The organism is Melghirimyces algeriensis, assembly GCF_900182565.1.
Classification (GTDB): Bacteria; Bacillota; Bacilli; order Thermoactinomycetales; family DSM-45169; genus Melghirimyces; species Melghirimyces algeriensis.
On sequence record NZ_FXTI01000004.1, the window covers coordinates 171,219 to 228,889 of the forward strand.

General features: G+C 45.8%; 52 protein-coding genes, 1 other RNA gene, 1 riboswitch and 1 other annotated feature (2 of these 55 cut by a window edge). Of the genes, 43 read left to right on the forward strand and 10 right to left on the reverse strand.

What is annotated here, in order from left to right; genetic code table 11:
- Positions 1–107: the 5' end (the start) of a glycerophosphodiester phosphodiesterase gene (locus FN782_RS07935; protein WP_142505334.1), read on the reverse strand. It extends 697 nt beyond the left edge of the window; the window shows 107 of its 804 coding nt (coding positions 1–107); it begins with the start codon at positions 105–107; the stop codon falls past the left edge of the window.
- A gap of 263 nt (positions 108–370) precedes the next feature.
- Here FN782_RS07935 and FN782_RS07940 point away from each other — a divergent pair, with 263 nt between their 5' ends.
- Together FN782_RS07940 and FN782_RS07945 are read left to right on the forward strand one after the other, a co-directional pair.
- On the forward strand, positions 371–1,204 hold the full coding sequence (locus FN782_RS07940) for a YheC/YheD family protein (protein WP_142505244.1): 834 nt from the start codon (positions 371–373) through the stop codon (positions 1,202–1,204).
- Between the two features lie 131 nt (positions 1,205–1,335).
- Entirely contained in the window at positions 1,336–2,427 is a 1,092-nt protein-coding gene (locus FN782_RS07945) for a nitric oxide synthase oxygenase (RefSeq protein WP_142505245.1), read from the forward strand.
- Between the two features lie 402 nt (positions 2,428–2,829).
- On the opposite strand, the gene FN782_RS07950 is transcribed toward FN782_RS07945, so the two are convergent.
- On the reverse strand, positions 2,830–3,078 hold the full coding sequence (locus FN782_RS07950; protein WP_142505246.1) for a hypothetical protein: 249 nt from the start codon (positions 3,076–3,078) through the stop codon (positions 2,830–2,832).
- A gap of 105 nt (positions 3,079–3,183) precedes the next feature.
- On the opposite strand from FN782_RS07950, the gene hisS reads away from it, so the two are divergent.
- The 4 genes from hisS to FN782_RS07970 all read left to right on the forward strand — a co-directional run bounded on the left by hisS (position 3,184) and on the right by FN782_RS07970 (position 7,175).
- Positions 3,184–4,446: a histidine--tRNA ligase gene (hisS, locus tag FN782_RS07955; protein ID WP_142505247.1), complete on the forward strand. Its 1,263-nt coding sequence runs from the start codon at positions 3,184–3,186 to the stop codon at positions 4,444–4,446.
- Positions 4,447–4,465: 19 nt separating this feature from the next.
- Complete coding sequence (gene aspS, locus FN782_RS07960; protein WP_142505248.1) at positions 4,466–6,238, forward strand: aspartate--tRNA ligase; 1,773 nt, start codon at positions 4,466–4,468, stop codon at positions 6,236–6,238.
- 88 nt (positions 6,239–6,326) lie between these two features.
- A non-coding RNA gene (gene ssrS / locus FN782_RS07965) (6S RNA) lies at positions 6,327–6,502 on the forward strand.
- Positions 6,503–6,611: 109 nt separating this feature from the next.
- Complete coding sequence (locus FN782_RS07970; RefSeq protein ID WP_142505249.1) at positions 6,612–7,175, forward strand: 5' nucleotidase, NT5C type; 564 nt, start codon at positions 6,612–6,614, stop codon at positions 7,173–7,175.
- A gap of 127 nt (positions 7,176–7,302) precedes the next feature.
- Here the strand turns inward: FN782_RS07970 and FN782_RS07975 are convergent, their stop codons facing one another.
- Positions 7,303–8,634, reverse strand: a complete 1,332-nt coding sequence (locus tag FN782_RS07975) for an AAA family ATPase (RefSeq protein WP_142505250.1) — start codon at positions 8,632–8,634, stop codon at positions 7,303–7,305.
- Between the two features lie 91 nt (positions 8,635–8,725).
- On the opposite strand from FN782_RS07975, the gene FN782_RS07980 reads away from it, so the two are divergent.
- From FN782_RS07980 to FN782_RS08085, 22 genes are all read left to right on the forward strand, one after another.
- On the forward strand, positions 8,726–8,929 hold the full coding sequence (locus FN782_RS07980) for a hypothetical protein (protein ID WP_142505251.1): 204 nt from the start codon (positions 8,726–8,728) through the stop codon (positions 8,927–8,929).
- Positions 8,926–9,345 carry a cysteine metabolism transcriptional regulator CymR gene (gene cymR / locus FN782_RS07985; RefSeq protein WP_142505252.1) on the forward strand — a complete coding sequence of 140 codons (420 nt, stop codon included), beginning with the start codon at positions 8,926–8,928 and terminating at the stop codon, positions 9,343–9,345. The genes FN782_RS07980 and cymR overlap by 4 nt, the downstream gene beginning before the upstream one ends.
- Before the next feature lie 20 nt (positions 9,346–9,365).
- The gene (locus FN782_RS07990) at positions 9,366–10,502 is read left to right on the forward strand and encodes a cysteine desulfurase family protein (RefSeq protein WP_142505253.1); all 1,137 of its coding nucleotides are present in this window, start codon (positions 9,366–9,368) and stop codon (positions 10,500–10,502) included.
- Between the two features lie 546 nt (positions 10,503–11,048).
- A complete protein-coding gene (locus FN782_RS07995) occupies positions 11,049–13,610 on the forward strand; it encodes a hypothetical protein (RefSeq protein WP_142505254.1) in 2,562 nt (853 codons plus the stop codon).
- A 17-nt stretch (positions 13,611–13,627) separates the two neighbouring features.
- A complete protein-coding gene (locus FN782_RS08000; RefSeq protein WP_142505255.1) occupies positions 13,628–15,268 on the forward strand; it encodes an SWIM zinc finger family protein in 1,641 nt (546 codons plus the stop codon).
- Between the two features lie 20 nt (positions 15,269–15,288).
- On the forward strand, positions 15,289–16,755 hold the full coding sequence (locus tag FN782_RS08005; RefSeq protein ID WP_142505256.1) for a reverse transcriptase family protein: 1,467 nt from the start codon (positions 15,289–15,291) through the stop codon (positions 16,753–16,755).
- Positions 16,756–16,923: 168 nt separating this feature from the next.
- Positions 16,924–19,182: an SF1B family DNA helicase RecD2 gene (recD2, locus tag FN782_RS08010; RefSeq protein ID WP_142505257.1), complete on the forward strand. Its 2,259-nt coding sequence runs from the start codon at positions 16,924–16,926 to the stop codon at positions 19,180–19,182.
- Between the two features lie 65 nt (positions 19,183–19,247).
- The gene (locus FN782_RS08015; RefSeq protein ID WP_142505258.1) at positions 19,248–19,745 is read left to right on the forward strand and encodes a PRC-barrel domain-containing protein; all 498 of its coding nucleotides are present in this window, start codon (positions 19,248–19,250) and stop codon (positions 19,743–19,745) included.
- Between the two features lie 18 nt (positions 19,746–19,763).
- Complete coding sequence (locus FN782_RS08020; protein ID WP_142505259.1) at positions 19,764–19,961, forward strand: hypothetical protein; 198 nt, start codon at positions 19,764–19,766, stop codon at positions 19,959–19,961.
- 18 nt (positions 19,962–19,979) lie between these two features.
- A complete protein-coding gene (locus tag FN782_RS08025) occupies positions 19,980–20,198 on the forward strand; it encodes a hypothetical protein (RefSeq protein WP_142505260.1) in 219 nt (72 codons plus the stop codon).
- A 150-nt stretch (positions 20,199–20,348) separates the two neighbouring features.
- Entirely contained in the window at positions 20,349–21,419 is a 1,071-nt protein-coding gene (locus tag FN782_RS08030) for an AI-2E family transporter (protein ID WP_142505261.1), read from the forward strand.
- A 275-nt stretch (positions 21,420–21,694) separates the two neighbouring features.
- Positions 21,695–21,911, forward strand: a binding site (T-box leader).
- Positions 21,912–21,957: 46 nt separating this feature from the next.
- Positions 21,958–24,582, forward strand: coding sequence for an alanine--tRNA ligase (gene alaS / locus FN782_RS08035; protein ID WP_142505335.1), 2,625 nt, complete (start codon positions 21,958–21,960; stop codon positions 24,580–24,582).
- Positions 24,583–24,703: 121 nt separating this feature from the next.
- Positions 24,704–24,979, forward strand: coding sequence for an IreB family regulatory phosphoprotein (locus FN782_RS08040; RefSeq protein ID WP_142505336.1), 276 nt, complete (start codon positions 24,704–24,706; stop codon positions 24,977–24,979).
- 169 nt (positions 24,980–25,148) lie between these two features.
- On the forward strand, positions 25,149–25,568 hold the full coding sequence (ruvX, locus tag FN782_RS08045) for a Holliday junction resolvase RuvX (RefSeq protein ID WP_142505262.1): 420 nt from the start codon (positions 25,149–25,151) through the stop codon (positions 25,566–25,568).
- 2 nt (positions 25,569–25,570) lie between these two features.
- On the forward strand, positions 25,571–25,888 hold the full coding sequence (locus FN782_RS08050; protein WP_142505263.1) for a DUF1292 domain-containing protein: 318 nt from the start codon (positions 25,571–25,573) through the stop codon (positions 25,886–25,888).
- Complete coding sequence (locus FN782_RS08055; protein ID WP_142505264.1) at positions 25,888–26,202, forward strand: DUF1292 domain-containing protein; 315 nt, start codon at positions 25,888–25,890, stop codon at positions 26,200–26,202. The genes FN782_RS08050 and FN782_RS08055 overlap by 1 nt, the downstream gene beginning before the upstream one ends.
- A gap of 86 nt (positions 26,203–26,288) precedes the next feature.
- Positions 26,289–27,326, forward strand: coding sequence for an endolytic transglycosylase MltG (gene mltG, locus FN782_RS08060; RefSeq protein WP_142505265.1), 1,038 nt, complete (start codon positions 26,289–26,291; stop codon positions 27,324–27,326).
- Positions 27,327–27,463: 137 nt separating this feature from the next.
- A complete protein-coding gene (gene mltG, locus FN782_RS08065) occupies positions 27,464–28,507 on the forward strand; it encodes an endolytic transglycosylase MltG (RefSeq protein ID WP_142505266.1) in 1,044 nt (347 codons plus the stop codon).
- 120 nt (positions 28,508–28,627) lie between these two features.
- Positions 28,628–30,217 (forward strand): PhoX family protein, encoded by a 1,590-nt coding sequence (locus FN782_RS08070; RefSeq protein ID WP_142505267.1) that lies wholly within the window; start codon positions 28,628–28,630, stop codon positions 30,215–30,217.
- A complete protein-coding gene (gene tatA / locus FN782_RS08075; RefSeq protein ID WP_142505268.1) occupies positions 30,217–30,441 on the forward strand; it encodes a twin-arginine translocase TatA/TatE family subunit in 225 nt (74 codons plus the stop codon). The genes FN782_RS08070 and tatA overlap by 1 nt, the downstream gene beginning before the upstream one ends.
- A gap of 120 nt (positions 30,442–30,561) precedes the next feature.
- Complete coding sequence (locus tag FN782_RS08080; protein WP_185956143.1) at positions 30,562–32,352, forward strand: peptidoglycan D,D-transpeptidase FtsI family protein; 1,791 nt, start codon at positions 30,562–30,564, stop codon at positions 32,350–32,352.
- Between the two features lie 63 nt (positions 32,353–32,415).
- A riboswitch (FMN riboswitch) is annotated at positions 32,416–32,550 on the forward strand.
- A gap of 157 nt (positions 32,551–32,707) precedes the next feature.
- Entirely contained in the window at positions 32,708–33,280 is a 573-nt protein-coding gene (locus tag FN782_RS08085; protein ID WP_142505270.1) for an ECF transporter S component, read from the forward strand.
- A gap of 111 nt (positions 33,281–33,391) precedes the next feature.
- Here the strand turns inward: FN782_RS08085 and thpD are convergent, their stop codons facing one another.
- From thpD to FN782_RS08115, 6 genes are all read right to left on the reverse strand, one after another.
- The gene (gene thpD, locus FN782_RS08090) at positions 33,392–34,288 is read right to left on the reverse strand and encodes an ectoine hydroxylase (RefSeq protein WP_142505271.1); all 897 of its coding nucleotides are present in this window, start codon (positions 34,286–34,288) and stop codon (positions 33,392–33,394) included.
- Between the two features lie 265 nt (positions 34,289–34,553).
- Positions 34,554–34,937, reverse strand: a complete 384-nt coding sequence (locus FN782_RS08095) for an ectoine synthase (protein ID WP_142505272.1) — start codon at positions 34,935–34,937, stop codon at positions 34,554–34,556.
- A 104-nt stretch (positions 34,938–35,041) separates the two neighbouring features.
- Positions 35,042–36,295 carry a diaminobutyrate--2-oxoglutarate transaminase gene (gene ectB, locus FN782_RS08100; protein WP_142505337.1) on the reverse strand — a complete coding sequence of 418 codons (1,254 nt, stop codon included), beginning with the start codon at positions 36,293–36,295 and terminating at the stop codon, positions 35,042–35,044.
- Between the two features lie 31 nt (positions 36,296–36,326).
- Positions 36,327–36,950 (reverse strand): diaminobutyrate acetyltransferase, encoded by a 624-nt coding sequence (gene ectA / locus FN782_RS08105; RefSeq protein WP_142505273.1) that lies wholly within the window; start codon positions 36,948–36,950, stop codon positions 36,327–36,329.
- Positions 36,951–37,221: 271 nt separating this feature from the next.
- Positions 37,222–38,886, reverse strand: a complete 1,665-nt coding sequence (locus FN782_RS08110; protein ID WP_142505274.1) for a PucR family transcriptional regulator — start codon at positions 38,884–38,886, stop codon at positions 37,222–37,224.
- A 32-nt stretch (positions 38,887–38,918) separates the two neighbouring features.
- A complete protein-coding gene (locus FN782_RS08115) occupies positions 38,919–39,911 on the reverse strand; it encodes a pyridoxal-phosphate dependent enzyme (protein WP_142505275.1) in 993 nt (330 codons plus the stop codon).
- Between the two features lie 154 nt (positions 39,912–40,065).
- On the opposite strand from FN782_RS08115, the gene FN782_RS08120 reads away from it, so the two are divergent.
- The 11 genes from FN782_RS08120 (at position 40,066) to FN782_RS16800 (ending at position 50,692) form a co-directional block, all read left to right on the forward strand.
- Positions 40,066–41,280, forward strand: a complete 1,215-nt coding sequence (locus FN782_RS08120) for a M24 family metallopeptidase (RefSeq protein WP_246064899.1) — start codon at positions 40,066–40,068, stop codon at positions 41,278–41,280.
- Between the two features lie 4 nt (positions 41,281–41,284).
- Positions 41,285–42,259, forward strand: coding sequence for a cyclodeaminase (locus FN782_RS08125; protein WP_142505276.1), 975 nt, complete (start codon positions 41,285–41,287; stop codon positions 42,257–42,259).
- 24 nt (positions 42,260–42,283) lie between these two features.
- A complete protein-coding gene (locus FN782_RS08130; protein ID WP_246064891.1) occupies positions 42,284–43,504 on the forward strand; it encodes a cystathionine gamma-synthase family protein in 1,221 nt (406 codons plus the stop codon).
- 72 nt (positions 43,505–43,576) lie between these two features.
- Positions 43,577–44,767 (forward strand): M20 metallopeptidase family protein, encoded by a 1,191-nt coding sequence (locus FN782_RS08135; RefSeq protein ID WP_142505340.1) that lies wholly within the window; start codon positions 43,577–43,579, stop codon positions 44,765–44,767.
- Positions 44,767–45,807 carry a homoserine dehydrogenase gene (locus tag FN782_RS08140; protein ID WP_142505277.1) on the forward strand — a complete coding sequence of 347 codons (1,041 nt, stop codon included), beginning with the start codon at positions 44,767–44,769 and terminating at the stop codon, positions 45,805–45,807. The genes FN782_RS08135 and FN782_RS08140 overlap by 1 nt, the downstream gene beginning before the upstream one ends.
- 29 nt (positions 45,808–45,836) lie before the next feature.
- A complete protein-coding gene (locus tag FN782_RS08145; protein ID WP_142505278.1) occupies positions 45,837–47,273 on the forward strand; it encodes an aldehyde dehydrogenase family protein in 1,437 nt (478 codons plus the stop codon).
- Between the two features lie 24 nt (positions 47,274–47,297).
- A complete protein-coding gene (gene ehuB, locus FN782_RS08150) occupies positions 47,298–48,173 on the forward strand; it encodes an ectoine/hydroxyectoine ABC transporter substrate-binding protein EhuB (RefSeq protein WP_246064892.1) in 876 nt (291 codons plus the stop codon).
- An 82-nt stretch (positions 48,174–48,255) separates the two neighbouring features.
- Positions 48,256–48,912, forward strand: coding sequence for an ectoine/hydroxyectoine ABC transporter permease subunit EhuC (gene ehuC / locus FN782_RS08155; protein ID WP_246064893.1), 657 nt, complete (start codon positions 48,256–48,258; stop codon positions 48,910–48,912).
- 3 nt (positions 48,913–48,915) lie between these two features.
- Complete coding sequence (gene ehuD / locus FN782_RS08160; RefSeq protein WP_142505280.1) at positions 48,916–49,584, forward strand: ectoine/hydroxyectoine ABC transporter permease subunit EhuD; 669 nt, start codon at positions 48,916–48,918, stop codon at positions 49,582–49,584.
- 18 nt (positions 49,585–49,602) lie between these two features.
- Complete coding sequence (gene ehuA / locus FN782_RS08165; protein WP_281285925.1) at positions 49,603–50,433, forward strand: ectoine/hydroxyectoine ABC transporter ATP-binding protein EhuA; 831 nt, start codon at positions 49,603–49,605, stop codon at positions 50,431–50,433.
- 88 nt (positions 50,434–50,521) lie between these two features.
- Positions 50,522–50,692, forward strand: coding sequence for a hypothetical protein (locus FN782_RS16800; protein WP_185956144.1), 171 nt, complete (start codon positions 50,522–50,524; stop codon positions 50,690–50,692).
- A 133-nt stretch (positions 50,693–50,825) separates the two neighbouring features.
- Here the strand turns inward: FN782_RS16800 and FN782_RS08170 are convergent, their stop codons facing one another.
- A complete protein-coding gene (locus FN782_RS08170) occupies positions 50,826–51,611 on the reverse strand; it encodes an N-acetylmuramoyl-L-alanine amidase (RefSeq protein WP_142505282.1) in 786 nt (261 codons plus the stop codon).
- 258 nt (positions 51,612–51,869) lie between these two features.
- Between FN782_RS08170 and FN782_RS08175 the strand changes: the two genes are divergently transcribed.
- The 4 genes from FN782_RS08175 to FN782_RS08190 all read left to right on the forward strand — a co-directional run.
- Complete coding sequence (locus FN782_RS08175) at positions 51,870–54,125, forward strand: immune inhibitor A domain-containing protein (protein ID WP_142505283.1); 2,256 nt, start codon at positions 51,870–51,872, stop codon at positions 54,123–54,125.
- 468 nt (positions 54,126–54,593) lie between these two features.
- Complete coding sequence (locus FN782_RS08180) at positions 54,594–55,829, forward strand: MFS transporter (protein WP_142505284.1); 1,236 nt, start codon at positions 54,594–54,596, stop codon at positions 55,827–55,829.
- Between the two features lie 207 nt (positions 55,830–56,036).
- Positions 56,037–57,035 (forward strand): phosphotransferase enzyme family protein, encoded by a 999-nt coding sequence (locus FN782_RS08185; RefSeq protein ID WP_142505285.1) that lies wholly within the window; start codon positions 56,037–56,039, stop codon positions 57,033–57,035.
- A 186-nt stretch (positions 57,036–57,221) separates the two neighbouring features.
- Positions 57,222–57,671: the 5' portion of an Hsp20/alpha crystallin family protein gene (locus FN782_RS08190; RefSeq protein WP_142505286.1), read on the forward strand. Its footprint extends 12 nt past the window's final position; only the first 450 of its 462 coding nucleotides appear in the window; it begins with the start codon at positions 57,222–57,224; its stop codon lies off the right edge, out of view.

The following is a 57,671-nucleotide window of genomic DNA, read 5'->3' on the forward strand; positions in this document are numbered from 1 at the left end:
TTCTCAGGTGCATAACCGGATGCTCCCCGATGAGCGACATTGATGAATCGTGAATCGGTTTTCACTTCCGCAAACGCTGTTTTCTTCAAACCGGGACCTCCAAGCATCAAGGAACCTACGACGAGAAACAGAGACAGACAACAGAGAAATGTTTTACAATGATTCACCTTCAAACCTCCCCTTGTGGTGTGATTGTTACAAAATCATTATAAACCAATTATTGTAAAAACAACTTTAACTTATTAAAAAAATTCCGTAAATAGAACGGATATGGCGTCTATTTCGGGATTTATGATCTGTGAACCTAACACTGTGCAAAGCGGATCGGCGTAATGTAGATTATAAGCTTTCCCTGAGGTGGGATGAATGTATGAAATATAAAAAGAGTAAATGGAAACAAGCTGATTTGCTGAAACGGAACCATGTTACTGCAAAAGCACTCCCGGAGACCTTGTTTTACAATATACAAAACTTGAAAGATATGTTGAAACGCCACCCCTTTGTGTATATCAAGCCGGATACTGGAGGACAAGGTCGGGGAATCTTTCGTGTAACGAGGAAGTTGACCAAGGAGTATCACATACAAGGAAATCATTACAGTCAAATGTGTACTGACGTAAACAGTGTACACCAATGCCTAGAAATACTCATACAAGCGCAGAACTATATAATCCAGCAGGGTATTCAAAGTGAAACATCAGATGGACGACCTTTTGATTTTCGGGTTCATGTTCAACGAGTAAGAGGGAGATGGGTGATCGGAGGAATCGTTGGAAGGCTGGGCTCTCCTTCGAATATTGTCACCAACCGCCATCAGGGTGGCCGTCCACTCCGGATAAAGCAACTGTTTAGAAAATATTTGGCATGGAACAGAAAAAAAGAAAAGCGTGTAATCGAACGAATAAAACGTCTTGCTATGGAAACAGCCAAAGCGATGAACAAAGGATATCCTGAGTGTCTGGAACAAGGAGTAGATATCGGAGTAGATGCAAAGGGAAGACCATGGATCTTTGAATCCAATATTACACCCGGAATTGCAGTGTTTGCCGCCTTAAAAGATAAAAAAGCTTACTGGAAGATTCGAAAAAATCGCAGACTGCAAAGGAAAGACAAAGAAATTGCGATGAGCAGATACATGTTCACGTTTTTTCTATATGTGTCTTCAAGCTGTTGGTTGTTGGATCTTGTGGATAGATTTTTTTGATGTGTTCGCACATGAATATATGTATTGATGGAATTCCGGCAATGTTTTTGGACTCTTGTTCAGTCATGACTTACAATGAAAGAAGGTTTTCTTAGAGTGTTAAAAGATAGGATGTGGATCGGGAGGGCGGAATGGAGACAACGACACTTTATCAACATGCAACAGCCTTTATCAAAAATTGTTATATGGAATTGGGAAAAACGGAGACAGAAACAGAACAACGGCTGGCAGAAGTAAAAATGGACATCGAAACACACGGTTTTTATGAGCATACCTTTGAAGAGCTGGAGCACGGGGCGAGGATGGCCTGGAGAAACAGTAATCGTTGTATCGGGCGATTGTTCTGGAATACATTGCAAGTGTTTGATGCCAGGAATCTTGAAACGGAAGAAGATCTCTTTGAGGCTCTATGTCACCATATAGAATATGCGACCAATCAAGGGAAAATCCGGCCGGCGATTACGGTTTTCAAGCCAAATCTTGAGGATTTCACATCAGTGAGATTATGGAACCATCAATTGCTAAGATATGCCGGATACGAGACAAAAGAAGGGGGAAGGGGTGATCCTGCTTCCCTTTCTTTTACCCAGGCTTGTCATTCACTGGGGTGGAAGGGGAAAGGAACAGACTATGATATTCTTCCTCTTGTGATTCAAATTGGTGGCAACAGCCCCCGCTGGTTTGATATTCCCAAGGATATCATTCTGGAGGTTCCGATTCATCACCCCGATTTCTCATGGTTTAAGGATCTGGGCCTTCAATGGTATGCCGTTCCCATTATCTCTGACATGAGGCTGGAGGTTGGAGGCATTCATTACACAGCGGCTCCTTTTAACGGGTGGTATATGGGGACGGAAATCGGTGCGCGGAATTTGGCTGATCCCTTTCGTTACAATATGCTGCCTGTGATCGCTTCTTATATGGGGCTTCAAAAGGATAAAAATTCCACATTATGGAAGGATAAGGCATTGATTGAATTAAATATTGCGGTAATCGATTCGTTTAAAAAGAATGGTGTCACGATTGTGGATCACCATACAGCAGCTCAGCAGTTCAAGCTTTTTGAGCAACAAGAGAAAAAACAGGGCCGGGAAGTGACGGGAGATTGGACATGGTTGATTCCCCCGGTTTCTCCAGCCACCACACATATTTTTCATCGCGAGTATCAGGATGATCGTGTTTTGCCCAATTATGTTTATCAGGAAAAACCGTATCCCTTGTGAACCAAAAAAAGAACTGCTGATAATCGTTCAGCAGTTTGACCTCCGTTAAAGAAGACCTAATAGAGGGAAAAGAATGAGTATTCGCAATAAAAATAGTTAAGCGTAACAAAAATCAATTTGCTGCTTGATCCATTGATTGGAACAGCAGTCGTTTAATGCAGTGTCCCTATTGTCTTCAATTGGGTTTTCACAGACGGGACATACATCTTGGCTGTGGAGTTCGGTATTCATGCAACATCCCTCCCGGTGAAGTCCTTTTCATTATACTATAACAGTTTATGAAAAGTAAACCTCTGTAGTGCAACAAATAAATAATTGTCATATAACAATTTGTTCTGTGTGTTACAGTTTGTGTGGAAGAGTCAAAGGTTTTGGGGGTTTTTTCACATATGATCTTGACTTTTATTCATTGATCCCGTAGAATTCTGACTCAACAATGATTTTCACATAACGAGTCCGATGAAGGGAAAGTAACCGAATACCGGGTAGCCAGAGAAGAAGCGTCATTGGCTGTAAACGCTTCTCTACCACGATTCGGGGAAAGACACCTGGAGGGTCCGGACCGAACTCCTTAAAAGGGACAGTAGATTCGGACGTTTGCCGAACGATATCCGGCCTGAGCGGAAAAACGGATATGATTGCGTTTTTCAACCAAGGGTGGTACCGCGGGAAGATCAGCGAATCAATCTCTCGTCCCTGACAATCAGGTCAGTGGCGGGAGATTTTTTAGATTGCGGACAAATAGGAGGCGGAAAAGTGAAACTTAACATTCCCCGTGGAACATTTGATCTGTTGCCTGGTCAAGTGGAAAAATGGCAATATGTGGAAAATAAAATCCGAGACCTTTGTCGTTCTTACCACTTTTCGGAGATTCGGACTCCGATCTTTGAACGGACGGAGTTGTTTCAAAGAGGTGTGGGTGAGACAACGGATATCGTAGAGAAGGAAATGTACTCATTTGAAGACCGGAGTGGACGCAGTCTGACATTGCGACCAGAGGGGACAGCTTCCGTGGTTCGCTCCTTTGTGGAAAAGAAGATGTATGTTGAACCCCAGCCGACAAAATTGTATTACATGGGTCCCATGTTTCGCTATGAACGTCCTCAGTCTGGGCGTTATCGACAGTTTCACCAGTTTGGTGTGGAGGTGTTTGGAACAGAAGAGCCCGATGTGGATGCAGAAATAATCGATTTGGGCTATCGTCTTTACACGTCTCTGGGGTTGTCCGGGGTGAAAGTGGAATTAAACAGCGTGGGATGCCCGGATTGCCGTCCAAATCATCGGGAAGCGATGGTAGAATACCTGGCTACAAAAAAGGATCAGCTTTGCCAGGATTGCCAATCCCGTTTGAACCGCAATCCCATGCGGATTTTGGACTGCAAAAAGGAAAGCTGCCGACAGGCAACCGAAAAGGCTCCAAGAATGATTCATTATCTCTGTTCCAAATGCGCTCCTCATTTTGAAGCGGTCAAGGAATATTTGGATGAATTGGCTGTTCCTTATGAGGTAAACACCCGGATGGTTCGTGGATTGGATTATTACACCCAGACCGCATTTGAATTTGTTCTGGAAGGCAAAGGAGGCGGTTCCCTGGGTGGGGGCGGTCGATACAATGGACTGGTTCAAGAAGTGGGTGGCCCCGATATGGCGGGAATCGGTTTTGCTGTAGGCCTAGAACGGATTTTTCTCGCCCTTGAGGAACAGGAAATCACTCTTCCGGTTCAGACCGGTGTAGACTGTTTTCTGGTTACTTTAGGAAGCGAAGCGAAGAAATACGGAGTAACGCTTCTGAAAAAACTGCGAGAATCCGGTCTTTCTGCTGAACGTGACTATCTTGACCGCAAACTGAAAGGACAGATGAAAGCAGCCGATCGCATACAGGCTGCCTACGTGGCAATTTTGGGTGATCAAGAATTGCAAGAGAAAAAAATCGGAGTGAAAAGTCTGATTACCGGAGAGCAGGAAACGATTCAATTGGATCATTTGGTTGAATACATCCGGAATGGGCGAAAAAGCTAAGATGATCAGGAGGATGGACATGGAATCCAGCTATAAAACACATTCCTGTGGAGAGTTAACAACGTCTCATGTGGGGAAAACGGTTGTTTTGAATGGATGGGTACAAAAACGAAGGGGACTGGGGGGACTGATTTTCCTGGATCTCAGAGATCGTTCCGGTACAGTTCAAGTGGTCTGCAATCCTGAGTCCTCTCCTAAAGCGGCACAAATCGCTGACCAAGTGCGCAGGGAATATGTGTTGGCAATTAAGGGAGAAGTTGTGGCTCGTGCCGAGGATACGGTGAACCCGAAAATGAAGACGGGGGCAATTGAAGTAAGAGCAGAAGAAATAGAGGTATTAAATGCATCCAAGACCCCACCCTTCGATATTGCGGATGACATTGAAGTGGATGAAAACACCCGCTTGAAATACCGCTACCTCGATCTTCGGCGCCCAGCCATGCAGAAAACATTGATGTTACGCCATCGGGCGTTGCAATGGGTGCGACGTTTTCTTGATGAGCGGGGTTTTATTGAAGTGGAGACACCGATGCTAACCAAAAGCACTCCGGAAGGTGCGAGGGATTATTTGGTGCCCAGCAGGGTTCATGAAGGTGAGTTTTATGCCTTGCCCCAATCCCCGCAAATCTTTAAACAGCTGCTTATGGTTTCCGGGATCGAGCGCTACTTTCAGATCGCTCGCTGTTTTCGGGATGAAGATCTCCGTGCGGATCGTCAACCCGATTTTACACAGATTGATATTGAAACCTCTTTTATGGAAACAGAGACCTTTTTATCCATGATGGAGAAAATGGTGGCAACATTGTTTAAGGAAACCATTGGTGTGGAAGTAAAGCGACCTTTCCCCCGGATTCCTTACTGGGATGCCATCAATCGATATGGGAGTGATCGGCCGGATCTCCGTTTTGGGATGGAGCTGGTGGATCTTTCGGAAATAATGAAAGACAGCTCCTTTAAGGTATTCTCATCCACTGTGGAAGGGGGTGGGAAAGTCAAAGCAATCAATGTGAAGGGACAAGCTGGCTGGAGTCGCAAGGTGATTGATACTTGGAATGAAACTGCTCAGCAATTGGGAGCCAAGGGCTTGGCTTGGCTGGCTGCCAGGGAGGATGGTATCAAGGGTCCTGTGGCAAAATTCCTGTCTGAACAGGAATGGAATGAAACCCAAAAAGCCTTGCAGGTGAAAACAGGGGACCTTCTTTTCTTTGTGGCTGACAAAGCGGATCTAGCAAATGAAGTGTTGGGTGAACTGCGACTGCGACTGGCGAAAGAATTAAACCTGATCCCAGAAGGAATTTACAAATTTGCTTGGATCACAGAGTTCCCGCTCTTTTCCTATGATGAAAAAGAGGGTCGATATGTTGCGGAACACCACCCCTTTACCAGTCCAGTAACCGAGGATATCCCACTCTTAGAGACCAACCCCGGTCAGGCGCGGGCTCAGGCCTATGATATGGTGTTAAACGGTTATGAAATTGGTGGAGGAAGTCAGCGGATTCATCAAAGGGAAGTACAGGAGACGATGTTTAAGGTTCTTGGTTTAAGTATGGAAGAGGCAAAAGAGAAGTTTGGTTTTATGTTGGATGCCTTTGAATATGGAGCACCACCTCATGGTGGGATTGCTTTTGGCTTTGACCGTCTTGTGATGTTGCTGGCAGGAAAGACCAGCCTTCGCGATACAATAGCATTTCCGAAAACAGCCAGTGCCACGTGTCTGATGACTGGTGCTCCCGCTGGTGTTTCAGAGCATCAACTGGAAGAACTTCATATTTCCCTGAGGAAAGGGAATTGATCGAAAGATTAAGAAAATAAATCCGGTAAGGCACAAACTTCCGCTTGATCGTTCCTTAAATCATATGTTACCATAAAAGCACAACGACAGAGCCCTGAGATGTACGTGAACCACCGATAGTTTTGAGCCAACACTTTAATCTACGGGAGCCTGGGTCACTTGTGAGCGCACATGCCCAAAAGGGACTTGTTAACACAAGTGCAGGGCACCCACCTGCCGAGAGCAGGTTCAAAACTTAGGGAGCCACGGCATAATGGGGCTCTCCATTTTTTTGTTTTTTATCTAAAAATTTTCAATGTTTCTTCACGATCGATAATCCTCCTAAATCTATGAGATAATAATGTGTAAAATGAACCACCAGGAGATGTGAATCATGAAAATCGGTGTGGATATTGACGGAACGATAAAAAATACACAGGAAGCGGCTGTTCAGTGCTTTAATGAAGAGTTGAATCGATCGGTTCGTTGTGAAGAGATCCAGGATTTTCATTTGGATCGGGCATATGGTTTGACCCGGAAAGAAGGTCGAAGGCTGTGGAGGAAATTGGAGGCCAAAATTTATTCTCTCGGTTTGCCTTTGCAGAATGCAGCCCCGGTTTTGCAGCGTTTAAAGCAAACAGGGCATCGTATATATTTTATTACGGCTCGCCCGGATTTGCCTCAACTCGCCCAAGTGACCAAAGATTGGCTGATAAAACATGGGTTTCCGCTTGAAGAGGATAACCTCTTTTTGGGCTCTACAGATAAAGCAAAAATAGCGAAAGAGATCGGAGTGGAATTGTTTTTTGAAGATGCCCCACAACACTTGGATCGACTAATGAAAGCAGAGATTCCGACAGTTGTTATGGCGGCAGCTTATAATGAGGAGTACGAAGGAAAGTTGCCCCGTATTACCAGCTGGGATGAAGCTTATGACTTGATTGAACGAAAAAATTAAATGATCCGATATCGGGATGTAAGATCCTCTGATTTTGAAAAAAGCCCGTTGCCTAACCCAGAAGGCAACGGGCTTTTTTGGAGTGTCTGCCTGTACTGGAGCCTTCGAAAGGATGATCCGTTTCGGGTTAATGCTCTTTGTTGGGTTGCTTGACCCAACGGATAAACTCTTTCAATTTTCTTTCATAGCCGATGTCTGTTGGATGGTAAAAGGCTTTGCCTATATGTTCATCGGGTAAATACTGCTGTTCCACATATCCTCTGGGATAATCGTGGGGAAATCGATAGCCTGTCCCCCGCCCCTGTTTCGTGGCTCCTTTGAAATGGGCATCCTTTAAATGGGGAGGGATTTCACCACGGGATTCATTTTTTACTGCTTGCATTGCCTGGGAAATACCTTTGATTACAGCATTGCTTTTCGGTGCGGTGGCGATATAGATGACCGCTTCCGCCAGAGGGATCTGAGCTTCAGGGAGACCAATGTGTTCAACGGCTTGGGCGGCAGCGGAAGCGATCAGTAAAGCACGGGGGTCTGCCATCCCTACATCTTCAGCAGCATGGATAAAGATTCGTCGGGCGATAAATCGGGGATCTTCTCCCGCGTGAATCATTTTTGCCAAATAATACAGGGCTGCGTCAGGATCAGAGCCTCGCATGCTTTTAATAAAAGCGGAAATTGTATCATAATGGTTATCCCCACCTTTGTCATATCGAATCACTTTTTGCTGGATCGATTCTTCTGCCACCTCCAGGGTAATGTGACGAAATCCGTCTTCCTGAGGTAAAGTAGTGGTTACAGCCAGCTCCAAAGCATTTAAAAGGTTGCGGGCGTCCCCGCCGGCCATTCTGATCAGGTGATTTAACGCTTCTTCATCCATCTTTGTCTGATAATGGCCAAGTCCCCGTTCCTCGTCGGCAAGCGCTCTCTCTGCAAGTGTTTTCAGTTCATTTTCGGTTAAAAGGTGGAGCTGAAAAACGCGGGATCTGGAGAGAAGAGCAGCATTGACCTCAAAGGATGGGTTTTCTGTTGTCGCTCCGATCAGAATAATGGTTCCGTCCTCCACAAAAGGAAGGAGTGCATCTTGTTGCGATTTGTTAAACCGATGGATTTCATCGATAAATAAAAGAGTTCGTCGGTCATACATGCTCAAGGTATCTTTGGCTTCTCCAGTCAATCGCCGAATATCCCCTACTCCGGACGTTACCGCATTTAATTGTTCAAAGTGAGACTCTGTTGTGTTGGCGATCACCTTGGCCAGTGTTGTCTTTCCCGTTCCTGGCGGGCCAAAGAGAATGAGTGAGGTAAGCTGGTCTGCCTCAATGGCGCGTCGCAGCAGTTTTCCGGGATTTAGAATATGGGATTGTCCAACCATTTCATCCAGCGTGCGGGGACGCATACGGGCCGCAAGGGGTGCTTTCTTTTCTTTCTCCCGTTCCTGTCCATAATCGAAAAGATTCATGGTTACCCTTCTTTCCATCATACTTTCAACATGTATTGGCAATGTGTTTCCTTGCTGTATTGTACATTAGGAACGGGAGTCTTGCGAAGGGATGAAGTGGATTAAAAATCGTAAGGATATGGTTATGGTGAATGGATTGAGGTTATTTGGACCGGATCGGGAACCTGCCATCTGTATTGGATCGGAAACCTATGGTAAACTGGCAGGGGTATTGGATTTGAACCGTTGCAGAAACCTTGGATACAATATGGAAAAAGAGGATAGAACAGCATCTGGGAAGAGGTGTTTTGATTGAAAATATCCACCAGAGGGCGCTACGGTCTCACCATTATGATGGATCTGGCCGCAAGGTATGGGGAAAAACCAACCTCCCTGAAAAGTGTAGCAGAGCGTCACAACTTGTCTGAACATTATCTGGAACAGTTGGTGGCACCTTTGCGAAATGCGGGATTGGTCAAGAGTGTGAGAGGAGCCTACGGAGGGTATAAGCTGTCCCGATCACCGGAAGAGATTACAGCAGGTGAGATCATCCGGGTATTGGAAGGGCCGATTACTCCTGTGGAATTTACGGAAGAGGAAGATCCTGGCCGTCGTGAATTGTGGCGAAGGATTCGGGATGCCATCGCTGACGTGTTGGATCATACCACCTTACAGGACCTAATCAGCCAATCTGTTGATGATCACAAGGATTCCTATATGTTTTATATTTGATGGAAGGGTGAACAACAGAAATGGGTATCTATTTAGATCATGCGGCAACCACTCCCATCCATCCTGAAGTAAGGGAAAAGATGTTGCCGTTTTTAGATCAGCAGTTTGGAAATCCTTCCAGCATTCACAACTTTGGTCGTGAAATCCGCAATGCTGTTGATCGTGCGAGAGAACAATTGGCCTATGCCTTGAATGTCAAACCCGGACAGTTAACGTTTACTAGCGGAGGAACAGAGGCGGACAACATGGCTTTGACTGGAGTGGCTCTGTCTCTCCGGGAGCAGGGTAAGAATCATGTGATTACTTCCCAGATTGAACACCGTGCCGTATTGGATACCTGCGGATTTCTGGAGAGGTTGGGATTTCGGGTTACTTATGTTCCCGTTGATTCCACGGGATGTGTTTGCCCCGATGAAGTAATGAATGCGGTAGATGAACAAACGGCACTCATCAGTGTGATATATGGGAACAATGAAATGGGTACGTTGCAACCTATCGAGGAAATTGGTCAACGGGCACGGGAACAAGGCGTTTTGTTCCATACGGACGCAGTGCAAGCTTTTGGGATGGAGTTGCTGGATCTGGAAAAGATGCCGGTGGATTTGTTAACCGTCTCCAGCCATAAGATCAACGGTCCCAAAGGTGTCGGTGCATTATATATAAGACCGGATGCTCCGATTTTACCCATTTTATATGGTGGAGAGCAGGAACGAAGGCGTCGGGGAGGAACAGAAAATGTTCCCGGAATCATTGGTTTTGGTCAGGCAGCGGAAATTGCTGTACGCAATCGTGGGCAATATAGTGAAAACATCCGACATGTTCGTCAGGTAATGCTGGAAGAGTTAAAACATGCCAACGTGCAGTTTGTGGTGAATGGACATCCGGAGAAACATCTTCCCCATATCTTGAATCTAAGTTTTCCCGGCGTGGAAACGGAGGTGTTACTGATGAACCTGGACATGGAAGGAATCGCCTGTTCCAGTGGGTCTGCTTGTACATCAGGAACTCTGGAAGTTTCCCATGTTTTAAAAGCGATGCATTTGCCGGAGGAGATTCTGCATTCCGCCATTCGGTTCAGTTTTGGTTTGGGAAATACAGAGGAAAATGTACGACAGGCAGCCCGGACGGTGGGTAGAGTGATTGCCAGGTTGAACTAAATGATTTGCAAAAAATATGCTATAAACTATTGACATCTTTGTTATTTGCTTTTAAAATAAGAACATACATTTGGATGAGATGTTTGTTCAGCAACCCTGCATGGCGTACCGCCATGTGTGACGTGATGTGAGAGATTCATCACCCGGCTCCGCGCGACTTGGCAGGCCCAAAGCATCAGGGGTACCTGTTAAGGAGCCCCTAAACAGGCGTAGCCGCTGCTCCTCAACAGGTACCCCTGATGCGGGCCTGTACAGTGGCGAAGCCAACTCCTGAGATCTGTAGTGAACAAACACTCAAAACTCCGTTGAAACCCGACCTGATTCAAGGTCGGGTTTTTATTTAAAAAATTTCTTAACTATTGACCAATTTAATATTTTATTTTAAAATGGGAACATATATTTGGATGAAGTGTTATGGTGCACTACATAGGACATGAAGCGCGCAATTTTTCGAACGATTCCTGAGGTTTGTAGTGGATCAACACACCCCCTTGGGCCCGACCTCAAGCACAGGTTGGGCTTTTCATTTAGAGAGGAGGATAACGATTGGGTAGCCGTAGATTGCCTGAACGTGCTGTAGAAGAGTACCGAAAGCATGAGGCTTGGTGGAAAAAGGAAAAGCCTCGAATGCGCCTGCCTTCCAAACTGGAAAGGCTGCTTGAGAACAGAGACTCTGCTTTTATTGAAGAGATCAAGAAATTTGCCATTGCGTATGTAGCAGATCGTTATCAAGTATTGGATGATAAAACAGGAAGGTATAAACATTATCCATTATGTCCGGACTTGGATTTGGATCAGGGGGATGGCTCCTGGCTATGGACACTCTATTTAAGAAATGAGTTGCTGGCGAAAGATGCCTTGCGGCAATTGCTGGAGTATATCGATTACAATGAATTGTCACGAATTGCGGAGCTTCTTGCTCCGGATGGAAAGCCAGTCCGCTGGTGGTTAAATGATGTAAGACTGGATTTTCATAGAGGATTCCGGTATACACCCATCGCCTTTACGCCAATTTATTTTCGCTATATCAAAGGGATCTATAAGCTTGCAGAACAGCGGAGAGATGACAAAATATGGTCGATTCTAGCTTACCGGTTTGATGTGGAAAAGGATTTTGATTCATACATTGTATCGGAAGAACAGGGAGAGCGAGTTCATTCCTCCGTTTATTCTGCCAAAACACATCACTATCTTCGGCGTCGCAGTTGGCGTACATTGCGAAATCTGGGGAGAGCGGGTTCCTCCGACTATGTTCGGCTGGCTACAGAACTGTTGCTGTGCTATAGCGATCAGGATGCAAAAACAGTTTGGATTGACGGGAAAACGGCGATGACAAATGAATCGTTCACCCATCTCTGGGTTTTGAACCATATTTTGTACCATCACAGCGATCGCTTTATTTACACGGGAAACAAAACATGGAAAGCTGTCGGTGATTGGACTGGATGGACAGCAGAGAAGAGAGAAGAAGCCTTTCCGGAATTATGGGACCAGCATCCTGAATCCTTATGGAAACTGTTTACCGAAGGGAAGGCGACTCCGGTCATTGAATTTGCCGGCCAGGCTTTGCTGAAAGGGAATCGATCATTTGTTAAAAAGATTCCATTAAGTGAACTCCGCTCCCTCCTTCGGTCATTTGAATCGGCACGAAAGAAATGGGCCACTCGGATGTTGTTGGAACGTCTGGCTCACCCTGATGTGAGGAATCCGGATCTGGATACATGGTTCTCCCTGTCAATTCATTCGGATTGTGTCATTCGAGAAGCCACCTTTCAATTTTTTCTGCAATACCACAAGGATTGGACGGATGAGCAATGTCTTCAACTGTTAAAGCGTTTTATCGAACAATTGCAATCGGACAGTGAGATCCGGCCGGAAGTGATTGAAGATTGGTCCCATATGATTCAGAATCATCTTTCCGACGTATTGTCAAGAGTCGCTACCATTGATCTCGCCCAGGAGATGGCCGAGTCAAATCAATCTTTCCTTCATGAACTGGCGGGAGCCATCCTGGAAAAAATTGAATTTCACAAACATCCCTTTACCGGGGATCAGTTGCTTCCCTTCTTAAAAAGTGAGCACCCAACCCCACGGGAAGTGGCACGCCGGATCTTATCGGACCGATTTACCCAGTTGCAATTGGACGGTCGATTTTTGGCGGAATTCGCCTCGATTCCAGGTGAAGAACACCAAGTTTATGTCACCCAGTTTTTCACCGACCGTCTGCTGTGGCTCGTTCCCCATCTGCCGGAATTGCTTCACCAGCTGTGGGTTCGTGTATTGCGGTCCGATACACCGGAAGAGGTTCAGGATTACATAAGGAAAGACCTTTTGGGGAGTCTCTTTTTCAATGAATTGGTGGGCCACACATCACTGGATAAGGTGTTAAAACTGTTAAATCACGATCAGACTTCCCTTCAGGAATTGGGGGCACGATTGTTTGAGGCAATGGCTCCGGGTCCGGAGGATGTCACATTGGGTGAACTGCTTCGCTTGGCTCACTGCCCGGTGGCATTGGCTCGCCAGGAAGCGCGTCGCTTGATCATTCAAAAGATCGAACAGGTCAACGATGAAATGCTGGTGAACCTGGCTGAAACGGAGTGGGATGATACCCGAAATTGGGTGTTGGATTATTTAAATACCCGATCATCAGATGAAATTAACCCGGACTTAATCTATGGATTATTGGATACATCCCGGAACGATATTCAACAGTTTGCCATGCATTTGGTAAGGATTCATGAGAAAAGACTGGACCTGATGGAATTGATGCTTCGTGCTGGAGAGAGCCCCCATTTGGCCGTTCAGGAATATGCTTTACAGCTGGCAGAGAAAATGGAATGGACCCCGGAAACGGTCAGACACATGGAGCTTTTCTTTCGAACCGTATTGCTTCGTGTCCATTCGGGACGAAAAGCAAAAGAACAGGCCTTGCGGCTTCTGATGTCCCTGGGGAAACAGCGTCAGGAGATGGCAGAGGTTGTTGTGCCGATTTTGGCGGATGTATGTCACAATTTTGGTAAACGGGATTTTGAACAGATTTTAATGGCGCTGACCCAGATGCAAGCAAGGTATCCGGAGATTCGGACACCCATAACCATTCGCTGAAGGAGGGAAGAAGCGACATGCTTTTTCAGCAAACATACAGTAAGCCGAGTGGGATCAGCCATGCCGGCGGACGCACCATGGTTGATTTTGCACCGGATGTGGGACGGGACCCCACCTATTTTCAGGGGAAAATTCGGGAGCCCATTCGTTATCGGGATGCCATGATCGCCCTTCGGGATGTGGTTGTATCCGATCTAAACTATCAGCCAAAGGATCACAGTGCTTACCAGGCATGGGTACAGGAACAATACATGATTGACATTGCAGGAGCACTGAAAGAGAAAGAAGCGATTGGGGAGAAAATCCATCAAATTCAAGCTCGTCTCAAAGAACTGAATCATTTGCGAAACAAACGTATGGGAGATTTTTACAAAGCGCAACGGCGTTATTTCAATTGGTTGTATGATCATAGCCCTGATGCTTGGTGGGTTCTGGACCCGGTGATCACTGTGGCACCGGATCAAGTCTTTTTTGAGGCATTCTCTCTGGATGAATCCTCCTACGGACGGTTGGCGGTCCATTCAGAATTGCTGGATGATGTAAAAGAGTTCCAATACGGGACGACCAATATTGATTTTTCCGATACATTGTTGGATGAAATCAAACGGATTCGCAGCTATCGGCCGACGGACTTTCAAGTCGATCCATCCGGCTTTGAAGTGGCGACTCAGGGACGTGAAGTATACAAGGAGAAAAAAATCGATGTACCCGCCAGCTGGATTCGCGGATTTTTGCAAGTTCAATCTTCCATGGGTATGCCGACCGTATCTTTTGATGTGAAACCGATTGATATTTATAACCTTTGCACCTTCCTTCGCCGGAATAAAGAACGGCACAGTCCCCGTTCCCTGCGTTTTATCCTGAAACCGGGCCAACCGGTCAAGGTAAGGATCGAGCCGTGGAATGAAGAGATGGTGTTTCAGGATTCTGTGTATACCGGAAGTGAAGAGCAGGAGATCCGTACATGGGGAAGAAGACGTTTGTTTCTGCTGGAGCGATTGTTGCCATTATCCCATAAAATAACGATTCACTTGGCAGGAACAGGAATGCCCAGTTTTTATGTTGTTGATTTGGGTTCCTTAAGCTTTACGCTGGGTCTTTCCGGCTGGACGCGAAATGATTGGGCAGGAAGTGCCAACTTTGATTTGATGGTGGGAACCGGGGGAGAAGCGACTCCACGGGAAAGCGCTTTGGTGTTGTCTCAGATGAAGATGAAAAAAACAGCTGCCATAAGTGAACTTGCTCGATGGACTCATCTTTCCGAGGCGACGGTACAGGCAGCACTGCGTCAATTGTGCAGTGCAGGTAGAGTCATGTTTGACTTGGAAATCGGCAAGTACCGATTGAGGGAATTAACCCAGGACCCCCTACCGATGGATCAGTTGAAATATGCCAATCCCAGGGAAGAAAAAGGGGAGAAATGGGTTTCGGAAGGTCGGATTTCCTTGCAGTCCCGCATTCCTACTTCAGATGGTGGCATGACGTTGCAGGCACTGGTCGAGGAAAAAAACAAAACCATGAAACCACAGGTGACCTTGGATTCCGATGGGCGGTTGCGGAATGCTTCCTGTGATTGTTGGTTTTATAAGCAAAACCGCCTGATGCAAGGTCCCTGTGAACATATGATTGCCACGATTCTGCTTCATAAAAGGAAATAAGTAGATGGGAGGGAGACACCGTGGCGGAAGAGGAAACACGACCGCTGACGCGGGAGGAATGGAGAAAACGTGTCCAGAGTGAAGGCAGAATGGAAACGATTCGAAAAGAAATGATTCGTCTTGGCTTTTGGAATGATGCACAATTATCTCCGGAGGAAAAGCAACAGCAAGCCTTGGAAGATGAGGAGTATGAACGTCTGCAAAAAGAACTGAACAAGTTAAAAATGGAAAGTGCCAAGCTTTCCAATCTGAAGCAACTGTTAAAGGAAGCGAGAAAAAAACGGATTGAGGAAAGCAAAAGAAAGCGGGCGGAGAGAAAAGCACAACGGGAGAAGGAAAAAGCGGAAGCGAAAAAGCGATGGCAGGAATACAAAGAGACGCATGTAATTCATGCTGGAGAGGGCGTATCCGGCGGTCTTCAAAATACAGAATATGAAGAAGCAAAGTTGAGGAAAAATGGCCTTCCTGTGATTGGTTCTGCTTTGCAACTGGCCGAAGAAATGAACATCCCCCTCCAGCGTTTGAAGTGGCTGACGTACCATCGCAATACCGCTACCCTGTGTCATTATCACCGGTTTACGATTCCGAAGAGAAGCGGTGGCAAACGTGAGATTTCTGCTCCCAAACGATCTTTGAGGCAGGCTCAGGAATGGGTGAAACATCAACTATTGGATCGGTTGCCCATCCATCCCGCCGCCTGTGGTTTTGTTCCCGGAAAAAGCACCTTGGTAAATGCCCGGCAACATCTGGGACAGTCCGTCGTCGTAAAGATGGATCTCAAAGACTTTTTTCCTTCGATCACCTTTCGTCGGGTCAAAGGACTGTTTCAGTCTTCTTTTGGTTACAGTGAATCAGTCAGTACCCTTCTTGCTCTTCTTTGCACGGAGCCTCCGCGGAAAGAAGTGGAGTTTGATGGAACCTATTATTATGTTGCCATGGGGGACCGGCAACTGCCACAAGGTGCTTGCACCAGTCCAACGTTGACCAATATACTTTGTCGACGTCTGGATCGCCGTTTACAAGGATTGGCGAGTAAGTTTGGATTCCAATATTCCCGTTATGCAGATGACCTAACATTTTCCTGTTCCAAACATGATGCAGAAAAACTGGGTGGTTTGATAAACGGAGCCCGTTCGATTATTCAGTCTGAAGGGTTTAAAACGAACGAAAAAAAGACACGAATTTTGCGTGATACCAACCGACAAACAGTTACCGGGATAGTGGTGAATCAAAAACCGAATATCCGGAGAAAAGAGTTGCGCCGTTTTCGTGCCTTGTTGCATCGCGTAGAGATCAACGGGCTAAACGAAGAAAACCGGGACAACCATCCGAATTTTTGGGAATACATTTCGGGAACTGCCGGTTATATCCGCATGGTTCGCCCAGATTTGGAAGCGCGCTTGGCTTCCTCATTAATTGGAATTGGGGAAAAATACAATTTACATATTCCGCCATGGTGTAAGCAAGCAACTGTGGCAGATCGTTAAAAATATATGTGAAGAACAATCATTCTCTACTCCAGATGATTGTTCTTCTTTATTTTGCTCTACGGTGTAATTGATTCTCAACGTTGCGTCATAAACTGGTATGATGGTCATGTAAGTGATTTCCCATTATACTGAACGGGGAATATTGGATCGGTCGAGGTGTGACAGATGGATCAATCAGATCTGAATCTCTTTTCAGGTGAAGACTATCTCAAGGGATTTTTGATTCAAGAAATTTTTTATAATGAAGAAAATCAATATGGTGTGTTTTTAATGCGGGTTACTGAATCATCTGAAACCATGGAGACAGATGAGGCTGTCATTGTTGGCAACATGGTGCTTCCCCATCCGGATGAATTGATAGTGGTATACGGGGAATGGAAAGAGCATGTGAAGTATGGACGGCAGTATCAGGTCCGTCATATCAAAAAAGAGCTTCCACAAACCCAGGAGGCCATTGTTAAGTATCTTTCCAGTGGCTTATTTCCTGGTGTGGGAAAAAAGACCGCGGAAAAAATCGTTCATTTCCTGGGTCCCAATGTACTGAAACAGGCGGCTCGCGATCCTGAAATTCTGAAAAGAGTACCGGGGATGTCGGAGCAAAGGGCCCAGACGATTTCAAATGGTCTTCATGAACATCAGGCATTGGAGCAAGCATTAGTTTACTTGTATCAGTTTGGTTTGGGTCCGGCAGTTGCTTTAAAGGTGGTTCAAACATATAAGGAAAACACGGTGGAGAAAATACGGGAAAACCCTTATCGCCTGATTGAAGAAGTGGAGGGAATCGGTTTTCGCCGGGCGGATGCGATTGCACGGAAAGGTGGCTTGGCTTTGGATGCTCCAGAGCGATTTGAGGCCGCTGCCTTGTTTGCATTAAGGGAATCCTGTCTGTCCACAGGACATATTTTTGTGACAAGGGACCAGCTGGATGAAGAGATTGATCGCTTGTTAAATCCTCATGCCCAGGAATTGTTTCCGCTTGAAAACCGGCAAGCGCTGTTGGAGCGGATGGTGGAAGAAGAGCGAATGATTGAAGATCACGATCGATATTATTTACCTTCCCTTTTTTATGCGGAACATGGGGTAGCGGTACGGGTAAAGGAGTGGTTGGAACGGAAGGTGGAGCCCACTCCTGCTCATGAGTTGTATAAAGCAGTGGGGGAAGTGGAAGAAGAGCTTCAGGTTGCTTATGCTGAGCGACAACGGGAAGCGATGATCACAGCGATTGATTCTCCTGTGATGATTTTGACAGGTGGTCCCGGTACGGGAAAGACCACTGTGATTCAGGGAATCTGTCATTTGTTTGCCAAGTTGGAAGAATGCTCGTTGGACCCAAAGGATTATGAAGCATCGGAAAAACCGTACCCGATCCGACTGGCGGCCCCAACCGGACGGGCAGCCAAACGAATGTCTGAGGCAACAGGGATTCCGGCAACAACGATACACCGTTTGTTAGGGTGGAAAGGTGATTTTTTTGAGCGGGACGCTGATCATCCGATTGAAGGGTCACTCCTCATTGTGGATGAGGTATCCATGTTGGATATTTGGTTGGCCAACCAGCTGTTTCGCGCCGTTCCCCGCGGAATGCAAGTGATTCTTGTTGGTGATGATGATCAGTTGCCCTCTGTGGGTCCGGGGCGGGTTCTTCAAGATCTTCTGGAGGTGGAATCCATCCCCCGCGTGGAGTTGACGGATATCTACCGGCAGGAAGAGGGTTCTTCCATTATTGAATTGGCACATCGTCTCAAAGGCGGAGAAATTCCAAAGGATTTATTGGCTCCCCATTCAGATCGACGTTTTTTTCCGTGTAAACGGGACCAGGTCACGGATGTCATTTTAAAAACATACCAACAGGCTTTAAATCGGGGGTATACACTGTTTGACGTTCAGGTGTTGGCTCCCATCTATAAGGGACCTGCAGGGGTCAATAAGATTAATGAAGTGATTCAACAGACAGTCAACCCACCAGACCCTAATCGGAGGGAATTAACTTGGGGAGATTCTGTGTTCCGTTATGGAGATAAGGTTCTGCAATTGGTGAATCATTCCGAACACCCTGTCTACAACGGAGATATGGGAAAGATTACATCCATTGACGAAAAGGCCGGAAAGGATGATCCTGTTCTTTGGGTTCAGTTTGACCGTCAGGAGGTTCCATATAAACGGAATCAGCTGAATCAAATTGCGCTTGCTTATGCCTGCTCTGTTCATAAGGCCCAGGGATCGGAATTTGCCATTGTCATTTTTCCTGTTGTCATGGCCTATCATCGAATGCTCAAACGAAATCTGATCTATACAGGAATTACTCGAAGCAAGTCCTATTTGATTCTGTGCGGGGAACCGGAAGCACTGAAATATGGGGTAAAACAAAAAGAGCGTGAACAGCGAAACAGTCAACTGACGGATCTGATCAATCGGGAATGGTAAGCATCCCCCAGCATGGAGAAGCAAACCGGGAACATACTAAGGGATGCGGAAGGAGTTGAGGTTCCTTGCGCAGCTCTCAAGAAGTCATCGGTCTTCCGGTTATCCATTTGCAAACAGGAAAGCGGTTGGGGACGGTTCAGGATCTCTTATTTGACGCAGACCAGCAAATGATTGGCGTTTTACTGGAACATCCCGGTTGGATTCGGCGGGGACGGTATATTCCCTTTTTCAAAATCCGTTCTCTTGGGGCGGATGCAGTCATTGTGAACAGCGAAGCGGATATCCATTCTGTCAAGGAGAATCAAGACTGGCATGGTCTTTTAACCGGACAGCGTAAATTGAAAGGTCGTCCCGTGATGCTGGCAAATGGCCAGGAACTTGGGATGGTGGAAGACGTCTATATTTTGGAAAACAGGGGAATCCTGTTAGGGTACGAGTTGTCCGAAGGATTGATCAGCGATTTGACGGAGGGGCGCAAAGTGTTTCGCCCCGGTTCTCCATTAATGTGGGGAGAAGATGTACTGATCGCTTCTATGGACGGACAACCCACACAGGACGTCTGAAGAAAGCAGGGATATCCGATGTTACGCTGTCCCAACTGCAATTCACATGATTTGGGAAAAGTAAGTTCCGGCCAGTATTATTGTTGGGGATGTTTTATTGAGCTGTCCGTCGTCAACGGTAAAGTTGTCTCCGTTTATCAAGTGGAGGAAGATGGAACGCTGAGTTCCTTGAACGATTTGTTCCTGGAGCAAAATCAGGATTCTTTATCCATGTAACCCAAAAGGGGGATTACCGTGAGACGGTTCCTTTCTGTTTTGCTGATCGGTTCAGCAGCTACGATGCTATTCCGGCGCTCCCGTCGCGGTCAAGATTTTATGGATCGGATGATGGGAAATCGCATGGGGATGATGCGTACTCCCAGGTGGATACGGGATATGGGAATGAATATGACCTTTGCCAGAATTGCTTCCCAAGTGCTGGGTCGCAAGTTGGTTCGTCGTTTCAGTCGTTGACGTTCCCAATGCATTTTTTCCTGCAAAAAATGGATACGGTTAGATTAGATGGCCCAAACCCCTGGATTAAAATCCAGGGGTTTTTAAAAAGGGTAAAACCTATAGGTTGGACATATACTCATTAACAAAGGGACAGGGAGGTGGATGGATATGGGGCGCTATACACAAACTTATTTGTTGAAAAGGGCACTGTTGGTTTTGGTTTTATTGGGGATACTGTTTTTGCTGGTTCAAATTGGCCCCCTTCTCCGATCCATTTTCTTTTTTATGAAGGCTGTAATCGGTCCGTTTTTGGTAGCTGTTATTATTTCCTATCTCCTCAACCCGATTGTCAATTTGTTGGCGAATCGAGCGGTTCCTCGTTCTCTGGCGGTACTTCTCATTTATTCCATGTTTATCGGTGCCATTACGATTGTTTTGATGAATTTGGTTCCTCTGTTTCATTTACAGTTAAACGAATTGGCTGAACATTTACCGGAGTGGAACCGACGCATTCAATCGTGGATTGATCAGTATAACCACAGCAAAGATGCTCTGCCCGACACACTTCGATTGGGGATGGAAAAATCGTTGGATCGATTGGAGACGGGTGTGACGGATGGACTGGGAAACTTGATGAACTCGCTGGGCACCACGTTGAATCAGTTGTTTCTCGCTGTCATTATTCCATTTTTGGTGTTTTATATGCTGAAGGATGTAGATGCCATTGAGAAAACTCTGATTACTCTGTTGCCTATTCGTCGGCGTAAAGAAGTCCTTCATCTCTTTCGGGATATCGATGAGGCGCTGGGAAACTACATCCGTGGACAGCTTTTGGTCTGTTTGGCTGTTGGAATTTTGGCCTATATCGGTTACTTGATTATTGGATTGCCCTATGCGTTAATTCTTGCTCTTTTGGTGGGGATTTTTAATGTCATCCCTTATTTGGGACCGTTTTTTGGAGCCGTGCCGGCTTTGATGGTGGCTCTATCCATCTCCAGAGAGATGGTGATCCAAGTGGTTTTTGTCAATTTAATCGTTCAAGTGTTGGAAGGCAATGTTTTATCCCCGCAAATCGTTGGGCGAACCCTTCATATGCATCCTTTGTTTATCATATTTGCTCTTTTAGTGGGTGGGGAATTGGGAGGAATCCTGGGATTAATTTTGGCTGTTCCCTTTTTTGCAGTTGTAAAGGTCATTGTGGAACATGTGGTGAGCCATCATACAAAAAGACCAAACTGAGACTACTGACAAAGAGATTAGGTTATCCTTTTCCGACGATCCAGCGGAACCTATGGAGGTCCCAACCGTTTAGCGGATATTTTGTCCGCTGGTTGCGACCGGAGGAGATGAAGCGGACTCATTCCACTTCGTAGCTGGAGGAAAGAGATGCGGAAACGGATATCTCCTCTTCACTACTTTGTCATGAATCCCCAGACTGAAGTGAAACACAGGCGGGTTTGAAGTGTTGGGATTTCGTAGTATAATATAGGATATAATGGGTTGAGAGAATAGTTTATAACGCGATGACGAAACCGAAGTAAATCATTGTCCGGTTAGAGAGAGAGGTTCATGGCTGGAAGACCTCTCCGGCAACGATGATTGAAAGCCAGTTTCGGAGCGCGGGTGATTGAAGCCCGCCGGCCTCTGCGCCGTTATCTGTATAAAGAGACCTTTGCTTGTCAGGTGAAGGTTAATCGGGGTGGTACCGCGGGAACCGTTCTCGTCCCTGAAAGGGATGGAAGGGTTTTTTTATTTTTCTTGAGGGGTGAAAAGTGAAATGAAAGGAAATGAGATTCGGAGAAAGTTTCTCGACTTTTTCAAGGAAAAAGGACATCATGTGGAACCCAGTGCCTCGTTGGTTCCAGTGGATGACCCATCACTTCTTTGGATTAACAGTGGGGTTGCTACACTGAAAAAGTACTTTGATGGTCGTGTAAAACCGGAAAATCCTCGTATTGTTAACGCACAGAAGGCCATTCGTACCAATGATATAGAAAATGTGGGCTATACAGCCCGACATCATACATTTTTTGAAATGATGGGTAACTTCTCCATAGGAGATTACTTTAAGGAAGAGGCGATTCTTTGGGCTTGGGAATTCCTTACGGACAAAAGATGGATGGGGATGCAGCCGGATCGTTTGTCTGTCACGATTCATCCCGATGATGATGAAGCCTTTCGCATCTGGCATGAAAAGGTGGGGATTCCTAAAGAGAGAATCGTAAAACTGAAAGAAAATTTTTGGGATATTGGAGAAGGTCCAAGCGGCCCCAATACCGAGATCTTTTATGATCGCGGTGAAGCATACGGTGATCTGTCCGATCCGGAATGTTATCCGGGTGGGGAAAATGAACGTTTTCTTGAAGTCTGGAACTTAGTGTTCTCTCAGTTTAACCATAATCCGGATGGGACATATACACCGCTTCCCAAGAAGAACATCGATACAGGTATGGGTTTGGAACGGATGGCTTCCGTATTGCAGGATGTACCGACCAATTTTGACACAGATCTTTTTCAACCTATCATTCAGGCCACATGTTCCAAAGCCAATGTACAGTATGGAACCGATCAGGAAGTGGATACGGCTCTTAAAGTGATTGCTGATCATATTCGAACGCTGGTCTTTGCGATCGGTGATGGAGTGATCCCATCCAATGAAGGACGGGGTTATGTGCTTCGTCGCTTGTTGAGACGAGCAGTCCGCTATACCCGGAAACTAGGGATTGAAGAGGCATTTCTTTATCAGCTGACGGATGTTACCGTGGAAATTATGAAGGAATACTATCCTGAACCATATGAGAAAAAGGACTTCATCCGTCAAGTGATCCAAGGAGAGGAAGAACGGTTTTTGGAAACCTTGTCTGATGGATTGAACATCTTGGAAGAGATGGTTTCTAATCTCAAAAAGGATGGGAAGACAACCATCAGTGGGAAAGATATCTTTACTCTGTATGACACTTATGGATTTCCAGTTGATCTGACGGAGGATTTTGCCAGAGAAAACGGGCTCACTCTGGATATAGAAGGCTTTGAACAGGCGATGGCGGAACAGCGGGAACGTGCCCGCCAAGCACGTAAAGATATGGGAAGCATGCAGGTACAAGGAGGAGCGCTTGCTGACCTGCATGTGGATAGCAGGTTCAACGGCTATACAACTGATCGTGTCGATACAAAAGTAGTTGCTGTGATCCGCAACAATCAAGAAGTGGATCAGGTTGATCAGGGGGAAACCTGTCTGGTCGTTTTGGAGGAAACGCCTTTCTATGCAGAAAGTGGAGGACAAATTGCTGATCGGGGCAGGATTGTGACCAAAGATGCCCATCTGACAGTGGAAGATGTCCAGAAAGGTCCCAGAGGAGAACATGTTCACCAAGTACGGGTGGAAAGAGGAGTGCTTCATAATGGAGATGAAGCTCATGCCCAGATTGATAACTCCTTTCGGGATGACATTGTTAAAAATCACACAGCAACACACCTTTTGCACAAAGCTTTAAAAGAAGTACTTGGTGATCATGTCAACCAGGCGGGTTCGTTGGTGGCACCGGAACGGCTTCGATTTGATTTTACTCACATTGAACCGCTTAGCCAGGAGCAAAAAAGGGAAATAGAAGAACAGGTCAATCGACAAATCTGGGCGAATATCCCTGTAGAAGTCTTTGAAACAACCTTGCAAGAAGCTAAAGAGATGGGAGCCATGGCCCTTTTTGGTGAAAAATACGGTGACAGGGTGCGTGTGGTTCAAGTGGGAGATTACAGCCTGGAACTTTGTGGAGGAACCCATGTTGGACAAAGTGGGGAAATCGGTCTGTTTAAATTGGTCGGCGAAAGCGGAATTGGTTCCGGTATTCGGCGGATTGAAGCAGTTACAGGTCGCCATGCTTATCGTTTGATGGATGAAAAACTTCAGTGGTTGGAAAACGCTGCTCAGCTGTTAAAAGCTCGGCCTGCTGAATTGGTTGAACGGGTTGAACTGTTGCAACAGCGGATGAAAGAAATATCCAGAGAGAACGAATCGCTACGTTCTAAACTGAACCAAATGGAAGGGCGTAATCTTGCCCAAAGTGTGCAGGAAGTAGCTGGGGTGCCCGTGTTGGCAGCCAAAGTAAATGTTTCTGACATGGATTCTCTGCGCAAAATGATTGATGATCTGAAAACGGATATTCCGGAGGGAATCATTGTCTTGGGCACTGTGAACAAAGAGAAAGTGCAGTTGGTTGCCAGTGTTTCACCCAAATATGTACAAGCTGGGTTTCATGCCGGTAAACTGGTGAAAGAAGTGGCTTCACTCTGTGGCGGCGGCGGGGGTGGTCGACCGGATTTGGCTCAAGCGGGTGGTAAAAAACCTGAAAAATTGGATGAGGCTTTAAAAACGGTGGAACAGTATATTTATGACAACAGCTGAACCTTTGGGGTACATTGGTTTTGCATTGAATGAGACAGGGGAAAAAGGATAATAGAAGAGGTAAAACGAATGAATTACGGAAAGGTGGTCAATAGATAATAAAGAGGTGTTAAGTGTGTCCATGGATAAAACGATGAAGTTCGACTTCCGTGGCGAGGAGCAGGAAGCGGACCCTCGGAACGTATTATTGTCCGTCTATGCAGCACTAAAAGAGAAGGGATACAATCCGATCAATCAATTGGTCGGTTATCTTCTCTCTGGCGATCCAGCCTACATTCCCCGGCATAATCATGCCAGAGCGATGATTCGAAAGCTTGAGAGGGATGAATTGTTGGAAGAACTGGTGAAGACTTTTCTTGAAGCCAATCAAAAATCACCGGAAAACCAGGATGGTTGATGATCCATTCATTTGGGGAAGGAGCAGTGTGTGTATTGGAAACGAGCTTTGCCATTCTACCCAGTGCAGGATCTGACTTGAAGGGCGCAGACCGTCCTTCCTTGCTAGAATTCCCCCCATCGATGGTGAATCAACACGAACAATAATATGAAATGTGGGAGCGAAACCTTTGAAACGGATTATGGGCTTGGACGTGGGGGAGAAACGGGTGGGTGTTGCGGTAAGTGATCCAATGGGCTGGACGGCACAGGGTATTGAGATCATCCAAAGGGATGGCCGTCAAGAGTGGTTGGATCAGCTTGCGAAACTGATTGAGCAGTATGAAGTGGAGACCCTGGTAGTAGGATTTCCACGCAATATGGATGGATCAATTGGAGAAAAGGGGGAAGCCTGTCAAGAACTTTCCCGTTTATTGGAAAAACAGTTTAAGATTCCGGTTGAACTTTGGGATGAACGGTTATCGACAGTTGCTGTAGAACGTACGTTGATTGATGCGGATATGAGTCGACAAAAACGGCGGAAGGTAATTGATCAAATGGCAGCATCCTGGATCTTGCAAGGGTATCTGGATGCTCAAGGGAGGAAATAAGAATGTCCGAAAATGAAAACAATGAACAAGAAACCGTGATTGTCAGCAACGAGGAAGGAGAACAGGAAACCTTTGATGTTTTGTACCGCTTTGAACAGGATAATGGTCAAAAATATATTCTTTTGACCCCTTCCGAAACTGAGGAAACGGAAGAGGCCAATGATGAAGAAGTGATGGAGCAGGAAGTTTATGCATTCCGCTATGAAGGGGAAGGGGAAAGCATTAATTTGATCCCCATTGAGGAAGATAAAGAGTGGGACATGATTGAAGAAGTCCTGAATACCTTGGAAAACGAGTGGAATGCTGAAAATCACGGGTGATGCGATTGGAATTCCAGGAAGAGAGGCTCACCAAGAAGCTAAATATACTTGAACACAAACTGGGTCAGGAATTAACCTTGGTAGACGAAGAGAAGATGGATCAGGAATTTAAGTATCAGATCCTGAAAGAATTGGAAGTAGATGGACGTCATTATGCCATTTTGGGAGAGTCTGAAGGAAATGACCCGGATGCCTACATCTTTCGGGTGATGAATCATGGAGATGATGATCATCGTTTGGAACATGTAGTAGACGATATGGAATGGGACCAAGTGGCCGATGCACTGGACGAAATGATCTATTTTGACGATTGATGTCGAATAACGGGGGAAACCCCCGTTATTTTTTATTGGACGTGTGTTAACATAAGAGGGAAAACAGCAAAGAAGGAGCACGGTGGATGAGTTGGCAGATTCGCATCCTCTATACATTGATTCTATTTGTGGCTTGGTCGGTTCTCATCTATTTTTATGTGGATTATTCACTAAGCACGCCACAACGTACCGTAAACGTCCAAGTAGAGATTAAACCCGGTGCATCCACCTCCGAAATTGGTCAAGTGTTGAAAAAACAGCATTTGATTCGAAATGAATGGCTTTTCCGTGCATATACGTGGTATACCGGGAAATCAAAGGGGTTACAGGCAGGGGTTTATGAGATTCCGCCGGATGCTGACTTGGACAGGATTTTGGAAATGGTGACCAGTGGTTCACAAAATGCGGTTACCATCCCTGAAGGATATACGCTTGAACAGATTGCGGATCATTTGGAGAAAAAAACGAACATTAGCAAGGAAGAATTTATTCAAGCGGCAGAAAAAAAGGAATATGATCATGATTTTCTTCAGGATCTGCCCGATGATCCCGCAAGACGTTATCGTTTGGAGGGATATCTGTTTCCCAGCACATACAACATTCCCAAATCAGCCAAAGCGGAAAAGGTTATCGGTATGATGTTGGAACAATTTGAACAGAAGATGGAAGAATATAATGTCCAAACTATATTGAAACAGAGAAATATGTCAGTGGATGATTGGGTCAATGTGGCTTCCATTGTGGAAAGAGAAGCGCGTGTGAAAAAGGAGTTTCCTAAGATTTCCGGAGTAATTTACAATCGGCTGGAGATCGGCCAAAGACTTCAGGTGGATGCCACGGTTCGATATGGCTTGATGAAACAGAAAGCCCCTCTTACGTTTGAGGATTTAAAGAAGGAAACACCATACAATACCTACAGAAATAAAGGTCTGCCTCCGGGGGCAATCTCTAATCCCGGCGAAAAAGCTCTTTTGGCTGCATTAAAACCGGAAAAACATAAATATTTATATTATGTTACAAAGAAGGATGGCTCAGGAGAACACTATTTTGCCGAGACATTTGACAAACATAAGGAGTTTAACGCAAAAAGTAAAAAGACACGGGCACAACAGAATGGAGAATGAACAAACAGGGAAGGGAGTTTGCACGAGGGTGCATTCCTTCCTTTTAAATTGCGGCTTCAGGTTTGGATCGGTGTACAATCCTTTCAGGTTATGGTAATTTAGTGACGGAAAAACAACTGGAGAGGATGTAACCCCTAATGAGATGGATTTTTCGCTTGTTGTTAATGATTTTTCTTTTATCTGTCGTCTCCGTTTCAGGATATTATTATGTGGGTTACAGTCTGTCTCCCACTTCTGTGAACCAAACGGTGGAAGTAGAGATTCCACTTGGGGCTTCTGTTTTCAGTGTTGGGAAGGCTTTAGAGGAAAAAGGCTTGGTAAAGAACAAGTTTCTATTTGCGATTTATGTCTATATGAAGGGGAAATCTAAGGATATCAAAGCGGGTGTTTACGAAGTACCTCCAAGCTCTGATGCAAATGAGATTTTGGATATATTTACCGACGGTTCGAAAAATGTCATGCGTTTGACAGTTCCAGAAGGGTTCACCGCCAAACAGATTGCAGAAAAATTGGAAAACAAAGGAATGAATGGTGAAGCTTTTTTGAAAGCAGTCAACCGGAAAGATCGGTCTGATTCTTTCCTTCGAAACGTTCCAGTGAACCAAAAAAGACGATATCGTTTGGAAGGATATCTTTTTCCGATGACTTATAACCTTCCCAAGGACGCAGACCCTGATCAATTGGTTGATAAAATGTTGAAACAGTTTCAAAAACATATGAAACAGGAAGGCTTTCAACAGAAGTTGAAAAAACATGGTTTAACGATGGATGAATGGGTCACCATCGCTTCCATTATTGAAAGGGAAGCCAAGGTACAGGATGAGTTTCCAAGAGTATCCGGTGTCATCCACAATCGTTTGAAAATCAGGAAAAAATTGCAGGTGGATGCCACCGTTCAATATGCATTGGGTGAACAAAAAGAACGCCTTTACTACAAGGATCTAAGAATCAAAAGTCCGTATAATACGTATCGGATTGGAGGATTGCCGCCAGGCCCCATTTCAAATCCCGGTCGGGAAGCTCTCAAAGCTGCTCTTGAGCCAGAAAATCACCAGTACTTATTCTATGTCACTCGAAAAGATGGTTCAGGTCTCCACTATTTTGCACGTACTGAAGCGGAACACCAGCGTAATATTGAACGAAGTAAACAGGAAGCGAAAAAGCATGGAGATGGATCGTAATATCCATCTCCATGCTTTTTTTCTTATTTATATGAATTTAAATGAACCTTAAAGTAAGGTCAAATATTTAGGACTAGACTGGTAACCGAATAACGAGTTCGTTTAAAAGGAGAGATTGGGATGGAAAAGATCAGCCGTCGTCAGTTTATGACGTATATGGGTGTGGGGACGGCAGCATTGGTAGGGTCTGCTACTGGAGTCAATCATCTGGTAGAGGCGAAAGAAACGGCAAAAAAAGTCGTTGGAAATAACAATAAAATGGTTCGGGTTCCTTTTCAACCAATTGATCCGACGGACAAGGATGATCTCGTCTTACCAAAAGGCTTTTCCTATGATGTGATCGCGGCTTGGGGAGATGATATCGGAAATGGGGAGACATTTGGCTTTAACTGTGATTTAACCGTCTATTTTCCCATCAATGGTTCTTCCAGCCACGGTCTGTTGTGGGTAAACCATGAATACATCGGTGATGGTGCACTCTTTCTCTATCCAGAAAACACACCGGAAGCGGAAAAGTATCGAATTGAACAATATAATCTTGGAGGAAGTGTTATTGAAATCCGGAAGGTGAATGGAAAATGGCAATTGGTTAAAGATACTCCATATGCTCGCCGAATCACTGCCAATACCATGATCGATCTGACAGGGCCGGCTAAAGGGGCTGCTGCTGTCCAATCAGTGTCAGAAGTGAAAGGTACGTTTGCCAACTGCAGTGGAGGCCGTACCTTATGGAATACGGTCTTAACGTGTGAGGAGAACTTTCAATACGATGCGAAGCGGTGGGGACGAAATGAAACCCATTACGGATGGGTAGTGGAAGTAGATCCCTTTCATCCCAAATCCAAACCAAAAAAACATACGGCATTGGGTCGCTTTTCTCATGAAAATGCGGCCATGACATTGTCCAAAGACGGACATCTGGTGGTCTATATGGGGGATGATGCATCGGATGAGCATTTTTACAAGTATATCAGTGATGGAAAATATGTGAAGGAGAACAAACATGACAACAGCCGATTATTGGAAAAGGGAACGCTATATGTAGCCGATTTGTCCAGAGGAAGATGGATTCCTCTTGATTTGGAACAATCTCCGGCTTTGAAGGAGAAATTCAGTGATCAAGGAGAAGTCTTGGTTCATTCGAGAGAGGCAGCCAAGCACTTGGGGGCAACTCCACTGGATCGTCCTGAGGATGTGGAAGTAAGTCCTGTGGATGGATCAGCTTATCTGGCCTTGACGAACAATACCAAGCATGGGAACTATTATGGGCAAATTCTGCGCTTTATAGAAGAAGGGGATGATGCAGCTGCCACCGCATTTACATTTGAAGTTTTTGCTGTTGGTGGGCCACAGAGTGGATTTGCTTGTCCGGACAATTTACATTTTGATAAAGAAGGGCACTTGTGGGTCTTCTGTGACATTTCCTCCAGTAAACAAAACAAAGAAGGAGCTTATGAAAGCTTTAAAAACAACGGAGCATTCTTTATTCCCACTTATGGTAAAAACAAGGGAATGGCCTACCAGTTTGCTTCTGGACCCGTTCACAGCGAAATGACCGGTCCTTGGTTTACACCGGATGAGGAAACACTGTTTATTGCCGTACAGCATCCTGGGGAAGAGTCTGTGGACCGTCATCATCCAACCAGCCGTTGGCCCCGCGGAGAAAAACCCCAGGCTTCCGTGGTAGCGGTACGGGGATTTAAAGGCTGATGCTTGCCAGTATAGGAATTCCCGGTCTTATCTTGATTCTGGTGTTGGCGTTAATCCTTTTTGGCCCCAGTCGTCTTCCGCAGATTGGGCAAGCTTTTGGCCGAACCATAAAGGAGTTTAAAGAATCAACAAGTGGGTTACTTGGTGATGATCACTTAGAGAAGAAGTCGGAATCCCCTGGTGCTCCGTCTGTTTCAGAAGAAGTTTCTAACAAATCAAAATAAAAATATCCATAAAAGCCCTCTCGGAAGCGGGGGCTTTTTTATTTTGTGTCAGTTGCTTTTCGTCGTATAGCTCAAGCGTTAATTGCCTAAGCTGGATGGTGAAAGGCGGGGTGAATGGGGATGAAAAAACGGCAATGGAGAAGGAGATGGATATCCGCTGTTTTAGTGGTTGCCTTTTGTGGGCTTTTGTTTAGATTGTACTGGATTCAACAAATCGCAGTTCATTCCTTTTCTGAAGAGGAAGCGGATCTGATTGCCGGAGCGGAAGAGCAGCAACGGGGCGTATTTGTGGTGGACAGTGGTCGTGGTGGCATTATGGATCGAAATGAAACATATTTGGTGGGAGACAAAGATTGGAGGTTGATCATTTTTCCCTTATCGGAAAATCAGTGGGCTGCTTATAGAGGCAAACTGGAAAAAGTGGCAGATACCATTGGCTATTCTTATAAGGCATTTCGGGAGGCGGTGAAGGATTTGCACCGTCCACAGGTGTTTCCGGATCGGAAGGGAAACATGGAGACTCTTACAGAAAAACAGGCAGAAGCTATTCGGGCGTTGAAGATTCCAGGTGTGTATGCCAGCAGGAGCGATAATCGTTATCACAGGGATCGACTGGCTTCACAATTGATTGGACGGGTAGAACGAAATCCATTTCTTGTACGAAAACAATATCCGAACGACTGGGATCGCGGTGAAAATCCAAATTACTCCTGGGTTGGTGTCACCGGGTTGGAGGGGGCTTTTGAATCTTTTCTGCGAGGGAAAGGAGAACATTTACTTACATATAAGACAGATGGCAGAGGGAGACCTCTAAATGGACTTCATATGATGACGGAAGAAAGCGGCGGACCCATTCCCTATCAGATTGTGACAACATTGGATCGAAAGATTCAAAAGGTCGCAGAACAAGCCTTGGATAAAAAAGGAGTCAAGGAAGGAGCCATTGTGGTGCAGGATATTTCCAGTGGGGATATCCTAGCTATGGTTAGCCGGCCAGATACTGTGTCGGTCCGTCATGGAGAGAATCCATGGGATAATCGGGCCTTAATGGAGACCGTGCCAGGGTCTATATTTAAAACGGTGGTGGCCGTGGCCGCTCTGGACATGGGAAAAGTAAAGCCTGGAGAGGTTTTTCACTGTGATGGGCATTTAGGACGTTATGGAATGAAAGATTCCAATCCCAAGGGTCATGGCCGACAGAATTTCGCTCAAGCCTATGCCAACTCCTGCAATGTCGTATTTGCCCAGGTAGCAGAAAGAATCGGAGGTGAAAAAATCGCGGAGTATGCCCATATGATGGGATTGGGACAACAGATCTTGTGGTCTGGAAGGGTACTGAAAAATCCTTCGTTTCATCAGTTACCCAGAGAACAAAGCGGTTTGATTTTTTCAGAGAATACTTCAAAAAAGGATTTGGGGGCTGTTGCTCAGACGGGGATTGGGCAGAGAGATGTCAAAATGACACCGTTGCAAGCGGTAAATATGGTAACTACATTGTTTCAAAAGGGGAAGACATTAAATCCCAGAGTGGTTAAGGAAATACAACGTCCGGACGGAGAAGTCTTTTTTCGGTTTCCCCATCATGCGTTAAAAACAAAGAAAAAAATAGATTCTGAAACGCTTCAGGAAGTTCGCCATATGATGCGACTGGCTGTTACCCAAGGAACTGCCCAATCTCTCAAAGGGTCGTCCGTCCAAATGGGGGCCAAGACAGGAACCGCTCAATTGGGGCCGGATAAAACAACTTATAACAAATGGATGGTGGGTTACGGTCCGTATCAACGGCCCGAAGTTTCCGTTGCTGTGTTGGTTCGTTCGGTTTCAGACAGCAGTGATATGCGTGCTCATGAAATTTTTCGGCAAGTGATGGAGGGAATTCAGGAGTTAAAGAAAAAGAGTAGGGACAAATAAAAGACAATTGTTACTTGAAGAAAGTAAGCTGTTGACCTAGAATAAAATTAAATGAATAACGTTTTGATCCTTCGGGGCAGGGTGAAATTCCCGACCGGCGGTGATGGCACAAGGATGCCTCAGTCCGTGACCCGCATGAGCGGTGGACCTGGTGAAACTCCGGGACCGACAGTATAGTCTGGATGGGAGAAGGATGATAGCGTGTACACACGTTTCAGGTGATTCACCACAGAGAGGGTCTCCTCTCTTCGTTTTGCCTGAGTTTCCCTACCCGAAGTTTGCCCTTTTTGCATGCTTCGGGTATTTTGTTTGTACTCGTTGTCATCAGATGCACAAGCAAAGGAGTGTTGATCTGATGACGAAGAAACGGTCAACAAAGAAATTGACAATGTTATCATTACTGTCTGGAATTGCTTTTTTCATGCAATATCTCAATTTTCCACTACCACCCTTCCCGACGTTTCTCAAGGTGGATTTTAGTGAACTTCCAGCGTTAGTAGCTGGTTTAATGTTTAGTCCATTGGCAGGAGTATCCGTAGAGTTTCTAAAAAATCTCCTCCATTTTATATTTACGGGGAGTGAATCGGGCCTTCCGATTGGTCAGATGTCCAATTTTCTGGCAGGAAGCACCTTTGTACTGATTACCGTTTGGATTACCCGAAACATATCGGGTACCAAGGGATTGATTGTAGGAATGGGCACCGCTACCTTGACCGTGGCGATCTTGATGAGTATTGCAAACTATTGGGTGTTTCTTCCTGCTTATGCGTTTTTAATTAATTGGGCAGTGGAAGGTCCAGAGAAGACAGCTCTCGTTCTTTATGGGATTGCCCCATTTAATCTGGTAAAGGGCATGATTGTAGCTTTGGTGTTCCTCCCTCTGTATCGACGATTAAAACCCCGGTTGCAGAGCCGGTTTACAGGATAAACCGCTGTATTTATCAAAACGTTATTCACTCAAGAAGTCTCTTTTGTTTCAAAAAGTGTCAATGCAAAAGAGTCGATCCCAAGTTTGGAAGGGATCGACTCTTTTGGTATCTCAGCTTTGCATTGCATGGGTCTGGACTCTACGGTTGGCCAGAAAATCCGGACGGGGGCTCTGGCCTGAAAATGGTTGAACCAAGGTGTTTTCTACACTGTTATAGACAAAGAAGACATTACTTCGTGGCAGTGGCGTAATATTGCCGTTTGACCCATGCATGATATTACATTCAAACAGGAGCAAAGATCCTGCCGGAGCTGTAGCTGTAGTGATGCCGAATTGCTCAGTCATCCAGGACAGACTTTCGTTGTCCGGGACACCAAACTCCTGTTTTTTCAAGCTGGCTTTAAAGTGGTCTTTTGGCGTTTTTCCAACACAGGAAACGAAGTATCGATGGGAACCGGGTATTAACATCAAGGGACCATTGTATGAATGGTTGTCGGTCAGAAGGATGGAACAACTGATGGCACGCATTCGGGGCATACCGTCTTCTACATGCCAAGTTTCAAAGTCGGAGTGCCAGTAAAACTCTTTTCCTTTAAAGCCCGGTTTATAGTTAATCCGAAACTGGTGAACGTATATTTTGCTTCCAAGAATCTGTTCGATCCGATCCGTAATGCGCGGATCTTGGGAAAGGCGATGAAACAGTTCATTTTTGCGGTGGACGTCAAAAATGGATCGGATTTCATCGCTATTGGGCTCTCGGATCACTTCCTGGGAATGGTTATGCTTGTTTTCATCCCAGACACGATCCAATTCTTTCTTGATTTCGTTCACTTCATCCAGAGAAAAGAAATGATCCAGTAAAAGAAACCCGTTTTTTTCGTAGAAGTGAAGTTGTTGTTGGTTGAGAGGTCCTTCATTTAGCTTTTCGGGATCACTGAACAGTACAGGGTCCTTACGTTTGATAATCTTCGGTTTGTCATAGACCCGGGAAGGATACAGATCTTCCATCACATTCACTCCCGTAAATGGATTTTGGATTCGTCTCCTTCGAATTGTTTGTTGAACTTATTTATTGGAAGGTCGATATCAATGTTTGGTTATTGTAGCGGTTTTCAGTTATGTCTGATCATTAGGTCGATTTATTATAAAGGATAGGGAGTCGATTCCCATTTCCGCGCCTCTTGCTCCCGCAGAGCTCCCACTGAAGGTGGTTGATGGAAAAGGACACGAAACCGAAAAATCGCTCCCAGTCTTTTTATCTCACAGACACATCTTAATCTAAGAGGGGATAGGCACCTTCCTCATCATGGGTTTCCCGACCCGTACAAGGAGGATTAAAGACACAGACCATTCGCAAGTCGGTTTTGGCACGAAGCTGGTGTTTTTCATGACCATCCAGCGTGTATAGAGTGCCCGGTTTAATCGGATAAACCGTTCCGTCATCCAGGGTCTCTACCTCACCTTCCCCTTCAATACAGTAAACCGCTTCAATATGGTTTTTATACCAGAATTCAGAAGTGGTTCCCGCTTTGATCAATGTGTCGTGCATGGAGAAGCCGACACGGTCTTTTTTCAGCAAAAGCCTACGGCTGGTCCATGTTTCCCCTTTTACTTCATCTTCCGTTCCAATTAGATCTTCCAACTGTTTTACAATCATTTGGAGTTCATCCCTTCCCGGCGTTAGTTGATCAGATAGATGCATTGTCAGGTTTGTATTTCTTCACTGTTCCCGGCTCAACAACATAACGGGTTTCAAATTGATTACAGAAGTGAGCGGCTGGCTGCTTCCACACTCTCATCCAGAATGGAAAGACCTTTTTCCAGTCCTTCATCATCAATGGTGAGCGGGGGAAGAAGTTTGGCAACTTCACTGTCAGGTCCAGCGGTTTCCATAATCAAACCACGTTTAAATGCTTCTTTGCATACTTCTTCAGCAAACCCTTCCTGAGGGAAGGAAATGCCCAGCATCAGTCCGCGTCCACGAACCTCTCCATTTTGACTAGAATGCTTTTCCGCTATTCTTTCCAAATTTGTGCGGACTTTTTCCCCTTTGCGTTGAATTTCTTTCGCGAAATCGTCAGTTTCCCAGAAGTTAAGGGCTTCCGTAGCGGCAACAAAGGCCAAGTTGTGCCCACGGAAGGTACCATTGTGTTCACCGGGACCCCATTCGTCCAAGTCCGGACGAATCAAGGTAATGGCAAAGGGCAATCCATATCCGCTGAGGGATTTGGATAGGCAGACAATATCTGGCTTGATGCCGGCCGGTTCAAAGCTGAAATAGGTTCCGGTCCGACCACAACCGGCCTGCACGTCATCTACGATCAACAGAACACCATGGCGGCGGCAGATTTGCTCAACCTGCTTCAACCACTCGGAGCTGGCGACGTTGATACCTCCTTCTCCCTGGACGGTCTCCAGAATAACAGCGGCGGGGAGGTCCATGCCGCTTCCTTTGTCTTCCAGATAACGTTCAAGCAGGGTCAGCGAATCCACATGTTCATCATATTGATCGTATGGAAGGGAAACAGAGTGGGTTAATGGAATTCCGGCACCTTTACGTTTAAATGCATTTCCTGTGACAGCGAGTGATCCTAAAGTCATTCCATGAAAAGCACGGGTAAAGCTGACCACTGTATCCCGACCGGTCACTTTGCGTGCGAGCTTCAGAGCGCTTTCGACGGTGTTTGTACCTGTAGGACCAGGGAACATCACTTTGTACTCCAGATTTCGGGGCTTCAAAATCACATCATGGAACCGACGCAAAAAGGATTCCTTAGCTGAAGTAGCCATATCTAAGCTGTGGATTACTCCATCAGAGGAGAGATATTCAATCAGCTTTTCTTTCATCCGGGAATTGTTGTGGCCATAATTTAATGCCCCTGCACCGGCGAAGAAATCAATGTATTCACGACCTTCTCTGTCCCAAAGCTTGTAACCTTTTGCTTTTTCAAACACCGTAGGGAAGCTGCGACAATAGCTTCGCACCTCGGACTCCAATTGTTCAAAAATACTCATGTCCGTTTTTTCAGAAGTCAGTATCAATGTTTTACAGAACCTCCTCGGTAATTTCCTTTGTCTTGAAAGGACCGATTCGGTAAGTCCATTCAGACTCGTGACCGTGTTCAGGAAACATATTCTCTGAAAAGCATTCCGAAATATCACACTGGGTCTCAAGATCCTTAGCCAGCCCTTTAAAAAGCGATTGAGACGGGATGTTGGAAGGCGACACAGTCGCTTCCAAATACCTGACATCTGCACAGGAATCGCGGGAAAGGAGTGACCTTAACAACGCTTTGCCCAACCCTTTGCCCCGTTGAGATGTATCGACAGCAACCTGCCAGACAAAGATTGTGTCCTCGGTTGTCTGAGGGCGGAAAGCGGAGACAAATCCGACTACCTTTCCATTTTTGTCCTGAGCGATTACACAAGTCTCAGAGAAAAACTTACATAACATCAGGTAGCTGTAGGGAGAATTGAGATCCAACACTCCAGCCCTCTTAATCAATTTCCATACTTCTGATCCGTCTTCATCCTCTGGCTTTCGGAAGATTACATCCAATCCAGAAGGTCTTTGAATCCGGATATTTGAACGCTTTGAGGGGCTTTTCACTGTTTGGGCAGTCTGAGTGTCATTAATTGGGACATCACCCACCTTATAATATTTGGTCATTCAGTTGAATGCTGAATCACTTTTTTAATGCTAACGCGATTTGTCATAATCGTCCAAAGGAATATAGTCGGCTTAGAGAAGATAAAGCATTCAGATTTACAACAGCAGTCATTGAGGAACCAATTCTTTAAAAATCCTTCGTTATGGTGTGATATGCTTTAGATTTTGATAAGGAGAAATTTGGTGGAATCAAATTATGTTAGCTAAAAATAAGTTAGATTTTTCGCAATCAAACCGTTATGATATATAAATTTTTATGAGAGTAAATGAATTACTCCCGTTCATTGATTTCATTCTCCCAGATCTTAAGGCTTAGATGCAGAAGAAAGAGATCGTCCGGATTTAGGAAGGTTAGACCGGTAAGAAATTCAATTTTACGAAGCCGATAGAGAAGGGATTGACGATGAAGATTTAATTCCCGTGCAGTTTGGCTGACATTGCATTGGTGGCGAATGTAGACCTTCAGGGTTTGGATGAGATCAATTCCCCGTTTGCGACTATAGTCAAATAGATTCTCCATGGTTTTCCATGTAATCTCTTGCATTTCCGGATGGTTTCCCAAGTGGCGAAGAGCACGGTACAACCCTGTCTCTTTAAAAAAACTGCGGTATCCAATTCCCTTTTGTTTTCTTCCGATTTCAAGAGCTGTTCGCGCGTCCTGATATCCGGTTTCAAAAGTAAAGACACCGGTTCGATTTTCAGCGATTCCCCATGATAAATACCAATCCGGTGCGTCGGGCAAAAAACTTCCTTCCAATCGATCCAGAAACTCATGAGCTACCTCTATCGCCTGTTCCGGTATCGATTCCAAAAAAATCACCCATTCTCCTCCTTGAGAGGCAACCAAGAGGCGACGATCCATTCGATGTCCAATCATCCGGATTTTTCTTTCCAACCGGGTCTGAAGCAGGTCAGGGACTTCCGGCTCCGGGCGTTGGGGTCTTTCCTCTAAACGACCCGCCAGACAAACATAGGATCGATTGATGTCCAGCCCTAATGTACGTGCCCTGGATTGAACGACTTCTTGGGAGTGAAATTCCCCTTTGGCTAAACTCCAAACAAAATCATGTTGGAAACGCAGTTCCGTTTCCCGCACCGCTTGATGTTGGAGAAACCACAAAGCGGCTGTGGTGGCAACATGCTCCAAGATGATTAAATTCTCCGACTTTGCAAACTCCTCTGGATTGATTCCTTCAGGAAGAAGAGAAAGAAGATATCCGCGGAGTTTGCGTGACGATCGGATAGGCATTTCCAGACAGGTGTACTGATCCATTTGAAACCAGCGCCATTCCGAATGAATGGGGTTTCGGTGCGCTGAAAGTTGATAGATAAATGTTGACTTCTTTTGCTTGGAATGCTTTGTTTGCAATTGCGAGAACGATTTGGAACGGGGACTTTGGCCGAGAATTTCCCCGTTTTCATCTACAATGATGGACGGTTGTCCCCAATACTTTTCCGCTGTAGCCGCAATTTCGGATAGATTGGTGCCTTGCAAAAGGAGTTGTAACAGGTGCCCCTGGACATCTTTTGATAATTGAACCATTTGATTCTGCTTTTGATTCAGTTTATTGGCCACCTGTTGAACGATATCAGAAAACCGGAGCTCCCACGGGATTTCGATCAAAGGCAATTTGTTGCTTTCCGCCAACTGCAGCACTTTATCCGGTATATCTGTGAGATAGTATCCTGTGGCAACACCCAGGGCAGAAGCCCCGGAACGGATGACATCATGGACAAACCGATAGAATTGGGAGGGATTGTGTCCGCAGCTGATGGCTGAACTGAGGACCAGCTCATTTTCCCGGATAAAATTGTCGACGGGGACTTCAATGACCGAAACCCAGTTCACCCGACGCAGGGAAAGGCAATCTTTGGCTGTCCGCACCCTAGCTTCCTTCATCATCTTCATTTCCACTACATCTTTAACGGTTAGCATCCGACTTACCTCCCCCGATTGAGAGTGAGTGCTTAAGGAGAAAGGGATGTTTTTTCCACCGCTTGAAACAGAGTGGAAGGGTCTATATTCCCGCCACTTATGACCAAGACGATGGGTTGTCCGTCGTTGGCGGGCATTTTCTGATGCAGTAGAGCCGCAATGGTGGTCGCGGCAGCTCCCTCCACCACTGTACGATGGTGTTTTAGCATCACTGTAATTCCACCTGCGATTTCTGATTCTCCAACTAAGATGGTTTGATCGGCGAAACGTTGTACCATGGGGAAGGTATATCGGTTAGGCGTACCAATTCCTCCCAAAAGGCTATCAGCGAGAGTAGGTTGTTCTTGAATGGTCTCTAAGGGCTTTCCTTCTTGTAAACTGTAATGCATCACAGCTGGTCCTTCCATGGAGACTCCAATGATCTGACAGGAAGGGTGGTTGGCCTTGATCGCGAGGCCGATTCCGGATAACAACCCTCCCCCGGACAAAGGGATGGCCACGGAACCGAGTTCTGGAAGACTTTCCATCAACTCCAGCCCGATGGTTCCTTGACCGGCGATGATCCAGGGGTCATCAAAAGGCGGAATGACAGTAAGACCTTCTTCCTTTTCTATACGGTTACAAGCGGCTCTTGCTTCATCCTGGTTTTCACCATCGATGTGAAGATGTGCTCCCAATCGACGAATTCCTTCTGTTTTTACAGGGGGAACATGTTGGGAAACACAGATTACCGCTGGGATACCGAGAAGACGTGCTACATAAGCCACAGCCATTCCATGATTTCCGGTGGAGAAGGTGGTGACCCCCCGTTTTTGTTGATCTCTGTCCAGACTGAGAATCTTATTGGCTGCTCCACGGACTTTAAAGGTGTGGGTGGGCAGATGGGTTTCCATTTTGAGATATACAGGAACCCCTGCCGTTTGAGAAAGTTCTTCTGATTGGATCAAAGGGGTTGGGGAGAACAGAGAACGGATTCTCTTTCGGGCCTTCCAGATGTGGTGAAGTTCATTTATATAGTGATTCACAAGGAATACCTCCCATTTAAAATCTTTTCCTCCACATTAGATAAAATGACGAAAAGAATTCCTTTAATTTCATACATTATGGCAATTGTCGGTCTTCATGCTTCCTTCGTAAGATAAAAGAAACGTAAAAAAGGGGGTTCAAGCGGTGCATGGGATTCTGCCCTTCTCAGTGTCTGAATATACGGAAAGATTAAGGCGCGTAAAGCATCAGATGGAAAAAAGGGGGCTGGATATTCTCGTTGTCACGGACCCTGCCAATATGAATTATTTGTCCGGATATGATGCATGGTCTTTCTATGTGCCACAAGCTCTGGTGGTGATATCAGACGAAGAGCAACCTATCTGGATCGGTCGGAAGCAGGATGCGGGTGGGGCAAAGCTTACTACCTGGTTTCACCCCAACCGGATTATCCCTTACCCTGATGATTATGTTCAGGCTTTCGATAAACATCCCATGGATTTTGTTGCAGAGATTTTGAACCAAATCGGAAAGTCAAAAAGACGAATGGGGGTGGAACAGGATAGCTATTATTTTTCTGCACGGTCTATGGATCGTTTGCAGAGAAAGATGCCCCATACCCGTTTTTTCGATGCCACCCTGTTGGTAAACCGGGTTCGACTGGTCAAGTCGGATCAGGAGATTGAATATATGCGTCGGGCGGCCCGAATTGTGGAAAGGGCGATGCGGGCGGGTCTTCAATCCATTGGTGTGGGTGTTAGGGAATGTGATGTAGCAGCCAATATCAGTTACGCACAGATTAGTGGAACACCGGATTACGGAGGAGACTATCCTTCCATTGTCCCATTGCTTCCATCGGGGATCAAAACATGCACTCCTCATCTCACTTGGACCGATCGTCAATATCAGAAGGGGGACGCAGTGATTTTGGAGTTGGCTGGTTGTTATAAACGGTATCATGCTCCAATGGCCCGGACTGCTGTCATTGGAAGTGCTTCTCCAAAGGTCGTGGATTTGGCGAATGTGGTGATTGAGGGTTTGACGAAAACATTGGATGCCATTCAACCGGGAATGACCTGTGAGGAACTGGAATGGACCTGGCGTCAGGTGGTTGAAGGAAAAGGATACCATAAAGATTCCAGACTGGGCTATTCTGTCGGCTTAAATTATCCACCGGACTGGGGGGAACATATTGCCAGTATCCGTTCCGGTGATTCTACGGTTCTAAAACCCAATATGACCTTTCATTTGATTCCCGGCATTTGGCTGGATCATTATGGAGTTGAATTTTCGGAAACCTTTCGGGTGACAGAGACGGGTTGTGAAGTGTTAACGCATTTCCCCAGGGAGTTGTACCAGTTACCTGAGCTTCCGCTTTCCACCATATCCATTGAAGAAAGCGGGGCGTAGAGGGATGTGGGTATTTGGTGAACAAGAGATTCAAGAGGCTATTTCCTTGGATATGGAAGTGGTAAAAGCGATTGAAAAAGGTTTTTTTACCCTGGTGGAAAAGCGTGTTCAAGTCCCTCCGATCCTTCGGGTGGATCTTTCGGAATATCAGGGAGAAGTGGATGTGAAGACAGCGGTAGTAAAGGGTGAACCGTATTTTGCCGTTAAAATCTCTTCTGGATTTTTTAACAATCCCCATCGAGGTTTGCCCAGCGGAAGTGGCATGATGATTTTACTGAATGTAGAAACAGGATTCCCGGAGGCGATCTTTTTGGATCACGGATATTTGACAGACATCCGTACGGCTGCTGCGGGAGCGGTGGCTGCCAAATATTTGGCTCTGGAAACTATCCAGACAGCGGGAATGATCGGAGCAGGCACCCAAGCGCGTTATCAGATGAAGGCATTGGCCTTGGTCCGTTCCCTTGATCAAATACGGATCTGGTCGCGAAGTAGAGAACGGGCGGAAGACTGTGCCAAGGAAATGAAAACGGAACTGGGAGTGAGAGTTGAGGTGTTTCCCCATCCGGAACCGGTGGTTCGGGGATCGGATGTGGTGGTGACTGCCACCCCGTCTACTACGCCGTTGGTCCAAAAGGAATGGTTTCATGATGGGCTTCACCTTACCGCCATGGGTTCCGACTCGGAATATAAACAAGAGGTGGAAGTTGATGCGATTGCTTCCGCAGACCGATTGATTTGTGACGATCGCGAACAATCTTTTCGCTTGGGAGAGTTACGTTCGGCTTGGGATGAAGGACGGCTTAGAAATAAAGAGGTGACGGAGTTGGGGGACATTGTAGCCGGCCGTGCTCCCGGTCGCCGTTCCAACAAGGAAGTTACCCTTTGCGACCTTACCGGGGTTGGTGTTCAGGATACGGTGATTGCGATCATGGCCTACCATCGGTTGAAACAGCAGAAAAAGGGCGTTCGACTTTAACATATTGTAAAGGAGTGCTCAATTGTGAACCGACAATTGTTTACTAATGAAAGTCCATCAAGCGGTACCCGTTCTGTATGGGCAGGGGAAGGGAAGGATCTTCTTCAAGGAGCCACACAAGTACCTGTGGTTCACAGTGTTTCCTTTGGATATCGGGATATTGACCATTGGCATGAAGTGGCGCTCGGACAAAAGGAAGGTCATATTTATAGTCGCAATACCAACCCCACTGTGCAAGTGTTTGAAGAGAAGGTGAGAAGTCTGGAGAAAGCGGAAGCGGCAGTATCTTTTTCCACCGGTATGGCTGCCATTTCCTCCTCTTTGTTTACCTTTCTGTCTCCGGGGGATCGAGTGGTAACAATTAAAGATACCTATGGAGGAACAGGAAAGATCTTTTTGCATCATTTGCCTCGCTTTCAGATCGATGTGGCGATGTGTGAAACTGAGGATGCGGACGGGATTGAGAAAGAGGTCGCCAAGGGATGTCAAGTTCTCTATCTGGAGACACCAACCAACCCCACATTAAAAGTGTTGGATTTAAAACGGCTGATTGAAACAGCTCATCGTAAAGGGGCTCTGGTTTTGGTGGATAATACGTTTGCCACTCCAATCAATCAAAACCCTCTGGATTTGGGAGCCGATTTGGTCATTCACAGTGCCACCAAGTTTTTGGGAGGGCATGCGGATGCCTTGGGTGGAGTGATTTGTGGCTCGGAAGAATTGGTGCAAAGGGTTTTTTCGTATCGGGAGATACATGGAGCGACTCTTCAACCCATGGCGGCCTATCTGCTTCTTCGCGGGATGAAAACATTACACCTTCGGATTCAACAACAGAATGAAAGTGCTCTAACCATTGCGAAATGGCTGGAAACTCATCCTAAGATTGAGGAAGTTTATTATCCGGGTCTCCCGTCCCACCCTCATTATAAAATTGCCTGTCAACAAATGCGAGGGTTTGGCGGAGTGTTAAGTTTTTCTCTGAAGGGTGGAATGGAAATGGTTCGTTCCTTTCTCCCCCAACTTCGCTTTGCACATTTGGCTGCTAATCTGGGATCGGTTGAGACGGTAGCCGGACCTCCCCGAACCAGCAGCCATGTGGAATGCACAGAAGAAGAGCGTCAGGCTTTGGGAATTCCCGAAGGATTGATCCGATATTCTGTGGGGATTGAGGAGACACAAGATCTTCTGAATGATTTGGAACAAGCGCTGGAGGCAATTCCGGAACGCATAGATTGTTCTTCATAAGAGAAAGTAAATAGAACAGCAGGATGGATATAGGCTTCAATTCATGGAGGGATCTGAGTGAAAGAGAAGACGATGGCAGAACGGGCGCAAGAGATCCGGGAAATGTTGGTGAAATGGAGGCGTCATATCCATCAAAATCCGGAATTGAGCTTTCGTGAGTTTGAAACTTCCCGTTTGGTGGCACAGGAACTGAGTCGGATCGAAGGAATGAATGTTAAGACAGAAGTGGGGACAACCGGGGTCATTGGAACATTGTCTCAGGGGAATGGATGGACCGTCGCCATTCGTGCAGATATGGATGCCTTGCCGATCGCGGATGCCAAAGACCGTCCTTATCGTTCGCAAAATCCGGGTGTGATGCACGCCTGCGGACATGATGCGCACACAGCTATTCTCCTGGGAGTGGCTCGGTTGTTGGGCGAGGAATTTCAAAATGGAGAGGTTCAGGGAACGGTCAAATTGATATTCCAGCCAGCAGAAGAGCATACTGGACCTTATGGAAGCACAGGTGCTCCCCGCATGATGGAGGAAGGTGCTTTGGATGGAGTCGATCGGGTGATCGCTCTCCATATGAATCCGGAACGGACGGTGGGAGCTGTTCAATTAAATGACGGTTACACCATGGCCAGTGTGGATACCTTTCAGGGGACACTTTATGGAACAGGGGGACATGGGGCTTATCCACATTTGGGGACGGACCCCGCTTGGATGTTGCTTCCGGTACTTCAAGCGTTACACGGGATTGTTGCCCGTCGGGTCTCTCCGCTTGAACCGGCAGTGGTTAGTATCGGACAGATTCATGCGGGAACGGCGAGCAATGTCATCCCGTCGGAAGTTTTTATACAGGGAACGATTCGGACCTACGATCCGCAGACCCGCGAAATGATGATTAAGGAACTGGAAAAGGCATTTTCTCTGGTTGATACGTTGGGTGGAAATTACACTTTTCAGGTAGAGCAAGGGGAGCCCGGACTCTATAATCATCCAAGTGTAAACGAGGTGATTTCTGCGGTGATCCGGGATCTTTATCCGGATATGAGGATATACAGGGGCCCCTTTGGAATGGGAGCCGAAGATTTCAGTTATATGACTGAAAAAATTCCAGGGGCCATGTTTTTTTTGGGATGTGCGCTTCCGGACGGGATACACCGGGATTTGCATACTCCGGTTTTTGATATTGATGAGAACTGCCTTCCGATTGGAGCAGCTATTTTGGCGGAAACAGCCCTGCAATTGTTGAAAAGAGAGAGGGAGGGAACGTGATGGAACGACGATTGGCGATGATTGGATTTGGAACCGTGGGTCAGGCTTTGGCGCGCATTTTGCTGGAGAGAAAAGGGGAATTATGGGAAAAAGAAGGCTTTGTAGCACAAATTACTGCAATTTCTGACATGACAAAGGGATCATTGTATCATCCCGATGGATTAAATTTGACAGAGGTGTTCCTGGCTTTGGAGGAATCTGGGACACTGGAGGCGTATCCGGAGACATCTGGACTCCAGAGAGGATGGAACAGTCTGAAAACAATCCAGGACAGCAATGCAGACACCATAGTGGAGGTTACGTTTACGGATGTGGAAACCGGTCAACCGGCGATTGAACACTGCCGAACCGCTTTTGAAGCGGGAAAGAACGTAGTGACCACCAATAAAGGGCCTGTGGCACTGGCATTTGCGGAACTGTCTGAACTGGCTGAAAAAAACGGAGTTTATTGGGGATTTGAGGGAACAGTGATGAGCGGAACCCCTGCGCTTCGAATGCCCCGTTTCGCCTTGGCGGGTGATCGGATCAAAGAAATCAGGGGGATCTTAAATGGCACAACCAACTATATCCTGACCCGTATGGAAGACGGAGTAAGTATGGAAAATGCATTGTTGGAAGCGCAGAACAAGGGTTATGCCGAAGCAGATCCAACGGGGGATCTGGAAGGGTTTGATGCACTGTATAAGATGATGATCTTATCCGAAGTGGTCATGGGAATACCGTTGAAGCGAAAGGATGTACTGCGAAAGGGGATGTCATCTGTGACATCCGAGGATATTCAGAAAGCAAAAACGGGTGGGATGAGGTGGAGAATTTTAAGTGTGATCCGGGAGGAAGGCGGGAAAATGAGTGCATCCGTTCAACCGGTTGCCATTCCGGAGGCAGATCCTTTGGCCGGAGTGAAAGGGGCACTCAATGCAGTTACCTATGTATGTGACCTATTGGGTCCTGTGACATTGATTGGAGCGGGTGCAGGACGAATGGAAACAGGATTCTCCATTCTTGCAGACTTGATTCATTTGCATCATCAGAAAAGATGAATATTTAAAAAGTTGGGGGCGATTTGAAAATGAAAGCGATTCATGACAAAATGGAATTTAGTCCCGGACATTCGGTGAAATGTAAAGATTGGATCGAGGTTCGAGATCCACAGGATGATTCCCTGATTGCAACTGTCCCCGCTGTGACTCCTGAAGGTATGAATAAAGCGGTAGAACGCGCTGCGGATGGTGCAAAGATCGCTGCAGAGATGCCGGTTCACCAAAGGGTTTCCATATTGCATCGAACGGCTGACCTATTGTCTTCCCGAAAAGAGGAGTTTTCCATGGTCATTGCCAGAGAAGGAAGTAAAACGATCCGGGAGGCGCGTAAGGAGGTGAGTCGTGCTGTAGAGACGATCCGGATCAGTGCGGAGGAAGCACGCCGAATCCATGGGGAAACCCTTTCCTTTGACCAAATGCCCGGAAGCGAAAACCGGGTGGGTGGCTGGTATCGCGTTCCAGTAGGTCTGGTAGCAGCCATTACTCCGTTTAATGACCCCCTCAACCTGGTGGCACACAAGGTGGGCCCTGCTGTGGCGTCCGGCAATGCCGTGATTGTTAAGCCTGCCAGCGTTACACCATTGAGCGCCCTCAAGTTGTGGGAGGTCATGCAGGAAGCGGGACTCCCTTCCCCTGTCTTTTCGGTGGTTCCCGGACGTGGCAGTGAAGTTGGGGATACGTTGGTGCAACATCCACAGGTTCGTATGATCTCCTTTACAGGGGGAGTGGAAGCAGGAAAAAAAATTGCGGGGAAAGCCGGGATCAAAAAAGCAAACATGGAACTGGGTTCCAACTGTCCGGCCATCATCCTTGGGGATGCGGATCTATCCACAGCCATCCAATCTTGTGTATCCGGGGCGTTCTGGGCAGCAGGACAAAATTGTCTCAAAGTGCAACGAATTTATATTGAAGATTCCGTCTACCCCGACTTTTTGGAAGGCTTTGTGGCCCGGACACGGCAATATCGCACGGGAAACAAACTGTCGGAAGAGACAGATATGGGTCCGCTTATCACCTGCCGCGAAGCAGAACGGGTGGATCGTTGGGTAAAAGAAGCTATGAAAGAGGGAGCTGTTCTGTATTGCGGCGGAGAGCGTGATGGAGCATTTTATACTCCGACAGTGTTGTCCGATGTCCCGCAGGGGAGTCGTATCGAGTGGGACGAAGTGTTTGGTCCGGTTGTCAGCCTTCATCCGGTACGGGATGCAGAAGAAGCAGTCAAACGAGCCAATCAGACGCATTTTGGATTGCAGGCCGGGGTGTTTACAAAAGACTTGGATAAAGCATTTGATCTCATTCACCGACTCCAAGTCGGGGGTGTGATGGTAAATGACAGCAGTGATTACCGCATTGATGCGATGCCTTTTGGCGGTGTCAAACAGTCTGGACTCGGCCGGGAAGGTGTCCGCCATGCCGTGGGGGAGATGACGGAAACTAAAGTGGTTTGTTTTCGGCTGAAAAGCTGAGAAAAACGATGAGGAGGAGACATTTTGAAGAAAAATATCATGCATATCGTCCTCGCATTGGTGTTGGTGTTTTCTTTGACAGGATGTGGAAGCCTTGATGTCGGGGGAAGCTCCGGATCTACGCTGGAAAAAGCAAAGGAAGAGGGAGTCATCAAGGTTGGTTTTGCCAATGAAAAACCTTACGCCTACCGGGATAAAAGTGGGAAAGTGACGGGGGAAGCGGTGGAAATTTCACGTGAGATTTTCAAACGTTTGGGAGTCAAAAAAATTGAACCGGTCTTGACGGACTTTGGTCAATTGATTCCCGGTCTGAAAGCCAAACGCTTTGATGTCATCACTGCTGGCATGTATATTACCCCTGAAAGGTGTAAGGAGGTTGCTTTTTCAGATCCTGAGTATCAGATTGGGGAGTCTCTGGCAGTGAAGAAAGGAAATCCAAAGGATCTGCACAGCTATCAAGATATTGCTGATAAAAAAGAAGTAAAAGTCGCCGTTATGCGGGGAGCGATTGAAATCGACTATATGAAGAAATTGGGTGTAAAAGACAGCCAGATTAAAACATTCTCAGATCAACCCTCGGTGATTCAGGCTCTTAAATCGGGTCGAGTCGATGCAATTACCATGACGGGCCCTTCTCTCCGAGAAATATTAGAAGCACAAGGAAAAGAAGGGATAGAGACAGTGGAAGATTTTGAACAGCCGGTGATTGATGGAAAGAGCGTTGTCGGCTTTGGTGCTGCTGCTTTCCGAAAAGATGATACCAAATTCCGCGATCAATTCGCCAAAGAACTAAATAAATTGGAAAAATCAGGAGAGTTGCAGGAGATTCTGGAGAAATTTAATTTTTCAAAGGAAAACCTGCCTGGAGGAAAAACACAAGAGGAACTCTGTAAAGGATAAACGTGTCCTATGAAGGGGGAGGGAATCTCCCCCGCTCTATTGAAATGATTATCCGTGTTTTCCATTAATCGAGGAAAAGGGCGTGATATCCATCGATGTTTATTCCATCGTGCTTCCCTTGCTTTTGGAGGGAGCCATGGTTACGTTGCAATTGTTGGTGATTTGCGGAATATTATCTTTTTTGATGTCCTTTATCGGCGGCTTTAGCCGGCTGTCCGGGATTGCCCCTGTTCGGTGGGTTTCCGGATTGATTATAGAATTTATTCGTGGGACATCCCTGTTGGTTCAATTATTTTGGCTCGTTTTTGCCCTTCCTTTGTTGGGGGTTAATATTGCTCCAGGTTTGGCGGCAATCATCGGATTATCACTAAACTATGGAGCTTATGGTTCCGAAATCGTGAGGAGCTCCATCCAGGCTATTCCCAAAGGACAGACAGAAGCGGGGATTGCTTTGAATATGACTCCGATACAACGGATGCGAAGCATCATTCTGCCACAAGCGTTTAGAATCATGCTTCCATCCTTTGGGAACTTGATGATCGAGCTGTTGAAGGGAACGGCTTTGGTTTCTCTGGCGCTGACATCTGACATGACGGAGAAAATGATGCAGATGCGAAATACCGTGGGTCACGATACACAACTTTTGTCCTTGTTGCTCATTGCCTATTTTATTGTCGGATATGCGGTTACACTTCTTTTCCGTTGGCTTGAGCGCAAGTTCAGCGCGGGGAGGGTTTAATCCATGTCTGTATGGGATTGGGAATTTACATTTGCTGATGTGTTACCACAATTACTTCAGGTGATTCATGTCACGATTGGCGCCACAATCGGAGCCTTTGCCTTTGCGCTTGTCGGGGGTCTGATCCTCGCTTTAGGCCGTCGGTCACAAAAGAAATGGATTTCTTGGCCCACATACGGCTTCATTGAATTTGTCCGTACAACGCCACCACTCGTTCAGTTATACTTTATTTTCTTTGTATTTCCGGACTTGTTTGGTGTGGCCCTGCCAGCGATCGTAGCGGGGATTCTGGGATTGGGTATCCATTACAGTACCTATCTGTCTGAAGTATACCGGGCCGGCATTGAATCGGTACCCCAGGGGCAGTGGGAAGCTGCTACCGCACTCAATTTTTCACCGGTTCAAAAGTGGAAATCCATCATTCTACCCCAAGCGATCCGTCCCGTCGTTCCTGTTATGGGCAATTACCTGATCGTTCTGTTTAAAGAAACCCCGCTTCTCGCGGCGATCAGTGTGGGTGAACTCTTGGGCACGGCTCAAAGCATCGGTTCTTCCACATTCCGTTATCTGGAACCGATCACTCTGGTTGGACTTTTCTTCCTCTTGATGAGCTATCCCGCATCGCTGATGATTAAACGTTTGGAGCTTCGACTGGATTTGAACCGCAAATAAGAAAGGAAGTGAATCAGCGTGGTAGAAACACAGGATGCAAATGCCTTGACGGCTTATAATATTCAAGATAAGGACCCTATTGTAAAATATAGAGAGATCAAAAAAGCCTTTGGGGATACCGAAGTGTTAAAAGGGATTGATTTTGATCTCTATCCAGGTGAACGTGTGGCCATCATTGGACCCAGTGGTTCCGGGAAGACGACCATGGCAAGACTTCTGATGACCTTGGAAAAGCCTACATCCGGTACGATTGAGGTGGATGGACGTTATCTGTGGCATAAGGAAGTCAAAGGACAACTGGTCCCTGCTGATGAAAAACATCTTCACGAGGTTCGTGGGGATATCGGTATGGTTTTTCAGCATTTTAATCTGTTTCCTCATATGACCATACTCAAAAATTGTACCGAAGCTCCTGTAAAGGCTCTGGGTCTTTCAAAAAAGGAGGCCGAAGAACGGGCAAAGGAGATGTTGGATAAAGTGGGGATGTTGGAAAAGGCGAAGGATTATCCCGCCAGCCTTTCCGGGGGACAACAGCAGCGTGTGGCCATTGCACGGGCCTTGGTGATGCGACCCAAAGTGATGTTGTTCGATGAGCCCACTTCAGCTTTAGACCCGGAGACAGTGGGTGAGGTGCTTCAAGTCATCAAGGATATTGCCAAGCAAGGAGATATGGCCATGATGCTGATTACCCACGAGATGAGTTTTGCTCATGAGGTGGCAGATCGGATCTGCTTTTTCGATGAAGGAATCATTCAGGAACAAGGACCCCCTTCTCAGGTTTTTACTCAACCCAAAACGGAACGGTTGCAGGAGTTTTTAAAACGATTTCACATGAATGGGAGCTCTTAATAAAAATCAAAACAAAAAGGTTTCAAAATCTCCTTCCCTTTCGAATAAATGCATAGGAGCTTTGTTCAAAAGGGGAGGTATTTCCATCTTGCGTAAAACATCGTTGAAACTAATATCTGTTCTGATGGCATTGGCACTGTTTTTTATCCATCATCCTGAAACGGAAGCGATTGATGCCAGTCCTGCGACAGGGGAGAAAAAGGTGGAAACGGTGAAAGAGACTGCGGAAAAAGTAGCTCGTTCACTTGTGAACCCATAGAATAAACGAATGGAACAAAACAGTGTTCTTACTGATGCGAGACTGTTTTCAGGCAGCGACGTAAGGGGAAGAATCTAAGGAAGGATGACAAGAAAAGGGGAGCGCAGGCTCCTCTTTTCTTTTGCCTAATCCTCTATTCCGTTGGAAGGATAAAAGCATCTGTGATTCCGATGGCTTTAAGCTCCTTTAATCGCTCCTCCGCATTATCCTGATGATGAAAGGCCCCAGCTTGAACACGGTAGTAAACCTCTCCGTCTATTGTCACTTTCCAAATAAATGCTTCAATCCCATGAGATGATAGGTGATTCACGCGATCAACCGCATTGAATTGGTTTTTGAATGAACCGGCAATCACTTTATAGATAAACTTTTTTGGAATATGAAGGGCGCTAGCGATTCCATCACCAATAGCAATGGAAAGATCCTGGATAAAGGTTGAATCGGTTAACAGTTTCAGATCAGAAGAATGGTCGATAAATAAGTTTTCCAACAGAATGGCGGACATGCTCGTTTCCCGCAGGACGTAAAAGTTGGCTCGTTTTTTCCCTCGATCCCGAATCCCGTATTTGGGTCCAATCTCACCCATGACATGCTGGTGAATAACCGTTTGAGCATCAACCGTCTCTGAAGGAACTGTGCCGTTATAGATATAGCTTTCCCAGCCGGTCCCACCTCCCGCGTTTACATGAATGGAACAGAAATAGTCCGCATGTTGGGCAGTTGCCATGGAAGTGCGTTGGGACAAGCTGACATAAGTGTCTGTGGTTCTTGTCATGAATATGGTGGCTTGATAGTGCTTCTTTAAATATTGCTGAACGCGAAGTCCAATGTTCAGCGTAAAATCCTTTTCTCTATAACTGCCATATACAGCACCTGAATCCTTTCCACCGTGACCGGGATCAATCATGATCGTTGTCATTCTATCAACTACCTTTTCTACTTTTTTATAATAGAGTATGAGTTTAAAGAATCATTCGTCACGGAAAAAGACCCAAAATAAAAAAATCCACAAAATACATTCAAAAAAATAAATTTAAGAAGGGTTAGAAAAAATGATTGACGAATTTATTAACATAGGTTATTTTTCAGTATTATAACTTGGGGGGTGATTCTGTAAAAAATTAGATATGGATTTGATATCTTATCTTATTCTGAATTATCTTAATGGGAAAGGATGATGAGATTGAAATTGGGCAAAGTAGCGGCCGGAGTTTTGTCTTTGGCCCTTGTCGCGGGAACGGTTGCAGCATCTCCTGGGATGCTTTTCGCTAAAAAGAAAGATACGCGGAAGATCCAACCGAAACAAGGTCAGGAGACAGTGGATGTAGGTACAGTCAATATTGACCGCTTGGCGGAAGCACTGATCAAAAAGGGGAAAATTAAAAAGAACGCTTCTCCGGATGAAGTGGAAAAAGCCGTTCGCAAATATGTGAAAAAACGGCAAATTCCCAATGGAATTGATACTTCTAGCAAATTTGGTAAGAAAGCCAAAAAAGGAAAAGAAAAAATGCAGGCTCGATCCATTGCGCGGGCAAACAAAGGAAAGAAGAAGAGAGGTCCCAAAATACATAAGGATCAAATTGCTTTGGCATTAATCGAGTTTCCAGATTACAAGCATAACCAAATCAAAGAGGAAAAGGGTTCTTTGTATACAAAGGACTTTAGTCCAAAACATTATGAGGGGATGCTGTTTAATCGTCGTTCCTATAAGACCCCAGAGGGATTGAAGATGATCACAATGGCCAAGTATTATCGTGATCAGTCGAGTGGAAGCTGGACGGTGGACGGTTCGGTTACCCCTTGGACCGAGGCGAAGAATAAAGCAGCCCATTACGGAGGAAATGATCCGTTAACAGAAAACGACCAAGCTCCTCGTGAGTTAGTGAAAGAGACTCTGGAATCCGTCGGGAAATCGATCAAGGGGAAAGAAGATCAGTATGATCAGCGGGACCCTTATGATATTGACGGAGATGGCAATGTCATGGAACCCGATGGGATGTTGGACAACCTGATGGTTGTTCATTCAGGCATTGGAGAAGAAGCTGGCGGTGGAGATCTGGGAGATGATGCGATTTGGTCTCATCGTTGGACATTGAAAAAACCGGTAACGATTCCGGGAACATCTCTGAAGGCCTATGATTACATGATTCAGCCGGAAGATGGAGCGGTGGGGGTATTTAGCCATGAGTATGGTCATAACCTTGGCTTGCCTGATTTATATGACACCACGTATGGCAGTCTCGGTTCGCCAGTTGGCTCCTGGTCGCTGATGTCAGGTGGAAGCTGGAACGGTAAGATTCTTGGGACGGAACCGACCGGTCTGGATCCTTGGTCCAAACAGTTTCTGCAGGCAACGTTTGGCGGAAATTGGTCCCATCCGATGGAAATTGACCTAAAGGATATTCGCGGTAAGAAAAAAGTGAAATTGAAAGAGGCTAACAGTAAGAATCTTTTTGGAAAAGTACTGAAGATCAACCTGCCAGATGTGGAAAAAGAGCCTCCTACAAAGCCGAAAGATGGGGAATATGCTTATTTTTCCAAAATGGGTGACAACTTGAACACCAAGATGACCTCGGAGGTTGTGGACCTTTCCGACGTATCCAATGCTACCCTTTTCTTTGATTCGTGGCGTCAAATTGAAGCAGGATATGATTACCTGTATATCAATGTGATTGATGAGGCCACCGGTGAAAAGCAAGAATTGCAAGCCTATGACGACGATACAAACGGCAAGTGGGTAAGAGAAGAACTGGACCTTTCCCGCTTTTCCGGAAAGAAAGTGAAATTGGAATTTAACTACGTTACAGATGGTGGGTTGGCAAAAGAAGGATTCTATGTAGATAACATTCAAGTGACAGGGGATGATAAAACCCTATTCGAAGATGGAGCCGAAGACCCCAAGTTTGACTTGGACGGGTTTATCCGCTTTGATGGGACTGGAACCAAGCATCCAAGCTACTATCTGGTGGAGTGGCGGACCCATCATGGCGTAGATAAAGGGTTGGCCAATCTGCGTCGAGGAGACAGCTTCCTCACCTATGATCCTGGAATGGTCGTCTGGCATTATGATGGTCGCTACATGGACAACAATACCAGCCAACATCCAGGCTATGGTCTGGTTGGTGTGGTCGATGCCCATCAAAAACTTCTCTATTGGAACAAAGATTGGACCAAGCCTGCCTCGGACCGTTACTTGCTGAAAGACGCAGCATTCAGTCGCAGCCGAACCTCTCCAGTCGATATTGAAGGCTATCGGGATTACGGAGATTTGAAGTATCCCTCCTTTAGGCCAACGCGTAAATTTAACGATCATAAGAATTACTCCATGCCTGGGGCTGAATCCGTGGGTAAAATTCTCCCCAAATACGGACTTCGCATCAAAGTGAAAAGAGAGAAAAAACGTGGGGGCGTCATTCAAATTTGGAGACGCTGACTTCGTACCACAAGGACCGATCCTTTGGGATGGGTCCTTATTTGTGGTTAAGAGAAAGGCAGCAACGATTTGAACAGAATGAAAACAGAAGGGAATGCAGAGCGAGATATTCATAGTAGATATTTTATTTTAAATATAGTATATTAAAAATTGGGAGTTTGCCATGTTTTTGAGGAAGGGTGTATGGATGATACCAGTTGAAATTTTTTTATTTTTTGTGTCGAATAATGTTCAAAATTAAAAAGGTGGTAATGAAAGGGATGGGGAAATATCCGTCGCTTTCAATTGCTGTTCCAGACACCTTGGGGAAAATGCGGCTGGAATGACGATACTGGCATCCAATGATTGTTTTTCATTGTATAATTAAGTGGGAAGAGGAAGGATGTGAAGACGATCCGAGAACCGCCTTTTCAATAACTCCTTCAAAGAGAGAGTCAATGGATGCAGGTATTAAATGGAGGCACATGAATGAAAAAAAATCTCTCTTTTCAATTTCTCTGGATCGGGCAGTCCCTCGCGAACCTGGGGGATGCTTTATTTATGTTGTCCATCATATCATTTATATATAAAGTGACTCATTCCGTCACATTTACAGCATTATTTACTGTCTTGCAAGTGGGGGGTCAGTCCATTAGTGGAGTATTGGCTCCTCTAGTCATGGATCGTTACCGATTATCTTTGATTCTAATGACATCTCAAGTCGGTCAAACGATTCTTCTTATGATTTTGACGATTTTTCTGATTCCTATTTCGTCAGCTACATTCTTTATGCCCTTGGTGTTGTTGGTTGTTTTTTCTATATCATTTCTGGATGGATGGACCAATCCCTCACGGAATGCTTTGGTACCCAGGCTGGTTCAGCCAAATCAGCTGATTCAGGCAAACAGTTTATTGGCCACATCTGATCAGGTGGTTCGGTTGCTGGGTTGGTCTCTGGGAGGAGTACTCATTGCCTATATAGGAGAGGAAAAGCTTCTCTGGATCATTATTGGAATGATGACGGTCTCCACAGCTTCACTGTTTTTGTTGAAAGAACCAAAAGGGGCAATGGATTCAAGGGACAAAAGTAAAAGTAAACTGGATCACATGAAAGAGGGATGGGTTGCGCTTTGGAGAGATCCAATCCTGCGCTCGGTATCCTTAATGGAGATGTTTGAGATCTGTGGAAGGAGTATTTGGGCGGGAGCCATTGTACTCGTTTTTGTGAAAGATGTTTTACAGAAAGGTGAAGCTTGGTGGGGGTTCATCAATGCAAGCTACTTTGCTGGTACCATTATTGGTGGGCTTGTCATCTGGTTTGTTGCCAAATGGGTCTATCAGCACATCTATCACAGTATGTTTCTGGGCTCGACAGGGGTTTGTATCTTTACATTATGGTTTGCTTTCAATACAAATCCCTGGATCGCACTTTTATTGACGGTATTCATGGGTCCTGCCTATCAATTGCGTGGAATTGCTCAGAAAACATTATTTCAGAATAGAATTAGCAGTCATTTATTGCCAAAAGCGTTTTCCGCTCAAAATACAATCATCAATGTAACGTTTGGTTTATCCATTCTTATCATGGGCTTCATTTCTGATGTATGGGGAGTAAAGACCGTCTATTTTGTGACAGCCAGCTTGTTTGCCTTATCTGCATTGTTGGCGGTAATTTTAAAGAAAAAATATGGCGGTCCGTTTGATGTATTCAAGGAATCAACTTAGAGATGGTGAGTGGTTTTTGAATTGATTTAATTCGTATGTATCAATGAGTTCGTGATATGAAAGGTGGTGTTTTATGCCGGGTGGCGTCAAAATGTTTTTTCCTCTTGTGAAGATTTGAAGGGGAAAGTGAACAGATGGGCAGAGCGGAGTTTCAGAAATACAAAGAACTGCTGGCGAAGAGTATCTATGAAAAAGGGTGGTTTTTCATTGAAACAGGAAATTCGGGATCTGTTCCATAAGGGCATTTTGTCGGAAGCCGCAAAGAGACACGGAGTTTCTGTGGAGCAGGTTCGCTTTGTGAAAGATGCGGAGAATTACGTTTATGAGTTTGAAAGGAATCAACAACCCTTAATTTTACGAATCACTCACACGATTCGTCGCAATCCGAACTATATCATGGGGGAACTGGAATGGTTAAATTATTTGGCGGATCATGGTTTGACCGTCTCACGAGCCGTTCCTTCTATGGATGGAAATCTCATTGAATGGATTCCGGCAAAAGAAGGCCGTTTTTTGGCCATCGCTTATGAAAAAGCTCCAGGGAAACCGATTGGGAAAGAAGATTGGAATGAATCGTTTTTTCAGACATGGGGAGCTTATGTCGGACGGATGCACTCCCTAACCAAACAGTATACGTTGAGCAATCCCGCATATAAACGTCAAGAATGGTACGAAGAAGAGCAACTAAACTTGCGTAAATACGTTCCAGAACATCAAACACAGGTGATGAAGAAAACAGAAGAGTTGATGGAAAAACTTCATCAACTGCCTAAAGGCAAGGATTCCTATGGATTGGTACACGCCGATCTCCATCAAGGGAATTTTCATTGGGATAAGGGGAAAATCATCACTTTTGATTTTGATGATATCGGATATAACTGGTTTATGAATGACATTGCCATTCTCCTTTACAATGTCCAATGGTTTCCAACGGTTCCCTATGAGGATCGGGAAGCGTTTGTACGCCATTTCTTCACCCATTTTATGACTGGATACAGGAAGGAAAATGATTTGGACCCGTGGTGGTATCAATATATCCCAGACTTCCTTCGTCTGCGCCATATGCTGTTATATGGGCTGTTTCATCAGTTTTTCGACTTGAACGATCTGAAAGATGAAGAAGCAAACATGTTGAAGCAATATCGTTATGAGATTGAAAACGAAACTCCGATTGTAAATTTGGATTTCACAGCGATCAATGTATAATCAGGATGGAGAGGAGGACCTTCTTCGGGAAGGTTCTCCTTTTTGTATTTTTTGGAGAAATGTTCAAACCGGGTTTTGTAAACCTATTGGAATTACCCATTGTCAGATTGTTTTCTGCTTGCAAGGCTTATATATTTTTCTCGGTGGATCATAATAAGGGAGACATTGCGAAAGGAGTTGGATAAAATGGGATCTTTGGAGCGATATAATGGAAATGATGACCATCCATTGACACGGTTGCGTCATGAATTGGATCGTTCTTTTCAGCGGTTATTTGATGATCCGACGTTTTTTGGGGAAGGGTTGGGGGGACGAACATTCCTGCCTGCTCTGAATGTGGAAGAAAAAGCCGACCGCTATGTGATTCAGGCGGAAATGCCAGGGATGGAGGAGGATGATATTGATATTGAGGTTCAGGGGAACACCTTGACCATTCGGGGCGAACGCCGGGAAGAGCGCCGCGAAGAGAGTCGCTACCACCTGATGGAGAGCCGTTACGGTACCTTTCAACGATCCTTTACGTTGCCAGAAAACGCCGATGTAGAAAGGATTACGGCCGAAAGCAGGAATGGGGTCCTTTATGTGGATGTGCCGAAGGATCAGTCGAGAGGTCCAAGGAAAATCCGAATCAACAAG

Coding starts and splice junctions, on each gene's coding strand:
- FN782_RS08135 (WP_142505340.1), top strand. CDS start 43,577: ATGGCAGAACGGGCGCAAGAGATCCGGGAAATGTTGGTGAAATGGAGG.
- FN782_RS07940 (WP_142505244.1), top strand. CDS start 371: ATGAAATATAAAAAGAGTAAATGGAAACAAGCTGATTTGCTGAAACGG.
- FN782_RS08080 (WP_185956143.1), top strand. CDS start 30,562: ATGAAAAAACGGCAATGGAGAAGGAGATGGATATCCGCTGTTTTAGTG.
- FN782_RS08070 (WP_142505267.1), top strand. CDS start 28,628: ATGGAAAAGATCAGCCGTCGTCAGTTTATGACGTATATGGGTGTGGGG.
- ehuD (WP_142505280.1), top strand. CDS start 48,916: ATGTCTGTATGGGATTGGGAATTTACATTTGCTGATGTGTTACCACAA.
- FN782_RS08030 (WP_142505261.1), top strand. CDS start 20,349: ATGGGGCGCTATACACAAACTTATTTGTTGAAAAGGGCACTGTTGGTT.
- FN782_RS07975 (WP_142505250.1), bottom strand. CDS start 8,634: ATGAATCTTTTCGATTATGGACAGGAACGGGAGAAAGAAAAGAAAGCA.
- FN782_RS08020 (WP_142505259.1), top strand. CDS start 19,764: ATGTTACGCTGTCCCAACTGCAATTCACATGATTTGGGAAAAGTAAGT.
- FN782_RS08175 (WP_142505283.1), top strand. CDS start 51,870: ATGAGATTGAAATTGGGCAAAGTAGCGGCCGGAGTTTTGTCTTTGGCC.
- alaS (WP_142505335.1), top strand. CDS start 21,958: ATGAAAGGAAATGAGATTCGGAGAAAGTTTCTCGACTTTTTCAAGGAA.
- FN782_RS08180 (WP_142505284.1), top strand. CDS start 54,594: ATGAAAAAAAATCTCTCTTTTCAATTTCTCTGGATCGGGCAGTCCCTC.
- ectB (WP_142505337.1), bottom strand. CDS start 36,295: ATGAGTATTTTTGAACAATTGGAGTCCGAGGTGCGAAGCTATTGTCGC.
- FN782_RS08110 (WP_142505274.1), bottom strand. CDS start 38,886: ATGCTAACCGTTAAAGATGTAGTGGAAATGAAGATGATGAAGGAAGCT.
- ectA (WP_142505273.1), bottom strand. CDS start 36,950: ATGACCAAATATTATAAGGTGGGTGATGTCCCAATTAATGACACTCAG.
- thpD (WP_142505271.1), bottom strand. CDS start 34,288: ATGGAAGATCTGTATCCTTCCCGGGTCTATGACAAACCGAAGATTATC.
- FN782_RS08170 (WP_142505282.1), bottom strand. CDS start 51,611: ATGACAACGATCATGATTGATCCCGGTCACGGTGGAAAGGATTCAGGT.
- FN782_RS08145 (WP_142505278.1), top strand. CDS start 45,837: ATGAAAGCGATTCATGACAAAATGGAATTTAGTCCCGGACATTCGGTG.
- FN782_RS07970 (WP_142505249.1), top strand. CDS start 6,612: ATGAAAATCGGTGTGGATATTGACGGAACGATAAAAAATACACAGGAA.
- FN782_RS08140 (WP_142505277.1), top strand. CDS start 44,767: ATGGAACGACGATTGGCGATGATTGGATTTGGAACCGTGGGTCAGGCT.
- recD2 (WP_142505257.1), top strand. CDS start 16,924: ATGGATCAATCAGATCTGAATCTCTTTTCAGGTGAAGACTATCTCAAG.
- aspS (WP_142505248.1), top strand. CDS start 4,466: ATGGAATCCAGCTATAAAACACATTCCTGTGGAGAGTTAACAACGTCT.
- tatA (WP_142505268.1), top strand. CDS start 30,217: ATGCTTGCCAGTATAGGAATTCCCGGTCTTATCTTGATTCTGGTGTTG.
- FN782_RS08055 (WP_142505264.1), top strand. CDS start 25,888: ATGCGATTGGAATTCCAGGAAGAGAGGCTCACCAAGAAGCTAAATATA.
- FN782_RS07945 (WP_142505245.1), top strand. CDS start 1,336: ATGGAGACAACGACACTTTATCAACATGCAACAGCCTTTATCAAAAAT.
- mltG (WP_142505266.1), top strand. CDS start 27,464: ATGAGATGGATTTTTCGCTTGTTGTTAATGATTTTTCTTTTATCTGTC.
- mltG (WP_142505265.1), top strand. CDS start 26,289: ATGAGTTGGCAGATTCGCATCCTCTATACATTGATTCTATTTGTGGCT.
- FN782_RS08000 (WP_142505255.1), top strand. CDS start 13,628: ATGCTTTTTCAGCAAACATACAGTAAGCCGAGTGGGATCAGCCATGCC.
- FN782_RS08040 (WP_142505336.1), top strand. CDS start 24,704: ATGGATAAAACGATGAAGTTCGACTTCCGTGGCGAGGAGCAGGAAGCG.
- FN782_RS07980 (WP_142505251.1), top strand. CDS start 8,726: ATGAAGTGGATTAAAAATCGTAAGGATATGGTTATGGTGAATGGATTG.
- FN782_RS08050 (WP_142505263.1), top strand. CDS start 25,571: ATGTCCGAAAATGAAAACAATGAACAAGAAACCGTGATTGTCAGCAAC.
- FN782_RS08125 (WP_142505276.1), top strand. CDS start 41,285: ATGTGGGTATTTGGTGAACAAGAGATTCAAGAGGCTATTTCCTTGGAT.
- FN782_RS08085 (WP_142505270.1), top strand. CDS start 32,708: ATGACGAAGAAACGGTCAACAAAGAAATTGACAATGTTATCATTACTG.
- FN782_RS07990 (WP_142505253.1), top strand. CDS start 9,366: ATGGGTATCTATTTAGATCATGCGGCAACCACTCCCATCCATCCTGAA.
- FN782_RS08095 (WP_142505272.1), bottom strand. CDS start 34,937: ATGATTGTAAAACAGTTGGAAGATCTAATTGGAACGGAAGATGAAGTA.